This is a genomic window from Streptomyces sp. NPDC058864 (assembly GCF_042742985.1).
GTDB lineage: Bacteria > Actinomycetota > Actinomycetes > Streptomycetales > Streptomycetaceae > Actinacidiphila.
This window is the reverse complement of sequence record NZ_JBHYMQ010000061.1, coordinates 1-51900: the sequence shown is the minus strand read 5'-3', so window position 1 is coordinate 51900 and position 51900 is coordinate 1. Positions and strand designations below refer to the sequence as shown.

The 51900-nt window shown below is 69.4% G+C and carries 38 protein-coding genes; 30 read left to right on the top strand and 8 right to left on the bottom strand.

Annotation, left to right across the window (positions count from 1 at the left end; genetic code table 11):
* Positions 1–319: 319 nt before the first annotated feature.
* Together ACFW3D_RS32625 and ACFW3D_RS32620 are read left to right on the top strand one after the other, a co-directional pair.
* Complete coding sequence (locus tag ACFW3D_RS32625) at positions 320–505, top strand: hypothetical protein (RefSeq protein ID WP_500510402.1); 186 nt, start codon at positions 320–322, stop codon at positions 503–505.
* 72 nt (positions 506–577) lie between these two features.
* Positions 578–793: a hypothetical protein gene (locus ACFW3D_RS32620; RefSeq protein ID WP_500510401.1), complete on the top strand. Its 216-nt coding sequence runs from the start codon at positions 578–580 to the stop codon at positions 791–793.
* A 147-nt stretch (positions 794–940) separates the two neighbouring features.
* Here the strand turns inward: ACFW3D_RS32620 and ACFW3D_RS32615 are convergent, their stop codons facing one another.
* Positions 941–1618 (bottom strand): GAP family protein, encoded by a 678-nt coding sequence (locus ACFW3D_RS32615; RefSeq protein ID WP_500510399.1) that lies wholly within the window; start codon positions 1616–1618, stop codon positions 941–943.
* Positions 1619–2006: 388 nt separating this feature from the next.
* Positions 2007–2192 carry a hypothetical protein gene (locus tag ACFW3D_RS32610; protein WP_500510397.1) on the bottom strand — a complete coding sequence of 62 codons (186 nt, stop codon included), beginning with the start codon at positions 2190–2192 and terminating at the stop codon, positions 2007–2009.
* Between the two features lie 606 nt (positions 2193–2798).
* On the opposite strand from ACFW3D_RS32610, the gene ACFW3D_RS32605 reads away from it, so the two are divergent.
* The 5 genes from ACFW3D_RS32605 to ACFW3D_RS32585 all read left to right on the top strand — a co-directional run bounded on the left by ACFW3D_RS32605 (position 2799) and on the right by ACFW3D_RS32585 (position 9098).
* Complete coding sequence (locus ACFW3D_RS32605; RefSeq protein ID WP_500510395.1) at positions 2799–4586, top strand: serine hydrolase domain-containing protein; 1788 nt, start codon at positions 2799–2801, stop codon at positions 4584–4586.
* A gap of 62 nt (positions 4587–4648) precedes the next feature.
* Positions 4649–5569, top strand: coding sequence for a MurR/RpiR family transcriptional regulator (locus ACFW3D_RS32600; protein ID WP_500510393.1), 921 nt, complete (start codon positions 4649–4651; stop codon positions 5567–5569).
* Positions 5570–5752: 183 nt separating this feature from the next.
* Positions 5753–6829 (top strand): hypothetical protein, encoded by a 1077-nt coding sequence (locus tag ACFW3D_RS32595; RefSeq protein ID WP_500510392.1) that lies wholly within the window; start codon positions 5753–5755, stop codon positions 6827–6829.
* A gap of 288 nt (positions 6830–7117) precedes the next feature.
* The gene (locus tag ACFW3D_RS32590) at positions 7118–7753 is read left to right on the top strand and encodes a hypothetical protein (RefSeq protein ID WP_500510390.1); all 636 of its coding nucleotides are present in this window, start codon (positions 7118–7120) and stop codon (positions 7751–7753) included.
* A 136-nt stretch (positions 7754–7889) separates the two neighbouring features.
* Positions 7890–9098 carry an acyltransferase family protein gene (locus tag ACFW3D_RS32585; protein WP_500510388.1) on the top strand — a complete coding sequence of 403 codons (1209 nt, stop codon included), beginning with the start codon at positions 7890–7892 and terminating at the stop codon, positions 9096–9098.
* Between the two features lie 198 nt (positions 9099–9296).
* Here ACFW3D_RS32585 and ACFW3D_RS32580 read toward each other — a convergent pair whose 3' ends face one another.
* Positions 9297–10334 carry a LacI family DNA-binding transcriptional regulator gene (locus ACFW3D_RS32580; RefSeq protein ID WP_500510386.1) on the bottom strand — a complete coding sequence of 346 codons (1038 nt, stop codon included), beginning with the start codon at positions 10332–10334 and terminating at the stop codon, positions 9297–9299.
* A 261-nt stretch (positions 10335–10595) separates the two neighbouring features.
* Here ACFW3D_RS32580 and ACFW3D_RS32575 point away from each other — a divergent pair, with 261 nt between their 5' ends.
* The 8 genes from ACFW3D_RS32575 (at position 10596) to ACFW3D_RS32540 (ending at position 25873) form a co-directional block, all read left to right on the top strand.
* Positions 10596–11543 (top strand): carbohydrate ABC transporter permease, encoded by a 948-nt coding sequence (locus tag ACFW3D_RS32575; RefSeq protein ID WP_500510383.1) that lies wholly within the window; start codon positions 10596–10598, stop codon positions 11541–11543.
* The gene (locus tag ACFW3D_RS32570) at positions 11540–12361 is read left to right on the top strand and encodes a carbohydrate ABC transporter permease (protein WP_500510381.1); all 822 of its coding nucleotides are present in this window, start codon (positions 11540–11542) and stop codon (positions 12359–12361) included. Before ACFW3D_RS32575 ends, ACFW3D_RS32570 begins: the two co-directional genes overlap by 4 nt.
* Positions 12358–15096 carry an alpha-L-rhamnosidase gene (locus ACFW3D_RS32565; RefSeq protein WP_500510379.1) on the top strand — a complete coding sequence of 913 codons (2739 nt, stop codon included), beginning with the start codon at positions 12358–12360 and terminating at the stop codon, positions 15094–15096. The genes ACFW3D_RS32570 and ACFW3D_RS32565 overlap by 4 nt, the downstream gene beginning before the upstream one ends.
* Positions 15097–15124: 28 nt before the next feature.
* Positions 15125–16387, top strand: coding sequence for an ABC transporter substrate-binding protein (locus tag ACFW3D_RS32560; protein WP_500510377.1), 1263 nt, complete (start codon positions 15125–15127; stop codon positions 16385–16387).
* Between the two features lie 88 nt (positions 16388–16475).
* Positions 16476–18755, top strand: a complete 2280-nt coding sequence (locus tag ACFW3D_RS32555; RefSeq protein WP_500510376.1) for an alpha-L-rhamnosidase C-terminal domain-containing protein — start codon at positions 16476–16478, stop codon at positions 18753–18755.
* 157 nt (positions 18756–18912) lie between these two features.
* Positions 18913–21174, top strand: a complete 2262-nt coding sequence (locus ACFW3D_RS32550; RefSeq protein ID WP_500510374.1) for an alpha-L-rhamnosidase C-terminal domain-containing protein — start codon at positions 18913–18915, stop codon at positions 21172–21174.
* 277 nt (positions 21175–21451) lie between these two features.
* On the top strand, positions 21452–24658 hold the full coding sequence (locus ACFW3D_RS32545; protein ID WP_500510372.1) for a family 78 glycoside hydrolase catalytic domain: 3207 nt from the start codon (positions 21452–21454) through the stop codon (positions 24656–24658).
* 213 nt (positions 24659–24871) lie between these two features.
* On the top strand, positions 24872–25873 hold the full coding sequence (locus tag ACFW3D_RS32540) for a LacI family DNA-binding transcriptional regulator (RefSeq protein ID WP_500510370.1): 1002 nt from the start codon (positions 24872–24874) through the stop codon (positions 25871–25873).
* Between the two features lie 114 nt (positions 25874–25987).
* Here ACFW3D_RS32540 and ACFW3D_RS32535 read toward each other — a convergent pair whose 3' ends face one another.
* The 4 genes from ACFW3D_RS32535 to ACFW3D_RS32520 form a co-directional block, all read right to left on the bottom strand.
* Positions 25988–26530 carry a flavodoxin gene (locus tag ACFW3D_RS32535; protein WP_500510367.1) on the bottom strand — a complete coding sequence of 181 codons (543 nt, stop codon included), beginning with the start codon at positions 26528–26530 and terminating at the stop codon, positions 25988–25990.
* Between the two features lie 282 nt (positions 26531–26812).
* Positions 26813–27664, bottom strand: a complete 852-nt coding sequence (locus ACFW3D_RS32530; protein ID WP_500510365.1) for an aldo/keto reductase — start codon at positions 27662–27664, stop codon at positions 26813–26815.
* 77 nt (positions 27665–27741) lie between these two features.
* Positions 27742–28776 (bottom strand): zinc-binding dehydrogenase, encoded by a 1035-nt coding sequence (locus tag ACFW3D_RS32525; RefSeq protein WP_500510363.1) that lies wholly within the window; start codon positions 28774–28776, stop codon positions 27742–27744.
* A gap of 107 nt (positions 28777–28883) precedes the next feature.
* Positions 28884–29861, bottom strand: a complete 978-nt coding sequence (locus ACFW3D_RS32520) for an aldo/keto reductase (RefSeq protein ID WP_500510361.1) — start codon at positions 29859–29861, stop codon at positions 28884–28886.
* Positions 29862–30069: 208 nt separating this feature from the next.
* Here ACFW3D_RS32520 and ACFW3D_RS32515 point away from each other — a divergent pair, with 208 nt between their 5' ends.
* On the top strand, positions 30070–30987 hold the full coding sequence (locus ACFW3D_RS32515; RefSeq protein ID WP_500510359.1) for a helix-turn-helix transcriptional regulator: 918 nt from the start codon (positions 30070–30072) through the stop codon (positions 30985–30987).
* Between the two features lie 451 nt (positions 30988–31438).
* Here the strand turns inward: ACFW3D_RS32515 and ACFW3D_RS32510 are convergent, their stop codons facing one another.
* On the bottom strand, positions 31439–32326 hold the full coding sequence (locus ACFW3D_RS32510; protein ID WP_500510356.1) for a helix-turn-helix transcriptional regulator: 888 nt from the start codon (positions 32324–32326) through the stop codon (positions 31439–31441).
* Positions 32327–32577: 251 nt separating this feature from the next.
* Here ACFW3D_RS32510 and ACFW3D_RS32505 point away from each other — a divergent pair, with 251 nt between their 5' ends.
* The 14 genes from ACFW3D_RS32505 to ACFW3D_RS32440 all read left to right on the top strand — a co-directional run bounded on the left by ACFW3D_RS32505 (position 32578) and on the right by ACFW3D_RS32440 (position 51562).
* The gene (locus ACFW3D_RS32505) at positions 32578–33594 is read left to right on the top strand and encodes a zinc-dependent alcohol dehydrogenase family protein (protein ID WP_500510354.1); all 1017 of its coding nucleotides are present in this window, start codon (positions 32578–32580) and stop codon (positions 33592–33594) included.
* A 79-nt stretch (positions 33595–33673) separates the two neighbouring features.
* Positions 33674–34084: a (R)-mandelonitrile lyase gene (locus ACFW3D_RS32500; protein ID WP_500510353.1), complete on the top strand. Its 411-nt coding sequence runs from the start codon at positions 33674–33676 to the stop codon at positions 34082–34084.
* Between the two features lie 887 nt (positions 34085–34971).
* Positions 34972–35919, top strand: a complete 948-nt coding sequence (locus ACFW3D_RS32495) for a hypothetical protein (protein WP_500510351.1) — start codon at positions 34972–34974, stop codon at positions 35917–35919.
* A 94-nt stretch (positions 35920–36013) separates the two neighbouring features.
* Positions 36014–36982 (top strand): sugar phosphate isomerase/epimerase family protein, encoded by a 969-nt coding sequence (locus ACFW3D_RS32490; RefSeq protein WP_500510349.1) that lies wholly within the window; start codon positions 36014–36016, stop codon positions 36980–36982.
* A 140-nt stretch (positions 36983–37122) separates the two neighbouring features.
* Positions 37123–40431, top strand: a complete 3309-nt coding sequence (locus tag ACFW3D_RS32485; RefSeq protein ID WP_500510347.1) for a PQQ-dependent sugar dehydrogenase — start codon at positions 37123–37125, stop codon at positions 40429–40431.
* Between the two features lie 280 nt (positions 40432–40711).
* Positions 40712–41878: an ROK family protein gene (locus tag ACFW3D_RS32480; protein WP_500510345.1), complete on the top strand. Its 1167-nt coding sequence runs from the start codon at positions 40712–40714 to the stop codon at positions 41876–41878.
* 664 nt (positions 41879–42542) lie between these two features.
* On the top strand, positions 42543–44540 hold the full coding sequence (locus tag ACFW3D_RS32475; protein ID WP_500510342.1) for an AfsR/SARP family transcriptional regulator: 1998 nt from the start codon (positions 42543–42545) through the stop codon (positions 44538–44540).
* Between the two features lie 267 nt (positions 44541–44807).
* Positions 44808–45581, top strand: coding sequence for an SDR family NAD(P)-dependent oxidoreductase (locus ACFW3D_RS32470; RefSeq protein WP_500510340.1), 774 nt, complete (start codon positions 44808–44810; stop codon positions 45579–45581).
* A gap of 188 nt (positions 45582–45769) precedes the next feature.
* Entirely contained in the window at positions 45770–46369 is a 600-nt protein-coding gene (locus ACFW3D_RS32465; protein ID WP_500510338.1) for a molybdopterin-dependent oxidoreductase, read from the top strand.
* Positions 46339–47094, top strand: coding sequence for a ferredoxin reductase (locus ACFW3D_RS32460; RefSeq protein ID WP_500510337.1), 756 nt, complete (start codon positions 46339–46341; stop codon positions 47092–47094). The genes ACFW3D_RS32465 and ACFW3D_RS32460 overlap by 31 nt, the downstream gene beginning before the upstream one ends.
* A 307-nt stretch (positions 47095–47401) precedes the next feature.
* On the top strand, positions 47402–48808 hold the full coding sequence (locus ACFW3D_RS32455) for an FAD-binding oxidoreductase (protein WP_500510335.1): 1407 nt from the start codon (positions 47402–47404) through the stop codon (positions 48806–48808).
* A 547-nt stretch (positions 48809–49355) separates the two neighbouring features.
* Positions 49356–49820: a DUF5709 domain-containing protein gene (locus tag ACFW3D_RS32450; RefSeq protein ID WP_500510333.1), complete on the top strand. Its 465-nt coding sequence runs from the start codon at positions 49356–49358 to the stop codon at positions 49818–49820.
* Between the two features lie 60 nt (positions 49821–49880).
* Positions 49881–50246, top strand: a complete 366-nt coding sequence (locus tag ACFW3D_RS32445; RefSeq protein WP_500510331.1) for a transposase — start codon at positions 49881–49883, stop codon at positions 50244–50246.
* Between the two features lie 602 nt (positions 50247–50848).
* Positions 50849–51562, top strand: coding sequence for an RNA polymerase sigma factor (locus ACFW3D_RS32440; protein WP_500510329.1), 714 nt, complete (start codon positions 50849–50851; stop codon positions 51560–51562).
* Positions 51563–51900 lie beyond the last annotated feature (338 nt).

Genomic DNA, 51900 nt, shown 5'->3' with positions numbered 1-51900 from the left:
AGACAGGCCCCAGGCGTTGACGGCCAAGGGACAGTGGGCCTGGGCGCCATGGGGGAGTGGCACCGAGGCGGGGTGATGGGTTCGCCCCTCGGGCCGCCCGAGGCGGGCGCCGGCTGGTGCGGCGGGCGCGGGGCCGGGACTCCGTACGGTGTACCGAAGCCCCGCACTCCCCACCATGACGACGCTTGCGGCCCTCCGCCGTCAGGGCGGCGTCAGGGTTCGCCGCTGCGTGAGATCACGGCCTGACCTGCGGGCATAGCCTCATCGTCAACGCGGGACCGCGCCAGAGTCGCGCATCTCCCGTTTCAGGAGGAACACCATGTGCCTGTTTGTGTACGACGAGGACCCCGAACCCGCCGAACCCGACCCGGCTGGGCTTCTCTCCGTCCCCGCCCAGTCGGGCTCCGTCGGCTGCGCGCCCCGCTACTTCCCAGCTGATTGGGCGAACGCCCAGGGGGCGGCGCTCGGCGTCGACCGGGAGGCCGTCCTCGGCCAACCGGCGTAGCCGGAATCCCGCAGTCGTACATGATGCTCTTCCCGGCTGTTTCGGCCGGCGAATGGCCATGCGGCCGGAGTCGTGAAGGAGCTGGACGAGGGGGCTTCCACCGGCACGCCCAAGGGTGTGGTCGTGGAGCACCGCAATCTCCACGCCGTGATCCACTGGTCCGCGGACGATCTCTCCGCGGACGAACTGCGGGGCATGCCGGCGGCGACGTCGGTGTGCTGCGACCCCTCGAGATCGTTTCCCGCGAACATCGAGATGGCTTCCCAGCCCCCAGGTCACGCAGTGTGAGAGCGGGGAACACCGAGCGTCGTCGTCGCCGAGGCGCACACCCACGGACGTGCACGGTCGGTTCGCCCAGGTCGCGGGTGGTTGGGGCAGTCGCGTCCCGAACTTGCGCCTCCACGATCGAACCGCATGCCACCCGAGGGCGCGCTGTCAGGAGGTAAGGATGCCGATGCCGTCACCGAGCAGTTTCAGTCCGAGAACGAAGAACAGGATCGCCATCACGGCGACATTGTGCTGAGCTGCCCAGTCCTTCCAGCCACCGAGTGTCGTCTTGGCTCGCTCTCCCCCGAACAGGAAGACTCCCAGCGGTACGAGCAGGCCGAGGCTGGCGATCAGGACGAAGATCGCCAGCGACACGATCTGCTGCCCGACCGGCAGGCCGGCTGAGCCGATGGTGGCGCTCGCGGCGATGGTCAGCGGGGCGTTCTTGGCGTTGAGCGCTGCCAAGGCCAGTCCGAGTCCGAGGACCTTGACCGGCGTGAGGCGGTCTATCGCGCCCATCCATTTCGGCAATTGCGCTTGCGAGGGATCCCTCGGACGCCGGTGCCACAACCGGGCACCGAAGAGGACGAGGAACAGGCCCAGGGCGAGCTTGACCGCTCCCACCCAGGTGGCCGGGTGATCGTGAGCCGAGGCACTCGCGGGGGAGGCGATCGCGAGCATCACCGCGCCCAGTACCGCGAGCCCCAGGATCCAGCCGACGGTGAAGAGGACCCCGTTGAGAGGTCCCCGGGGCGTGGCGAGGATGAGGATGACGGCGATGATCGGGAGCGGGCTGATTGCGACGGCGGCCGCGAAACCCAGTACGTCACCGAGGACTGCGCCCATGGTTGCCTCCGTGCGCGATCCAGTGGAACAGGGCTTGGCGGAAACGGGCACCCCGACCGCCTGGGCGGCGCAACGGGTTGCTCCGCGATCGGCTGCGCCGCAGTTCTCCTCCTCCCGGCCGTGCGGGAGTGGCTGCCCGGGAATGACGACGGTGACGCACTCGGCACGTCCCGGTTCCATTTTCCCGCGCCTGGCCGGATCTGTCCTCGGGATGTTCGGGCCACGGGGACTCCCGCGCGTGACCGTGCGCGAGGTCGTGCGATCTGCGCGCGGTCTTCCGTGAACCCGGACCCCGGCCGGGCGCCGCGGAGCCGGAGACGAACGGATCCGTCACCTGACTGCTGCCGGGGGACTGCATGCTAAGCGCCACCTCGTACTCGACGGACGCTCACATGCTGTGACCGAAGAACGTCAGAGGAACGTCGCCCGATGCCAGGCACGCCCGCGCCACCGGGTCTGCCTGATCCGCCACGAACGTGGTCGGGGGCTCGCTCTGCGGATGATGGCCGAGGCCGGCCTCGACCTCGGCGACATCAGCCGCGTGGCACATATCTTCACCGGCCGGGAGGGCCACCTCAGGGGAGGATCCTCGATCCCATGGGCCTGCGCGCCGATCAGGGGCTGCTCGAATTCGGGCGGGGGCTGGGGCACATGACGGTTAGCGCGGGTGAGCATGCGCTGATCATTGCGCACGGAGGCGGCGTCTCCGTCACCTGCGCCATGGTTCGAATTGAGCACCTGCCTGCCTGCCTGGGCCGTGGGGCAGGCCACGGCAGCAAGGACCCGCCGAGCGCAAGTGCGCGCCCACAGCTCGGTCTTCGACGGGAAGCAGGACGCCCGCTCGAGGTCGAGCCACCCCTCGGTCGCCGCCGGGTCGAGCATCGCGCTCGCGCCGGGGACCTGACGTCCGCGTTGGACGGCGTCATGATATGCGAGCGTGCGGTGACGGGGCGTCAGCCCGCGAAGATCGGTCGCGATGTTGACCGCCCCCGGTTTGGTTACTAACTTACGGACGTCGCTCCAAGTTGGTAAATGAATTTCGACTCCAGGGGGTCGGACCTCTGTGCCGGCTTGGCGAGTGACCACGGCTCCGCCGCCTGACCGCCGCGCCGTCCCTACGACCCGGTCAGGACGGAGACGCGCCGAGCAGCGAAACCAACTCCTCACCAACGAGGTGCCCATGAGGATTCCTGTACTCGCACTCACCGCGGCGTCGGCCATGCTGGCCGCCCTCGCCCTGCCGACCGGAGCCACGGCCGTCCCGGCCGCGACGTCGGCCGCTGCCGGGTCTGACGGCGGCGGCCGCCGCTTCGACCAGCCGTACACCGGGTTCGCGCCCGCGGGCACCTTGCTGCGGCCGTCATCCCCTCGAGCCGCCGGGCTCGACCCGGCGCCGATCGCCGCCTTCGAGAAGCAGGTTGCCGCGTGGGCGGACCCGGCGAGCGGCGCCGGTTACCTCTTTCCCGGGGCCACCAGTCTGATGGTTCACGACGGCAAGATCGTCGAGCGCAGCGCCACCGGCTACGCGACGCGCTACTCCGCCCCCCAGACCGAGTTGCCCAAGGACCAGTGGACACCCGCGCGGACCGACACCATCTACGATCTGGCCTCGCTGTCGAAGCTGTTCACCTCCCTGGTAGCGGTGCAGCAGCTGGAGGCAGGAAGGATCGGGCTCGACAGCCCGGTCGCCGACTACCTTCCCGAATTCGCGGTGAACGGGAAGGGCGCCATCACCATCAGGCAATTGCTCACCCACACCTCCGGCCTCGCGCCCGATCCGGAGCCCGCGCTGTGGCAGGGCTACCCCGACATCCCGTCACGCGTGAAGGCCATCCTGGACACCACGCCGGTGAACCCGGCGGGGACCACCTACACCTACTCCGACCTCAACATGCTCACCCTGCAGTTGGTGCTGGAGAAAGTGACGGGGCGAAGCCTGGACACCCTCGTCCGCGAGGACGTCACGCGGCCCCTGCGCATGAAGGACACCGGATACAACCCACTGGCCTCGAAGCTGACGCGGATCGCTGCGACCGAGTACGAGGCCACGCCGGCACGGGGCCTGGTACACGGCCAGGTGCATGACGAGAACGCCTGGGCCATGGGTGGCGTCGCCGGGCACGCGGGCGTCTTCTCCACCGTCGACGACCTCGCCGTACTGGCACAGGCCATCCTCAACGGCGGGACCTACCGAGGTCACCGGATCCTCAGCCGTCACGGTGTCTCGCTCCTGGAGGAGAACTTCAACCAGGCCTTCCCCGGCGACTCCCACGGCCTCGGCTTCGAGCTGGACCAGATCTGGTACATGAGCGGTCTGTCCGGCCCGCGCACGCTGGGCCACACGGGCTTCACGGGCACCTCGCTGGTCATCGACCCCGAGTCGCGGTCGTTCGCCATCCTGCTGACCAACCGGGTCCACGCCACGCGCACCACCCCCTCCACCAACCCCGCCCGGCGCGGCATCGCCGGGGCCCTCGCCGAGGCGATGCCGGTCAAGGCACCGGGCGGCGGCCGCTCGTGGTTCTCGGGACAGGGCGGTGGCGCCACCAGCACGCTGACCACCGGTCCGCTGGACGCCTCCGGGACGGTCGACGTCGACTTCAGGTCCTTCGTGAACACCGAATCGACGGATCGCCTCCGTCTCGAGGCCAGCTCCGACGGCGGTGCCACCTGGCAGCCCGTGACGCTCCACGCCACCGGTACCGGCGCGCCCGCCGACGGCGTCACCTCGTTGTCCGGACAGGCCGTACGCGCCTGGTGGCGGGTGCACGCCGAGATCCCGAACACGGCGTCCGGTCTCGAACTGCGCTGGCGCTACACCACCGACTCGGTCTACGAGGGGCGTGGCGTGAACCTCAGCGGGCTGCGGATCACCGACGGCAGGCACGTCCTGCTCGACGGCGACAAGCCGGACGCCCCATTGAACTCGGCCGGTTGGCGCGAACTCCCGGCGGACGGAGGGCACTGATGCCCACGCCAAGGCGTCGGCTCCACGTTGACCTGCGGCAAGGCCCTCAGTAGGTTTCCCGCGTGGTGACCGAGAACGCGGCCGACGACCTGCAGGACAGCGCCCTCCTGGTGCGCATCCGCTCGCTCCTGCCCGGCCTCGCCCGGGCGGAGCAGCGGGTCGCCCGGGCGGTGCTGGACAGCCCCGCCCGGACGGCCCGCCGCAGCATCTCCGAGGCGGCCGCGGCGGCGAGCACCAGCGAGACCACAGTGATCCGGTTCTGCAGGTCGATCGGTCTGGACGGTTATCCCGCTCTGCGGATCGCGATGGCCGCCGAGGCCGCCCGTGCCGGGACGCGCGCCGAGAGCCACCTGGGCGACGACATCACCTCCACCGACGACCTGGCCGGCATCGTCGGCAAGGTCGCCTTCGCCGACGCCCGGGCGGTGGAGGAGACCGGCGCGCAGCTGGACGTGGCGGTTCTCGGCGACGTGGTCGACGCGATGGCGGCCGCGGGACGCGTCGACGTGTACGGAGTGGGCGCGAGCGCCTTCGTGGCCGCTGACTTCCAGCAGAAGCTCCACCGGATCGGACGTGTCGGCTTCGCGTGGAGCGACACGCAGATCATGCTGACGTCGGCGGCAGTGCTGCGAGCCGGGGACGTCGCCTTCGGGCTCTCCCACACCGGCGCCACCGCTGACACCGTAGAGGCGCTGCGTGTGGCCCGGGGGCAGGGAGCCACCACGGTTTCCCTGACCAACTTTCCCCGGTCGCCCATCGCCGAGGTCTCCGATTTCGTGCTGACCACCGCGGCGCGCGAGACCACGTTCCGCTCGGGCGCGATGGCCAGCCGGATCGCGCAGCTGACGGTCATCGACTGCCTGTTCATCGGTATCGCCCAGCGGCATCCGGAGCAGTCGGGGAAGGCCCTGGCGGCGACGTACGAGGCCGTCAGCGGGCAGCGTCTCGGCCCTCGCCCGCCCGGAGGCAGGCGGCCGACCTGAGCCAACGGCCGAGAGGAGCCCCGCTCCTCGGCGAACACGCCCACCGAGGCGCAACCGGCAGCCGAAAGAGGCGACGTGCCTGTCCCACATTTCGCCCCCCGACCCCGCCTCCCGCAACCACCGGTCCGTGCGCGCCCGCTGACCAGGACGGGACTGTCGGTGGCGGGTGGCAGGATCACCGGCATGGTGTTCGTACGCACTACTCCGCCGCGGCCAGTCGAGGTGACCGCGGTCTTCCCCGAGCTGGCTCCGTTGGCGCGTCCTGCCATCCGGCTGCATCCCCGTCCGGGGTCACCCTCGGTCAGGGACAGCTCGGTCGGTGGGCCGCTGCTGTGGCCGGCCGGGGAGCCGTGGCCGCACTGTGAAGACACGCACCTGCACGTGGACAGTGGATTCCGCAGCTCACCGACCGAAGTGCGGCTCGCGAGACGCCTGCGGTCCCGGTGGATCCCTGATGGCCCGGCTCCCGCACTCACGCCCGAGGAGGAAGCGCTCAAGGAGCGCAATGCCGCGTGGCTTGCCGAACGGTTCGACGCCCGCCCTCCACGGCCCGCCGAATGTCCGGTCCCGATGTTGCCCGTGGCTCAGTTGTTCCTGCGCGACATACCCCTGTTGCGCCCGCCCGGTCAGGCCGATCTGCTGCAGGTCCTCTGGTGCCCGTACGAGCACGATCCGGATTACAAGCCGTCGACCGCACTGTTCTGGCGGTCGGCCGCGGAGGTCGGCGACATCCTCGCCCCGCCCCCAGAACCGTACGAGGCGGACTATCCGGGTTATGTGCCGGAACCGTGCGTGCTGGCACCCGAATCGCTCACCGACTACCCCAACAGCCTCGACCTGAGCCCGGAACTCCAGCTGATGCTGGACGACTGGAACAGGTGGCAGGCAGCCGGCGTCGGAGTGGACAGCTCCTACGCGGACGATCCGCGCGAGTTCTACTCCACTCATCTGTCCCACGTACCCGGCTGGAAGGTCGGTGGCTGGCCCCCGTGGGGCCGCACTGACCCGAACCCCCGCTACTGCGCTGTGTGCGAGGTGCAAATGGTCCCGCTCCTGACGATCGCCTCCTGGGAGTGGGACGGCGATCAAGGTCACAGCTGGGCGCCGCTGGAGGACCGGGACGCCGCCCTCGCCGACTCGTACTACCCCGGCCAGGACCCCTCACAGCCGACGGGGGTGCAAGTAGGCAGCACGGACAACATGCAGATCTACGTCTGCCCGGCGTCTCCGGAGCATCCGCACACCGACCTGATCCAATGAGCCGTTCCGAGCTCGCTGAGCCTGGCCGGGACGGGGTCGTCGTCCTGGGCCACCGTCCAGGCGTTCGCGTCGTCCGTGGGCGGCGTCAGCGCCACCCGGTTGCACGGCCCGTCCTCTCGGGCCCCGCCGAGGACCGCGTCGAAGCCGGCGGGGTCCGCCGCCGCCGTGCCCCGGCACCCATGCGCGCAGCAGCCGCCACCAGCGCCAAGCCCTCCAACGGCAACCTTCCCGGGGCACGGCGGCGGTGTTCCCCACAGCCAATCTTCAACGACATGTGAGGGAGCGCGGATGAGCGTGATGGGGGTCTGGGTGGTCGGCGTACTGGCGGACAACCCCATGGAGGAAGCACGTCGCCGATTCCCCGACACGGCAGGCGCCCACGGCACGTGGCCGGCGTCGTCCGCCGACATGGGTCAGTGGCGCGAGCGTCTCGGGCCCACGGACCTGCTCGACGGGACCCCCGAGCGGTCGTCGCGCATTGAGGAAATGGTGCGCTTTGCCGACGCGGTCCACAGAGTCCGGAACGACGACACCGAGGCGGACGAGTTCCAGGACCACCTGCTCCAAGCGGTCCCGCAGCAGGAGGGCGAGGGCCTGTTCTGCTCCGCCGTACCCAGGGGTGACGGCGCGGCGGCGCTCATGTGGGGGCTGGGCCGCGACACGACGCTCCGATTCCCGGGCTGCTGCGGGCAGTTCCTGTTCGATGCCGCTCAAGTAAGGGACGCGCTCCCCGCGGCCGAGCAGGCGCTCGTCCTTCACCCGCCGCGTCGGGCCCATGTGGCCGCCCGGATCCGGCTGTGGCTGGACGAGATGGCGGACGACCCGAACTGCGACATCGACGAACTCATCGACGGCCCGCTACGGGTGCTGCGCCATGCGGCGCGCACGGGAGCCGGCGCGGTGGGGCTCACTCTTTGGTACTGACAGGAACTCATGGAGCGGTGGTCCCCGGCAGCGGGATCACGATCCACGGCTGGAGTAAGCGGAGTCCGTTGCGGGGGTGGCGCCCGGCGGCCGCCTTTCCGACACTGGTGACCTACGGGCGACGGGGGGCACGGGCATGGCGACGCGCACGGAACCGGCGCAGGCACCGCTACCGGAGCGGCGGCCGGAGCTGGACGCGATCCGGATGCTGGTCGTGATCGGGCTGGTCTTCTTCCACTCGGCGCTCGTATTCGCGGCCGGCGACGACTACTACGTCAAGAACGCCGAGACCACCGAAGCCATCATGATCATCGCCGGGTTCGGGGTCGTCTGGGCCATGCCGCTGCTGTTCCTCATCTCCGGCCTCGGTGCCTGGCACTCGCTTCAGCGCCGCGGCGCGGGCGGCTTCGCCAAGGAGCGGCTGCTGCGGCTCGGGGTTCCGCTGGTCTTAGCGACCCTCGTGCTGAACCCGCTGCCGCAGTGGCTGCGGCTGCGCTCGGCCGACGCCGACTACCACGAGTCGTACCTCGGCTTCCTGCCGCGCTTCTTCGACGTGCGCCTGGAACCCGAGGAGTTCCCCTTCCTCGTCCAGGGCGAGCACTTCGAGACCGGCCATCTCTGGTTCGTCGTGCTCCTCCTGGCGTTCTCCCTCATGCTGGTGCCGTTCCACCGGTGGTTGCCGCGCGAGCGCGTCCGCCGCATCGGCGACCGGGTGGCGGAGGCGGCCCTGCACCGGCGGGGCGTCGTGTTCCTTCTGGCCCTCGCCTTCGCGGCGATCTGTGCGTTCGCACGGCTGGAGGAGGAGTACGCGGGCTGGCACCGCTGGTCGTACCTGCTGTTCTTCGTCGCCGGCTTCGTGCTCGCCGCCGACGACCGCTTCCGCACCGTGATGCGGCGCGACGCCCGGACCGCGGCCTGGCTCGGCGCCCTGCTGTTCGCGGCAGCCGGCCCCGGCTTCGCCCTGGCCGAGGAGCCCTTCACGGAGATGACCGCCCTGGCCACCGTCTCACGGGCGCTGTTCGGCGCGGCCGGGTGGTGCCTGGTGATCGCCATCCCAGGCCTCCTCGACCGCCGGCGGCCAGAGCAACCGCGTGCGGTGCCGAACCCGGCCCCGACGACGCGTCGGCGCGTCTATGGCTATCTCGCCGCAGCCGTGCTGCCGCTGTACGTCCTGCACCAGCCGATCGTGGTCGCCGTCGCATACTTCGTGGTCGGCTGGTCAGCGCCGATCCTGGTCGAGTACGCCGTGCTCGTGGCGATCGCCCTCATCCTCACCCTCACCGCTTACGAGCTGCTGGTCCGCCGCACGCGGGCGACGCGCTTCCTGTTCGGGATGCGACCCTAGGGGCGTCTCGAATGTGCCGGCCATGATCGGGGCTGTGTCTGTCTACGCGTCAGCAGTTGACGCTCCGTTGTGCGAGTCAGGGGGAGCAGGTTGCGACACGTGGCAGCCCACTGCCGGGGTGCTCTGCGTGTTCACGGATGATGACGTGCGCTTGTGCTGCCAGAGGTGTTCCTGCCGTTTGTGCAGGCAGTGGGTGGGTCAGCTGGGTGGGGGTGCGGTGGTGTGGCGGGGGACGATGGTGGGGGAGAACTTGATCTGGGCGGTGGGGCGGGTGCGGTCGGTGATGCGGTCGATGAGGAGTTGGGCGGCGTTGGTGCCGATGTGGCGTCCGGCCTGGTCGACGCTGGTCAGTGAGATGGGGCCGAGGGCGGCGAAGGTGGTGTTGTCGTATCCGGCGATGGAGATGTCGTCGGGGACTTTGAGTCCGGCTTCGGATACGGCTTGGAGGACGCCCATGGCAACGATGTCCGCGCCGGCGAAGATGGCGGTGGGCCGTGGGGTGCGGGCGAGCAGTTGCCGGGCGCCGAGGTAGCCGCCCTGCTGGGTGTAGGTGGTGGAGACGATGTCGATCTCGTTCTCGAGGCCGCGGGCCCGCATCGCACGCCGGTAGCCTTCGGCGCGGATGGCGTTGGGCATCTCGGCGATGCGGCGGGGGTCGGTCTCGTCGTGCTCGATGTGCGCGATGCGGCGGTGCCCGAGGTCGGCGAGGTGATCGACGATGAGGGCGGCTCCGACCAGGTCGTCGTCGGAGACGGTGTCGTAGGCCGCGGACTGACCGTGCCTACCGACGACCACAGTCGGCACCATGCCGGCGACGCGCTCGAGGTGGGGACGCGATGAGACGGGCGCGACGAGGATCATGCCGTCCATCCCGCGGTCGATCATGGCCTCGGTGACCTTTGCTTCCGCCTCCTCGCCGTTGCGTCCCGGGGCCATGAGGACCTGGTAATCGGTGTCCCACAGGGCGTCGGTGATCCCGTCGAGGATCTCGGGGAAGAAGGGGTTGCGGATGTCGGGCAGCATCACGCCGACCGTGTAGGTCTGACCGCGCATGCCCCGGGCGGCGGCGTAGGGGCGGTATCCGAGGTCGTCGATCGCCTGGCGGACCCTCGCACGCATCTGGGGGCTGGTCCCGTAGGCGTTGCGCAGCACCTTGGACACCGCGGTCGTGGACACCTGGGCGTGCCGCGCGACGTCGACGATCGTGACGCGCTTGGGCTGCGCGGGCGGTTCCATCTGACTCCCTCCAGGACACATATGGGAAACGTTGCCCAGTGCATTGGATCCTGCACGCGGACGGTTCCCGTCGCCGAACCGTACCGCCCAGCAGCACTTTCCCGCAGCTCATAGCGGAAGAGACCCCGCCTGGGCTCCGGTAACTGCGGTGCATCGCGTCCGACATCTTGACGTTACGTCGCACCCCTCCCTAGGGTCTGTCGCACGTTTTGGGAAACGTTACCCATCGGATTGAAACGTTTAAGAAAGGGGGCGTCGTCAGTGCCTGCAACCTCGCGCGATCCGCTGTCGCCACCGGCCGCTGTCGTCCCCAGACGCCCGGGCCGCCTGCCCGTCCGGCGCCGTGCCACCTCCCCGTGGTGGTTCGCCGTCCCGGCGATGCTGCTGTTCGCCTTCGTCGTCCTGGTGCCCAGCGCCCGGGGTGTGTACTACGCCTTCACCGACTGGGACGGACTGGACCCGGACTTCTCCTTCGTCGGCCTCGACAACTTCACCGGTCTGCTGGACGACCCGGACGCGGTGCAGGCGATCTGGCACACCCTGCTGATCGCGGTGTCGGTCACCGTCATTCAAAACGCGTTCGGGCTCCTGCTGGCGCTGGGCGTCAACAGCCTCATCAAGACCCGCAATGTGCTTCGGGTCCTGCTCTTCGCGCCCGCCGTGATCACCCCGATCGTGACCGCCTACCTGTGGCGCAACCTGCTCGGCCCCAGCGGCGCCGTCAACAGCCTTTTCGGCGCAGTCGGCCTGGGCTCGCTGAGACAGGACTGGCTCGGTGACCCGCAACTGGCCCTGTGGTCGGTCGTGGGGGTCGTCGTGTGGCAGTTCGGCGGCTACTCCATGGTCATCTTCCTGGCCGGGCTGCAGTCGGTCCCGAAGGAGATCCACGAGGCCGCCGACATCGACGGCGCCGGACCGGTCCGCCGGTTCTGGTCGATCACCCGCCCGCTACTGGCCCCGGCCTTCACCATCAACCTGATGCTGTCGATCATCGGCGGGATCAAGCTCTTCGACCAGGTCTACGCCCTGACCGGCGGAGGCCCGGGTCACGCGACCGACACGCTGTCCACCTTGATCTATAAAGACGCCTTCACCTTGGGCGAGTTCGGGTACAGCATCGCTCTCGCGGTCGTCCTCACGATCATCGTGGCGGTGGCGTCGACCGGGCAGTACCTGGTGCTGGCCAGCGGAGAGAGGGCAGCCTCGTGAACCGCTATCGCAAGCGCACCTTCGCGCTCGAGTTGGCCATGATCGCCGCCGCCCTGGTGGTCGCCTTTCCGGTCTACGTCCTGGTCAACCTGGCGGTGCGGCCGGTCTCGGACACCTCCTCGCCGATCCGTCCGACCACCTCGCCCACCTTCGACAACTTCAGCCAGGCCTGGCAGCAAGGCGGACTGGGCGGCGCACTGTTGAACAGCGTGCTGGTCACCGCCGGCAGCGTGGTCATCATCCTGGCCGTATCCTCGTTCGCCGCATATCCGCTGGCCCGGTCGACCGCACGCTGGTCACGCGGCCTGTTCCTGCTGGTGATGCTCGGACTGATCCTGCCCTTCCAGCTCGCCGCGCTGCCGCTCTACCAGACGATGCGCGATCTGCATCTGCTGGGCACCCCCTGGGCACTGATCCTGTTCTACTCCGGCCTGCAGGTCCCCTTCACCACCTTCCTCTACACCGGATTCCTGCGCGCCCTGCCCCGTGACTTCGAGGACGCCGCGCTCATCGACGGCTGCACACCGACACAGAGCTTCCGCCACGTGGTGATGCCCATGCTCAAGCCGATCACCGTGACGGCGCTCGTCCTCAACGTCGTCGCAGTGTGGAACGACTTCTTCACCCCGCTGCTGTATCTCAGCGGCAGCGCCCAGCAGACCATGCCCGTGGCGATCGCCGGCTTCTTCGGCCAGTACGTCACCGACTGGAACCTCGTCTTCGCCGCCCTGGCGATCAGCATCGTGCCCATCCTGGCCGTCTACTTCGCGCTGCAACGCAGCATCATCAGCGGCTTCGCCGGAGGGCTGAAGGGATGACCGACGCAGTGAACCCGCAGCTCCTCACCCCCTACGCACTGCAGACAGAGCAGCGCACCGAACCCCTCGGGATGGGGGAGCGGCACCCGAGACTGTCCTGGAAATTGCACTGCCGCCGCCGCGCGGCAGCCCAGAGCGCCTACCGCATCACCGTCGCGACGCGCCCTACGGACCTGAACACCCCAGGCCGTCTGCTGTGGGACAGCGGCCGCCGCGCCTCGTCCGACACCCTGCTCGTCGGCTGGGACGGGCCCGCCCTGACCTCCGCCACGCGCTACCACTGGCGCCTCGAGGTCTGGGACGAGACCGGAGCTCGCGGGGGCATCGCGCAGTCCTGGTTCGAAACCGGCCTGCTGCACCGGGACGACTGGACCGCCCAATGGGTGGGCCGGGACCTGGTCAACCTTCCCCACTACGATCCGCCCGAGGACGACGACCCCGAAGCATCGGCACTGCAGTCACCGCCCCTGCATCTGCGCAGACCCTTCCAGGCACCCAGCCGGCCCGTGCGGGCCCGCCTGTACGCCACCGCTCGCGGTGTGTACGAGCCGCGCCTGAACGGCTTCCGCGTCGGCGGCGCGGAACTGTCGCCGGGCTGGACCGAGTACCGCCGCAGGCTGCAGTACCAGACCTACGACGTCACCGACCTGGTCACCGAGGGCGCCAACGTCCTGGCCGCCGTCGTCGCCGACGGCTGGTGGAGCGGGTACGTCGGATTCGACCCGCGCCGCGCCGCACAGCACTACGGCGACCGCCCCGCCTTCCTGGCCCAGCTGGTCCTGGACTTCGCCGACGGCTCCCGCCAGGTGGTCGCCACCGACCTCGAATGGACCGAAGCGCCCGGCGCGATCCGCTCCGCCGACCTGCTCATGGGCCAGACCGTTGACGCCCGCCGCCACACCCCCGGCTGGGACGCACCCGGACCGGACCCTACGGGCTTCCGCCCGGCCGCCGTCCTGGACACCGACCCCGGACCGCTGGTCGCCGAGCCCGACCAGCCCATCCGCGTCACCCGGCATCTGCCGGCAGCCGCCGTCCACCACCGCGGCCCCGGCCGGTACATCGTGGACTTCGGGCAGAACCTGGTCGGCCGCGTCCAGCTGACCCTCCGCAACCCCGAACGGGGGCAGCGGATCGTCCTGCGCCACGCCGAAGTCCTCGACGACGGCGAGCTGTACCTGGACAACCTGCGCCGCGCCCAGGCCACCGACATCTACATCACCGGCGGCACCGGCACCGAGATCTTCGAGCCGCAGTTCACCTTCCACGGCTTCCGGTACGCCGAGATCGACCACTACCCGGGAGAGCTGGCCGCCGACGACGTGAGCGCTCGCGCCCTCCACAACGACACACCGTGGACCGGCACCTTCGAGTGCTCCGACGCCACGGTCAACCAGCTGCAGTCCAACATCGCCTGGGGACAGCGGGGCAACTTCCTCGCCGTCCCCACCGACTGCCCGCAACGCGACGAACGCCTCGGCTGGCTCGCCGACGCCCAGATCTTCGCCCCGACCGCGAGCCGCAACGCCGACGTCTCCGCTTTCTTCGCCCGCTGGATGCGCGACGTGCTCGACGGACAGGACGACGACGGCGCCTTCCGGGACGTCGCCCCCGTCATGACGCTCGACCGCGAGGCGGCACCGGCCTGGGGCGACGCCGGCGTGATCATCCCCTGGCATCTGTGGCGCACCTACGGTGACCTGCGCGCCCTGGAAAGCTCCTTCGACGCGATGGCCGCATGGGTGGAACACATCCGCCGCCACAACCCCGACCTTCGGTGGCAGCACCGGACCGGGAACGCCTACGGCGACTGGCTGCATGTCGGCGTCACCACACCCCGGGACGTGCTGTCGACCGCGTACTTCGCCCACAGCACCCGGATCGTCGCCGACGCCGCCGAGACCTTGGGCCGCGCGCCGGAAGCAGCGCACTACCGAAAGCTCCACGCCGATATCCGCACGGCCTTCATCGACTCCTACGTCCACGACGACGGCAGCATCGAAGGAGGCACTCAGACCGGATACCTGCTGGCCCTGGCCTTTGGTCTCCTGCCCGAACCTCTTGTCGAAGCCGCCGTCGGTCACCTGGCCGCCGACATCGACAAGCGGAACACCACCTTGACAACCGGCTTCGTCGGCACCGCCCTGCTCTGCCCGGTCCTGACCGACCACGGCCGGGCCGACCTCGCCTACGCCCTGCTGCACCAGGACGCGTACCCCTCCTGGGGACACTCGATCCGCCATGGCGCCACCACCATCTGGGAACGCTGGGACGGGTGGACCGACCACGGCGGATTCCAGTCCGCCGCGATGAACTCCTTCAACCACTACAGCCTGGGCAGCATCGGCGACTGGCTCTTCGGCCGCGTCGCAGGCATCGACCAGGCACCCTCGTCGGTCGCCTACAGCGAACTGCTTCTGCGCCCGCAGCCCGGAGGCCGGCTCACCTGGGCCCGCGCCGAACAGGACACCGCACGCGGCCCCGTCACCTGCGGATGGAACCTGGCCGACGGTCTGCTCACGGTGACCTGCACCGTGCCTCCCGGCGCCACCGCCACGCTGCACATGCCCACGCCCGACCCCGGCAGCGTCCGGGAAGGCGGAGCGCCGGCGGCCGGCAGGCCCGGCGTACTCGCCGTCGAACCGCATCCGGCCGGAGCCGCTGTGCGGCTGGCATCCGGCCACTACGTCATCAGCGCCGTTGCCCCGGAGCTGACTTCACCGGTCCCATCGTGACCGCCGCTACTTCCCCGCGGGAGACACCATGATCAGAACCAGACTGTCCGCCGCGATAGCGGCAGTGACGGCTGCCGGTGTGCTGGCAGCCTGTAGCGGCGGCACCAATGCCGCAGGCGGGAGGTCCTCCACCACCTTGACGATCGCCTCGCAGGACCAGGGATCCATCGAGCCCGTCGTCAAGGCCTTCGAGAAGGCCAACCCCGGCATCGACGTGCGCCTCACCGTCAGCAGCGCCGACCAGTACCAGCAGCAGATCCGCACCAAGCTCGCCTCCGGTACCGGTCCGGACGTGATGTCGGTCTGGCCGGGCAACGGCAACCCTGCGGCCACCTACGTGCTGGCCAAGCCCGGATACCTCCTCGATCTGTCGGACCGGCCCTGGGCCTCCAAGCTTCCCGACGCGGTCAAGACCGTCTCCCAGTACCAGGGGAAGACCTACAACGGGGTCTTCGGGCTCAACGGCATCGGCGCCGTCTACAACCAGGACGCCCTGGACAAGGCGGGCCTCACCCCGCCCGGCACCTGGACCGAACTGCTGGACTTCTGCAAGGACGCCGGCGCCAAGGGCACCCCCGCCTTCGCCCTGGGCATCCAGGACAACTGGGTCACCCAGATCGTTCTCTACGCCCTGGCCGCCACCACCGTCTACGGACCCGACGCCGACTTCGACACGAAGATGCAGGCAGGCCAGGCCACCTTCGCGGACTCGCCGTGGACCACCGCAATGGCCAAGTACCAGCAGATGGACAAGGCCGGCTGCTTCCAGAAGGACCCGCTGGGCACCAGCTACGAGGCCAGCCAGGAACTCGCCGCCACCGGCAAGACCCTCGGCATCGTCCAGGGCAACTGGGTCATCGCCCTGCTCAAGGGCAAGAACCCCGACGGAAAGTTCACCCTCAAGGCACTGCCGGCCACCGACACCCCCTCGGAGTTCTTCATGCCCGCCGCGGGGGGCACCGGCTACGGAGTCAACGCCAAGGCCAAGAACAAGGACCTCGCGCTGAAGTTCGTCGACTTCGTCATGTCGCCCGAGGGCATGAACCTCTTCGTCAAGACGCAAGGCGGCCTTCCGACCCGGCCGGACACCGGCTTCACCCCCGACCCGTCGCTGGCCGAGCTGTCCACGTTCGTCAACGACGACCGCACCGTGCCCTTCATGGACCAGCTCTGGCCCAACCCCAAGGTGCAGCAGACCATGCTCAGCGGCCTGCAGGAGATCTTCAGCGCCCAGTCCACCCCGGACAAGGTTCTCCAGGCCATGGACGCCGACTACAAGTCCGGCTCCTAACACAGACCCCCGGCCGGGGCGACGGCTCCGCCCCGGCCGTTCGGGCGCACCTTTTCTGAACACCTCTTCCAAGGGAGATCACACCCAAATGTTGAAACGATTCATCTCGGAGTTTGACGGCACCTCCCGCGGCCTGAGGCGCTCCCGCCTCGTCGTGGCCGTGGCAGTCCTCGCAACCGTGGGCTCGGTCGCAGTGCAGGCCGAGGCGTCGACGCCGAAGCACCCCGACTGGCACTCATACGTCCTGGCCCCGTCCAGCCCCCAGGTCAAGCCGGTCGACGTCGAAACCCGCGGCGACGTCACCCACGCGAAGACCCTGGTGAACGGCAAAGACAAGGGGAAGCCGAAGGCAACGACCCTGACCACGGTCGCCGGCGGCGCGCCCGCATCGGTCCTCCTGGACTTCGGCAAGGACATCGCCGGAACCCCCTACTTCGACATCACCGCCCTCGAAGGCAATCCGACGCTGTCGCTGGCCACCTCCGAGGCGCGCCGCTACATCCGCACGCCTGCCTCGACCACCCTCTCGGCCGCCGCAGCCTCTGGGGCCACGCAGGTGACCGTCGCCTCCACGGCGAACCTCGAGGCCGGTAACACGATCACCTTCGGCACCGGCACGACCGCGCAGACCCGCACGATCACCGCCTTCGACACCGCCGCCAGGACCATCTCCTTCAAGCCCGCCCTGACCGGCGACGTCCCCGCCCAGACCGCGGCGGTGAGCGCCCCGGGCGCGCCGAGCTCGGACGAGTCCCGCGGCCTGGCAGGCGTCGGCGGCATCGACACCCTGCAGCCCACCGCCACAGGCCGGATCTCCGCCAGCTACCACCCCGGCTTCCGCTTCGCCCTGCTCACCCTGACCTCGCCCGGCAGCATCTCCATCTCCGCAGCCGGCGTGGACTTCCAGGGCGTCCGGGCCACCCCCGGCGACTACAAGGGCTGGTTCCTGTCCGACGACGACCAGCTGAACAAGATGTGGTATTCCGGCGCGTACACGCTGCAGCTGAACCTGAAGCCCGCCGGGCTGAACGGTCTGACGGACAAGCGGATCTACGACGGGGCCAAGCGCGACCGCAGCATCTGGACCGGCGACCTGCTCGTCCAGGGACCGACCGCCATCAGCACCCTCGGCGACGAAGGCGCCAGCTACGTCAAGTCCTCGATCGACGTACTGCTCGCCACCCAGCGCGCCGACGGAGCCATCCCCGGCTCGCCCGACTTCCGCAAGGGCAGCAACCCCGCCGGCTCTCCGCTGTTCTACTCCAACAACTACTCCGGCTACGGCGCACGCGCCGCCGTCGACTACTACCGGTACACCGGCGACAAGGACTACATCACCAAGATCCTGCCCGCCCTGCGCGCAGAGCTCGCCTACAACGACAAGTCCCTGACCGCCAACCACCTCGTGGCATCCAACGACCGCGACTACTGGCAGGCCAGCCAGACCGGCGAAGTCACCAAGTACAGCATCGACTACTACATCCTCCTCAAGGAGATGGCCTGGCTCGAGCGGCAGGTCGGCTCCGCCACCATCGCCGACGAGCACGACGCCAAGGCCGACCAGATCAAGGAAGCCGTCAACGCCAAGCTGTGGAACCCGCAGCTGGGCGCCTACGGCCAGAGCATCGATCACCCCGACGTGCTCGTCGAGGACGCCAACGCCCTAGCCCTGCAGTACGGCTTCGTCCCCGCCGACCGGCGCGAGGGCGTCCTCAAGGCCCTCAAGACGTTGTGGACCCCGTACGGCGCGATCATGGGCCCGGGTCTGGTCGACCCGACCGGCCACACCATCGAGCCGTTCGGCAACGGCATGGAGACCGCCGGACGCTTCACCGTCGGTGACGCAAACGGCGCCTTCGACCTGATGCGTCGCACCTGGGGACCGATGGTCGACAAGAACGACCCGCTCTACACGGGCGCGTTCTGGGAGTTCAAGAACAACGACGGTGGCGTCAACCGCGCGACCGCCAGCCTCGCCCACGGCTGGGCTGCCTCCCCGACCGTCCAGCTCACCGAGCAGGTCCTCGGCGTCACCCCGGTCAACGCCGGCTACGCCACCTGGAGCATCAAGCCCCACACCGGCGACCTCAAGTGGGCCCAGGGTTCCGTCCCGACCAAGTACGGCGACATCGCGGTGAACTGGCAGTCGAAGGCCAACGCCTCGAAGTTCACCCTCCACGCCAGCACGCCGCGCAACACCACCGGCACGATCGCCGTCCCGGTCACCGGCAAGTCCACCGTGAAGATCAACGGACGCACCGTGTACACCCGCGGCGGCTGCACCGCCTACAAGGGCACCGTCACCGACGGCTACGCCCAGTTCACCGTTCCCGGCGGTTCGTACGACATCACCGTCAGCCGCGGCTGACACCCCACCGTCTGGTCCCCGCGTGTCCCGCCCCGTGCGCGCAGACCAGGCTCCGCCGGCACCACTGGATCTGCGCTGACAGTCCCCGCGGCCGGGGCCGACCGCCCCGGCCGCTCAGCCCCCGCGTTCCCCGAACGCCTCTCGAGGGAGATCACACGTGCTGAACCGCTTCCACCACAGACGCGGGAACTCCTCCCGCAGCCGCAGGCGCTCCCGCGTCATCGTCGCCTTAACGCTGATGGCCACGATGGCCTCTGCCCTCGTACAGGCGGAGGCCGCGCCCCCGCAGAACCCGAACTGGCAGTCCTACGTCCTGGGTCCGGCCACCGCGCAGGTGCCCCCGGCCAGTGTGGAAACCCGGGGCAGCGTGACCAACCCGAACACCCTGGTCACGGGCCAAGGGTCCGCGACGACCCTGACGACGGTCGCCGGCGGCGCGCCCGCGTCGGTCCTCCTGGACTTCGGCAAGGACATCGCAGGGACCCCCTACTTCGACATCACCGCCCTCGAAGGCAATCCGACGCTGTCGCTGGCCACCTCCGAGGCGCGCCGCTACATCCGCACGCCCGCCTCGACCACCGTCTCGGCCGCCGCCGCGACAGGGGCCACGCAGGTGACCGTCGCCTCCACGGCGAACCTCGAGGCCGGCAACACGATCACCTTCGGCACCGGCACGACCGCCCAGACCCGCACGATCACCGCCTTCGACACCTCCTCCAGGCGGGTCACGATCACCCCCGCCCTGACCCGGAGCCTTACGACGCAGACCGCGGCCGTCAGCGCCCCGGGCGCGCCCAGCTCGGACGAGTCCCGCGGCCTGGCGGGCGTCGGCGGCATCGACACCCTGCGGCCCACCGGAACGGGCCGGGGCTCCGGCTCTTACCACCCCGGCTTCCGCTTCGTCCTGCTCACCCTGACCTCGCCGGGCAGCATCTCCCTGTCCGCGGCAGGGGTCACCTTCCAGGGCGTCCGGGCCACCGCCGCGGACTACAAGGGCTGGTTCATCTCCAGCGACGACCAGCTGAACAAGATGTGGTATTCCGGCGCGTACACGCTGCAGCTGAACCTGAAGCCCGCCGGGCTGAACGGTCTGGCGGACAAGCGGATCTACGACGGGGCCAAGCGCGACCGCAGCATCTGGACCGGTGACCTGCTCGTCCAGGGACCGACCGCGATCTCCACCCTCGGTGACGAGGGCGCCAGCTACGTGAAGTCGTCCCTGAACGTGCTGCTGGCCGCCCAGCGTTCCGACGGAGCCATCCCCGGCTCGCCGGACTTCAGCAAGGGCAGCAACCCGGCCGGCTCACCGCTGTTCTACTCCAACAACTATTCCGGCTACGGCGCACGCGCCGCGATCGACTACTACTGGTACACCGGGGACCGGAACTACATCATCAGCGTCCTGTCCGACCTGCGCGCGGAGCTCGCGTACAACGACCGGTTCCTGACCGCCAACCGTCTGGTCGCGTCCAACGACCGCGACTACTGGCAGGCTAGCCAGAGCGGCGAAGTCACCAAATACAGCATCGACTACTACATCCTGCTCAAGGAGATGGCCTGGCTGGAGCGGCAGGTCGGCTCCGCGAGCAACGCCACCGCGAACGACGCCAAGGCCGAGTCGATCAAGCAGGCCGTCAACACCCGCCTCTGGAGCACGCAGCTGGGCGCCTACGGCCAGAGCAGCGCCAAGCCCAACGTGCTGGTCGAGGACGCCAACGCCCTCGCCCTGCAGTACGGGATCGTCCCGGCCGAACGACGCAGCAGTGTGCTCAACGCGCTGAAGACGCTGTGGACCCCGTACGGCGCGATCATGGGCCCGGGTCTGGTCGACCCGACCGGCCACACCATCGAGCCGTTCGGCAACGGCATGGAGACCGCCGGACGCTTCGCCGTGGGCGACGCCACCGGTGCCTTCGACCTGATGCGTCGCACCTGGGGACCGATGGTAGACAGCAACGACCCGCTCTACACCGGCGCGTTCTGGGAGTTCAAGAACAGCAACGGTGGCGTCAACCGCGCGACCGCCAGCCTCGCCCACGGCTGGGCCGCCTCCCCGACCGTCCAGCTCACCGAACAGGTCCTGGGCGTCACCCCCGTGAACCCCGGCTACGCCACCTGGAGCATCAAGCCCCACACCGGCAACCTCGAGTGGGCCCAGGGCTCCGTCCCGACCAGCTTCGGCGACATCGGAGTGCAGTGGCAGACCGACTCCACGGCGTTCACCCTGCACGCCCAGACCCCGACCAGCACCAGCGGCACGATCGCTGTGCCGGCCGCCGCCCAGGCCACCGTCACCGTCAACGGCCGCACCGTCTGCACGGCAGGAAGCTGCAACGCCTACCAGGGCACCGTCACCAATGGCTACGCCCAGCTCACCGTCCCCGGCGGCACGTACGACATCACCGTCAGCCGCAACTGACCACGATCGGCCTGGTCTCCGCACCTCCCCGCGGGCGGGGGCCAGGCCCCCTGCCGGCTCCGCATCGAGCCGGCCGGTCGTCCCGGCCCGCCCCGTCACCACGGCCGGCGGCCGCACGGCTCGCGGGCCCGTCGTAACCACGGACCCGGCACCGCGGGGAGCACCACCCCTATCGCTCTCCTACTCCGCACGACGCGGTGGCCTCAGGCGGCTGCTCACCGAGCAGCCCCAGCCGCCGCACCGCCTGTGACATGCCCCAATCGACAGGAGTTCGTTGATGTCCGAAGCACCACGTGGTCTGAGCCGCCGACACGTCGTGGGGATCATGGTGGCCGGAGCGGGAGGACTGGCCCTCCCGATCGGGGTCACCAGCCCCGCGGCCGCCACCGCCTCCCACACGCACGGCGACAAAGCGACCGTCGGACACCTCAGCATCGACGGCCGTACCGACGAGCCGCTAGGCGTCGACGATCCGTCTCCCCGTCTGGGCTGGCAGGTCACCAGCGCCCCGGCGACCTGGACCCAGAAGGCCTACCAGGTACGCGCGGCAGCCACCTCCACGGACCTGACCCGCGGGCGTGACCTGTGGGACTCCGGCAAGGTCCACTCCGATGCCCAGACCGACATTCCCTGGCGCGGAAAGGCCCTCACGTCCCGCCAGAGCGTCGTCTGGCAGGTGCGCCTGTGGGACTCCCGAGGCGACGTGACACCGTGGAGCAGCCCCGCGACCTGGGAGATGGGGCTGCTCAAGCGCACCGACTGGGACCCGGCCCAGTGGATCGAGTACCCCGGCCGGCAGGTCGGCGACCCGCTGCCGATTTTCGCCCGCGCCTTCGACGTGGACAACCGTCACAGCGGCAAGGTCGTCCAGGCGCGGCTGTACATCGCCGGGGTCGGTCTCCTCGAGGCCAGCCTCAACGGACAGGCCATCACCGACGAGGTCCTCGCACCGGGAAGCTCCAACTACCAGCTGTCCGTCGAGTACCGCGCGTACGACGTCACCCGCCTCATCCGCTCCGGCGCCAACACCCTCGGCGTCGAAGTCGGCCACGGCCAGGCCCTGGTCACCCGCTCCGTCACCAACCCGGCCACCGGCCGCACCGCGCCCTACGACTGGTGGCAAAGCCAGTTCAAGGGAAGCGGCACCCTGGCCGCCCCCGCCGCACCCGGGGACACCGCGGTCAAGCTGAGCAGCGTGAGCGGCTACCACGTGGGCGGCACGATCAACATCGACACCGGCGACGGCGGCGACCGCCTGGAACCGCGCACGATCACCGCCATCGGCACGGCCGGCGCGGACGGGACCGGCATCACCTTCACCCCGGCCCTGACCAAGCAGCATGCGGCCGCGGCGTCCGTCACCGGCTCGGGGAACTCCCTGGCGGGCACCGACCCCAGCGCCGGGGCCGCCGTCTCCCCCCGGCTGATCGCACGCCTGGAGGTGACCAAGGCCAACGGCTCGGTCCAGACGATCGTCACCGACCACTCCTGGAAGACCTCGCTCGGACCGACGACCACCGACAACTGGTACTCCGGGTCCGACTACGACGCCCGCCGCGAACAGCCCGGATGGAACGCCCCCGATGCTGACCTGTCGCCCGCGGCCAAGCGCCGCGACGGCAGCGCCGCCGGATGGGCACGCGCAGGCATCGCGCCGCCCCCGAACCTGACCACCGAGCTCGTGTGGCGCGTCGGCGAGCCGGTGAAGGTCACCGACCGGATCCACCCCGTCAGCATCACCCAGCCGGCCCCCGGCGTGTGGGTGTTCGACCTCGGGCAGAACATCGCCGGCTGGCCGGAGCTCGCCGTGGACGGAACAGTCCCGGCAGGCACCACCATCACCATGAAGCCGGCCGAATCACTGGCCGCGGACGGTACCGTCAACCAGGCCTCCATCATGGGCGGCGGCAGCAGCCGCGGCACCAACGTATTCGCCACCTACACGACGCGCGGCAACCGGCACGGCGAAACCTGGCACCCCCGCTTCAACTACTTCGGCATGCAGTGGGTCCAGGTGACCGGCCTGCCCGAGGGCTACACACCCACCGCCGAGACCATCAGCGGCCTGCAGCTCCACGCGGCCACCCCCACAGCGGGCACCGTCACGACCTCCAACGACCGCATCAACCGCATCCACCGCATGTCGCGGTACTCGATCATGAGCAACATGATGTCCACCTTCACCGACTGCCCCGGCCGGGAGAAGCTGGCCTACCCTGCGGACTACCTCCAGCCCTTCGGCTCCCTGCACCGCAACTTCGGCTACAACGCCTACCTGCGCACCATGGAGCGCCACCTGGCCGAGGGCCAGTCCAAGGCAGGCGACAACATCGGCAACGTCGCCCTCAAGGCACCCGTGTACGACTGGGGCTACACCGGCCGGTTCGGCGACGAGATCAACTGGGGCAACGGGATCATCCTCGTGCCGTGGTTCCTCTACGAGGTTTACGGCGACACCCAGACGATGGCGCGGTACTACCCGCAGATGCAGGCGTTCATGAACTACATCAGGACGCAGAAGGCGGGCACGGGCGCGGATACCTACATTGTGGACGCCGCTCTGGCGGACTGGATCGCCGCCGAGAACACCTCGGGCCGCATCACCGGCACGTGGGGTTACCACCAGATCGCCGACCGCATGGCGAAGATGGCCGACCTCCTCGGCCGCCACGCCGACGCCCTCGAGTACCGCAGCCTCGCCTCCAACATCAAGACCGCGTTCAACGACGCCTTCTACAACACGGCCCTCGGCCGCTACACCGCCCAGGGCAACGCCGGCACCACCGGTGCCACCCAGGCCGCCCAGGCCCTCGCCCTCGACGAAGGCCTGGTCCCCGAGGACGAACGCCAGAGGGTGCTGGACGCGCTGGTCGAACTCGTCTACGCCTTCCAGCCGTTCGGCGGCGGACCCCACTTCAGCGGCGGCACCATCGGCCTCGCCCCGATCGTCCGGGCCCTGATGGACGGGGGACGCGACGACGTCCTGTGGGACGCGCTGCAGGAAGACACCCGGCCGAGCTACGGGTACTTCATGGCCCCGACCACCGCGAACCCGCAGGGGCTCACCACCCATCCCGAGCAGTGGGACATGGGCAACTCCAAGAACCACATGATCCTCCTGCAGATAGAGGAGTGGTTCCACAGCGGCCTGGCCGGCATCCGCCAGGCCCGCGGCACCGCCGGATACCGGTACCTGGTGATCGATCCGCGCATCGTCGGAGACATTACCCACGTCGAAGGCAGCTACCAGACCCCCCAAGGCCAGGTCGCATCCGAATGGACCCTGAAGAAGGGCACCTTCCGGCTGAAGGTCGACGTGCCACCGAACACCACCGCCGAAGTCCGCGTCCCCAAGGGCGGCCGCACCCCGCACGACATCCCGAAGGGCGCCACGTTCCGGCGCATCGAGGGCGACCGGGCGGTCTACCACGTGCCCTCAGGAACCTACGTCTTCGTCGCCCGGGGCGTATCCGCGGGGCAGTAACTCCCGGGCACCCCGACGAAGCCCGGCCAAGGCGAGCGCACAAGGCTCGCCGCCCGTCACCGGGCGGCGAGCCTCACGCAATCCGACGCACGCTTGAACAACATACAGACGCGCACCGGCCCGGTCGCCACGGAACCGTGCGCCTCACCCCCCGCGGCAGGACGCCGCCTCGAGTCCCGGGAGAATTGGCTGAACCAGACGACCATCCGTGATGTGGCCGCTGCAGCCGGCGTGTCCGCCTCCACGGTCTCGAACTACTTCCACTACCCACACAAGCTCACCAGCGCCACCCAAGATCGTGTTCGACAGGCGGTGGAAGACCTCGGCTTCGTCCCCAACGACGCAGCCCGCAAGCTTCGCACGGGCACGAACCCCGTGATCGGATGCGTCGCAGCCGTACCTGTCAGCGCCGCGGCATCCGAGGCTGCCCACGCCATTGAGCAGCGGATCGCGAATGAGAACATGCACCTGCTCATGGCCAACGTGAGCTCCGAGGAGCGCGAGCGGTCCTATCTCCGTCTGTTCGAACAGCAACGAGTGGCCGGCATCATCATTGCGCCCATCGGAGACGTCGAATCCGAACTGGCCAGGATCCGCAGCCACGGCATTCCCAGTGTGGTCATCACACGGCAGTCGACATCGACCTCCCAGGCGTCCGTCTCGACGGATCATGCCCTTGGAGGCCGCATTGGTGTCCAGCACCTCATCGGCCAGGGCCGAAGACGACTTGGCTTCCTCTCGGATGATCTCGACAACTGGCAGGTTCAAGACCAACTCCGCGGTGCCGTAGCGGCTCTCAGCTCCGCACCCGGCGTCGCCCTGGAGGTCATTCGCACAGCCAACGGATCCCTGAACGCGGCAGCCGCCTGCGCCGAGGCCATTGCACAACGGGCAAAGGAAGAACGGCCCGATGGCCTCTTCTGCAGCAACGGCATCCTGGCGATCGGCGCGAGTCACGCCTTTGCCGCCGGATACAGCAGGCGAGAGCCCATGGATGTGGCCATCGTCGGCTACGACGCGACCGCATTGGCGCCCCTGGCTGCGACACCTGTCACGGCCGTCCGGGTTCCTTACCGGGAGATGGGCGCAGTGGCAGTGGACCTGCTCTTCGACCAGATCTCGCAGACCCACCAGGAGGGAAGCGTGTCAGGCGCTCTCACCCGCCCTCACATACAACTCAACCCGGAGATCGTGTCGCTGGCATCCACTGCGTAGCCTCACGGCGCCGACCTGCAGGCTCCCGCACCTGCGGGGCTTGCCGGCGTTGCCGTACCTCTGGGGATGGCGTCCAAGGAGACCCGGTGCAGCCCTTGTGCTCCGAGGGCGCGGTCATACGCGGGGGATCCCGACGCGTCGCAACCATGCTTCGATGTCGGAATCGGCGCGTTCGACTTGTTCGCCGCGGACTGCGAGACCTTCTGCGATGGTGGCACCGGGGCAGGAGGCGGCGTAGTCACGTTCGGTCGTTCCCAAGCCGCTCATGGCGTAGGTGGTGACCGGGTGGACGGTCTTACGGCGCCAATCGAGGGCTTCGGTGAACGTCGTCATGATCATCGGCGCCCTGACGTTCCAGATGGGACTGCCCAGCAGGATCGTGTCGTAGCCGTCGAGAGCAGGCAGGCGGCCGGTGATGCCCGGCCGGGCGTCGGTGTCCTGCTCGTGGACGTTGCGCCGGACGGTCGCGTCGTAATCGTGCGGGTAAGGCTCGGCGGCCTGGATGCGGTAGGTGTCGCAGGTGATGCGGCTGCTGACCTTCCGCGCGAGGACCTCGGTGTTGCCCACCGTCAAGTCGGTGCGGCGGCCGTAGTAATAGTTCTCGCCCGGCCGGGAGAAGTAGACCAGCAGGACTCGCCTTCCGCTGCTTCCGGTCATAGGAGCCGACTGGGAGGGCGCTCTGGTTTCTGGTGGGGGCGGGGACGGTGAGCACCCCGTCAAGTGGGTTCCTGCCACAGCGGCGGCTCCTGTCAGCAGTGCCCGGCGCGGGACGGTGCGCCGGCTCGGTACGGCGGTGCTGTGCTGTGGCGTGATCACGAAATACGCCTCCGAGTGAACTGATGGGCAGGGCGGTGCCCGGGAACGCCCCGAGCACGCCTCGGGCTTGCCCCTGGCAGCAGCTGAGGTTCGCCGTGGGGTCGCTGCCGCGACCCCTGCGGGTCAGCTGTCCAGGCGGCGCTTGCTGAGCCAGGCGACCATTTCGGGGTCGTGGTGGTCGAAGAACAGCGTCGTGCCAGTGTCGAGGCCGGCGATGGCGGCCATCTGGTCGTCGGTGAGCTCGAAGTCGAAGACATCGATGTTCTGCGCGATCCGGTCGGGGTTGACCGACTTCGGGATGGTGACGATGCCGCGCTGGATCAGCCAGCGCAGCACGACCTGTGCCACGGACTTGCCGTGCGCCGCGCCGATCTCGCCGAGGAGGGGGTGCGTGAACAGATCGTTCCGGCCTTCGGCGAATCCGCCCCAGGACTGGTGCTGGACGCCGTGCTCGCGCATGAGGTCGTCGTCGGCGGTGCGCTGGAAGAACGGGTGCGTTTCGATCTGGTTGACCGCGGGCGGAATCTCATTGTTGAAGATGAGGTCCAGGAGGCGGTCGGGGTAGAAGTTGGCCACGCCGATCGCCCTGGTCAGGCCTTCCCGGTTGGCGGCCTCCATCGCACGCCACTGGCCGTAGACATCGCCGTAGGGCTGGTGCATCAGGTACAGGTCGAGGTGGTCCAGGCCCAGCTTCTTCAAAGACGTCTCGATGGCGCGCCGGGTGTTGTCGTGGGCGGGCGCGTCCTGCACCCACAGCTTGGTGGTGACGAACAGCTCCTCGCGCGGGATGCCGCTGGTCTTGATGGCGCGGCCGACGGCCTCCTCGTTGCCGTAGGCGGCCGCGGTGTCCAGGAGCCGGTAGCCGGCGGCGAGGGCGTCGGAGACGGCCTGCTCGGTCTGCTCCGGCGGGATCTGGTAGACGCCGAAGCCGAGGATGGGCATCTGCACGCCGTTGTCGAGGGTGATGGTCTGCACGGGATCTTCCTTGTCGCTCTGATGTCACAGTGGGCTGATGGACTGGTGGGGACCGGAGCCACAGGCACCGCCACCGGTCAGAGGGTGATGAGGGCCTTCAGGACGCGGCGGTCGGCCATCGCCTGGTAGGCCTGCGGGACCTGGTCCAGGGAGAAGCCTTGGTCGAAGACGCGGCCGGGGGTGATGGTGCCGTCCAGGACGTCGGGCAGGAGCTGCTCGATGTAGGCGCGGGCGTGACTGGCGCCGCCGGTGAGGGTGATGTTGCGCATGATCATCGACGGGCCGACGGGGCCGTCCTCGTACTGCGGGACGCCCAGGCGGCTGATGGTGCCGCCGTCGTCGACGGCCGCCAGGGCGGTCTCCAGGGTCTGGCGGGTGCCGACCGCCTCGATGACCTTGCGGACTCCGTCGCCGCCGGTCAGGTCACGGACCCGGGAGGCGCCTTCCTCGCCGCGTTCGGCGACGACGTCGGTGGCCCCGAACTCGCGCCCGAGGTCGGTGCGGGCAGTGTGCCGGCCCATGAGGATGATCTGCTCGGCGCCGAGTCGCTTGGCGGCGATCACCGCGCAGAGCCCGACCGCGCCGTCGCCGATGACCAGCACCGAGTCGCCGCGGCGCACTCCGGCGGTGACGGCGCCGTGGTGACCGGTGCCCATCACGTCGGAGAGCGTCAGCAGCGAGGGCAGCAGAGCGGAGTCGGCGCCTGCGGGCAGCTTGACCAGGGTGCCGGCGGCCTGCGGGACGCGCACCGCCTCGCCTTGGCCGCCGTCCACGCCGTCGAAGCCGTACCTGCCGCCGTTGCGGCACGACATGTGCAGGCCCCGGACGCAGTGGTCGCAGGTGTTGTCGCAGTACGTGAACGGTGCCACGACCAGGTCGCCCGCCTTGAGTCCCGACACGTCGGAGCCGGTCTCCTCGACGATGCCGAGGAACTCGTGCCCCATCGGCCGGCCGGTCCCGGCGGCGGGCATCGACGCGTAAGGCCACAGGTCGCTGCCGCACACGCAGGACAGCACGACGCGGACGACGGCGTCGGTGGGCTGCTGGATCTTCGGGTCGGGACGGTGTTCGATCCGGACGTCGCCGGTTCCGTACATCACTGCTGCACGCATGAAAACTCTCCTGCTCGGAAGAAGACCTGCCGGCCATGGCGGCCCGTGGAGTGTTGCTGTGGAAGATCCCGGCCGGTCGCTGCCGGCTGGGCACCGTGGTCGCCGGCTCAGCGTTCGAGCATCTGCGCTTGGGCCTCGGTGTGGGTGTCGCCGGCGGCGGCCGGAAGGCTGCTGAGTTTGTCGATCTGCCCGGCGGTCAGGGTGACGCTGTCAGCGGCGGTGTTCTCCTCGGCCCGGGCCACGCGCTTGGTGCCGGGGATGGGCGCGATGTCGTCGCCCTGCGCGAGCAGCCAGGCCAGCGCGACCTGGGCGGGTGTGGCGCCGACCTCGGTGGCGACGGCTTGGAGCTCGTCCGCGATTGCCAGGTTGCGCTGGAAGTTCTCGCCGCTGAAGCGCGGGTTGCCGCGCCGGAAGTCGTCCTCGTCGAACTGGTGGGTGGAGCGGATCGTGCCGGTGAGGAATCCGCGCCCGAGCGGCGAGAACGGCACCAGGCCGATATTCAGCTCGCGCAGCACCGGCAGCACCCGTTCCTCCACGCCCCGGGTCCACAGGGAGTACTCCGACTGCACCGCGGTGACGGGATGGACGCCGTGGGCACGGCGGATGGTGTCCGGGCCGGCCTCGGACAGACCGAAAGAGCGGACCTTGCCCTCCGCGACCAGCTCGCCGACCGCGCCGGCCGTCTCCTCGATCGGGACGTTCGGGTCGACACGGTGCTGGTAGTACAGGTCGATGTGGTCGGTGCCCAGCCGCTTCAGTGAGCCCTCGACGGCGGCGCGGACGTTGGCCGGGCTGCTGTCCAGGTTCCACGCCCCCTCGCCCGCGTGCGACACGAGGCCGAACTTCGTCGCCAGCACCACCTGCTCACGGCGCCCCTTCAGCGCCCGCCCGAGGAGATCCTCGTTGGTGTAGGGGCCGTAGATCTCTGCGGTGTCGATAAGCGTTACGCCCAGCTCCAGCGCCCGGTGCAGGGTCCGCACGGACTCCGCCTCATCGGTGCCGGAACCCGTGTAGCCGTGCGACATACCCATCGCACCCAGACCGATCCGGGAAACCTCCAGGTCACGCAGGTTGATGTACCGCATCCGCTCTCTCCGCTCCGTCGTCTTGCACGCTGTGCCCCTCTCGCCTGCCGACCGTCCCGTGATCGCTCAACCCGGCGTCGTGAGGGTTGTGGCTGCCGCTTGGCGTGTCTTCACCCTCGTGCCTTTCGGCGCCCGGAGGCAGGCCGAGCCGTTCGGGGGTAATGACAGGGCCCCTCACTCCGCCATCACCAGGGGTGACACTGGTCTCATGGCATCCGAGCACTCCACTGGCGGTAGCGAAGGCGCGGAGCTGGGGCGATTCCTGCGCGCCCGCCGCACCCAGACCAGCCCGCAGCACGCCGGTCTCACCGTCGGCCCGGGGCTGCGTCGCACACCGGGGCTGCGCCGCGAAGAACTGGCCACCCTCGCCGGGATCAGCATCGACTACTACGTGCGCCTGGAGCGCGGCAAGGAGACCCGCCCCAGCCCCTCCGTCCTCGACGCGCTCGCCCGCGCATTGCACCTGGACGACCAGGAGCACCAGCACCTGCGGGACCTTGCCGCCCGGGCCGCCCGCTACGCGCCCGAGACGCCGCCCGCACCGAGCCGCACCGTGCGCCCGCACCTGAAGCTGCTGCTGGAATCGCTACGGCCGAACCCCGCCTACGTCATCAGCCGCAGCATGGACCTGCTGGCGTGGAACCCCGGCGGCCTCGCCCTGTACGCGGGTTTGGAGGACTGGCCGGCCAAGCACCGCAACCTCGCCCGCTACCTCTTCCTCCACCCGGCCGCCCGCGACCTGTTCCCCGACTGGGACCGCCAGATCACCGCCTGCGTCGCCCGGCTGCGCGCCGTCGCAGGCACCGCCCCCGATGCTCCCGACCTGACCAACCTGGTCGGTGAACTCCTCCTCAAAAGCCCCGACTTCGCCCGGCTCTGGGAACGCTACGAGGTCACCGGTCGCAAGCCCGCACAGAAGACCTTTCACCACCCCCGCGTCGGAACCGTCACCCTCACCTCGCAGTCCATGCAGCTGGAAGGCACCCCCGGCCAGCGCATCGGCGTCTACACCGCCGAACCCGGCACCCCCGACCATGACGCCCTGCTCCTGCTCGACATGACCGCACCCCAGTCGGCGCAACGTCCCGCGAAGACGGACGCGGAACAGCACCGTCAGCAGCCCTGAACGGGCGGACGCTCCTATCCCTCCATCCCTGTGCTCTCAGCCGCGAGGACCGCCGTTCCCGCATCGGGTCGGCGTCCAGGGCGCCGACGTGCCAAGCGGTGGTTCCTGACAGGGGCCCGGTTGAACCGCTTTGCCGCGGAGGATCGGGGCCGATGAGGGTTCGCCGCGTAGACGGGTGTCGGAACGTTCCAGCACACCGTGGCGATCATTCACAAGGAACCAGACCGCGCGGCTTCCAGGTTCAGCCCAAGCGGCCGGCCGCGGAGCGCACTGCCCGCTGATACCGGGCCCGCGATCCCGCACATGCGGGGATCGTGGTCGTCTGGCGCCACGATCAGCATGATCACCCGAGCGCGACCCGTCCAGCGGTAGGAGCCTCGGCCTTCGCGTCGGACCACGCGGGAGACGCCAGCCGCGAAGCAGCACAGCTGCCGCCGGATCGCCGGCAGCTTCAGCTGGTGGGGTGCTGCGCTGCCGGGCGGAAATCCTCGGTGGCGGCCAGGGAGGCGAGCAGACGCAGTCCTTCCTCGCTGGGGGAGCCTGGTTCGGCGGTGTAGATGGTCATGGTGAAGCCGGGTTCGGCGGCCAGATCCAGGGCCTCGTAGGCGAGGGTGAGGTCGCCGACCGCGGGGTGGTGGAACCGCTTGGTGCCCGTGCCGTGGCGGCGGACGTCGTGCGCGCCCCAGCGGGTGCGGAAGGCTTCGCTGCGGGTGGACAGCTCCCCGATGAGGTCGTGCAGGTCCTTGTCGTGGGGATCGCGGCCGGCCTCGCGGCGCAAGATGGCCACCGCCATGTCCCCGAAGAGCTCCCAGTCGGGGTAGAACCGGCGGGAGGCCGGGTCGAGGAAGTTGAAGCGGGCCAGGTTCCGCTGGTTGTCGGTGCCGGCGAAGAGGTCGCTGTAGAAGGCGCGGGCGAGTGGGTTGGCGGCGAGGATGTCCATCCGGCCGTTGCACACGACCGCGGGACCCGCCGTGATCGCGTCCAGGGTCCACTGCAGGCTGCGGTGGGGGCTCCACTGCCGGGTGGTGCGGCGCCGGGGGCGGGTGAGGGCGTCGGAGCCGTCGGCGGCCTGGGCCAGGTGCAGCAGGTGGGCGCGTTCGGCGTCGTCCAGCTGGAGCGCTCGCGCGACGGCTTCGAGGACGGCGGGGGAGACGCCGGCGAGGCTGCCGCGTTCCAGCTTCGCGTAGTACTCGACGCTCATGTCGGCCAGCGCGGCGACCTCGCTCCTGCGTAGTCCCGGCACGCGCCGCCGGGACCCGGCGGGCAGGCCGGCCTGCTCCGGGGTGATCTTCGCTCGCCGCGAGGTCAGGAACTCGCGGACCTCCTCACGGTTGTCCATGTCTTCGACCGTACGACCTGCACGTCACGGGAGCGATGTACCAGTAGTACACCCCTCACTGGTGACTCCCTGGCCGGCGGCATCGGAGGTTTCCTGGAGAAGCACCACCGAGCGGCGCAGCCGACCCTCGGGGTGCCGAGCCGGCCGGTGCACACGGGACGACGGCGCCCCTCCGCGCACCCCCGGTAACTACGGCTACGGCGGCCCGCAGGCCGCCTCAGGCCCCTGTCAACAACGTAAGGACTTTCCTGATGCGCGGAGCAGTGATCCACGCCCCCGGCGATGTGCGCTTCGAGACCCTGGACGACCCGAAGATCCTCAAGCCGACTGATGCGGTCATCCGCACGGCCGTCACCTGTGTGTGCGGTTCGGACCTGTGGCCCTGGCGCGGCCTGGACGCCACGGTCGAGGCGCACCCGATGGGGCACGAGTACGTCGGCTTCGTCGAAGAGGTGGGAGCGGAGGTCACCGCGGTCCGGCCGGGCCAGTTCGTCGTGGGATCGTTCGCCACCTCGGACAACACCTGTGCCAACTGCCTGGGCGGCTTCCAGTCCAGTTGCCTGAACCGTGAGTTCATGAGTACCTGCCAGGCCGAGTACGTGCGCATCCCGAACGCTCAGGGCACCCTGGTCGCCACCGGCGAGGTGCCGGGCGAGGAGTTCTGGCCCAGCCTGCTGGCCGTCTCCGACGTGATGGGCACCGGCTGGTACGCCGCCGACGCCGCCCAGGTCAAGCCCGGCTCCACGGCTGTAGTGGTCGGTGACGGCGCGGTCGGCCTGTGCGCGGTGATCGCGGCGAAGGAGATGGGTGCGGAACGGATCATCGTGATGAGTCGCCACGAGACCCGTCAGAAGCTGGCCTTGGAGTTCGGTGCCACGGACATCGTCACCGAGCGGGGGGACGAGGGCGTCGCCCGGATCAAGGACCTCACCGGAGGCATCGGCGCGGACTCCGTCCTTGAATGCGTCGGCACCGCCCAGTCCATGCGGCAGGCCCTGCGCTCGGCCCGGCCCGGCGGCAACGTCGGCTTCGTCGGCGTCCCCCACGACGTCGCCGTCGACGGGGAAGAGCTGTTCTACTCCCACGTCGGCCTTCGCGGCGGCCCCGCCCCCGTTCGCCGCTATCTGCCCGACCTGATCGACCGCGTCCTGTCGGGGCGGATCAACCCGGGCAAGGTCTTCGACCTCACCCTGCCCCTGGAACACGTCGCGGAGGGCTACCAGGCCATGGATGAACGCCGCGCCATCAAGACCCTCCTCAAGCCCTGACCGGTCACACGTGCCCCAACGGGTGAGCGGCAGTTCGACCATGCCGCTCACCTGTGGCCTTCACAGAAGTGGAACTACCTTGAAGATCACCCGAAGCTCCATCAACACCGTCAAGGGCCCGGCCGACTGGTTCACCGGCGACGTCTATATCGACGCCGTGGCCGCAGCTCCCGCGCCCTCGCGGGTCAGTGCCAACCTGGTGCACTTCATGCCCGGCGCGCGCACCCACTGGCACCGCCACCCGCTGAGCCAAACCGTCTTCGTCACCGAAGGGATCGGCTTGTGCCAGCGCCGCGGCGGACCCATCGAGGTCATCCGCCCCGGCGACCGCGTGCTGTTCGAAGCCAACGAGGAGCACTGGCATGGCGCAGCGTCGAACCGGCTGATGGTCCACCTGGCCATCAACGAGGGCGACGCCGACCACGACGTCGTGCACTGGCTGACTCCGGTGACCGATCAGGAATACACCGCCGCGCCTAGCACCGACTGACGCCGGCCCTGAACCGACGTCCACGGCACTGATGCAGGAGAACGGCTCTGTCCCACATTCGATGGTTACGCTGGGTCTTGCCGGCTGCGCGGAGTAGTAGCTGCCGACTGGGGCTGAACCCGGCGCGCACGCGCCTCGTCGACGACCCCACTGAGAACTGCGCGGCGGCCGCGCCGCGGGCATGCACGCGCCGCGCAACACCGTCGCCCACATTGACGCGAGCAGCCCCGCCTTCCGGCGCAGAGGCGGATCGTATACATCGCAGCGGCCCATGACCGGGGCGGACCGGCCGGGAAGGCCCGCGTGGGGGAGCGGCAACCAGGTCACGTGCCCGGCGGGTCCGGTCGGTCCGGCCCGCAAGGCGTGCAGACCGAGAGGTGCCGTGGTGGCGGCAGAGGCACGGGCGCCGGTGATCCACGATCCGGTCGGCATGAGCGCTCCTGTCAGGGATGACGATGGTGCGTGGAACCGCTGACTGGGTGGCGAAGCGTCACGAGCGTGCGGCACAGCGTCACCCCTGTCAAGGTGCTATCCAACATTCCAGCGGATTCAATTCGCGTATGACGGCGATCTTTTGACGGTTCGACAAAAAGATTTTGATGACTCCGTCCAAAGCTCTGGACACCACTGGGGACCCGGATTAGCGTTCGAGCCGATCGACGCGATGTTGCGTCGACGTAACGCCAGTGCCGGCCTTGCAGTCCACCCCGCTTGCCGGGGCCGTATGTGACGCGTCCTCACCGCCGTTGAGAGCCGAGCTCCCGCCCGCCGCACGTAGCGGCATTCCGTCGTAACAGTTGTCCCGCACTCCGCAGCACCCCGCCGTGGCGGGGGTTCCCGGCCGCGGCATGTCGCCGTGGCCGCAACCGCAGCAGAAGGGAAGCTCCATGAAGATCCGTTACTACCTCGTTGCAGCTTCGTTGGTGGCCTCGGGAGGGCTGGTCACGATTGCGGCGCCCGCGCAGGCGGCGCTGACGACCACCTGCGTGGGAGAAGGCGGAGCCGTCACCGTGAGCGGCGCCCTCGTGGTGCCGGCCGGCGCGTCGTGCACGCTGACCGGTACGAAGGTCAAGGGCACGGTGACGATCGAGGCCGGCGCCGACCTCGTGGCGAAGGGCGTCACCTTCAGCAGCACCGTCGCCGTCGGGGACAACGCCTACCTGGACATCACCGACAGCACCGTCAAGGGCGCGGTGACCGAGCAGGGGGCCTTCGGCGTCCATGTGCAGAACACCACCGCCGGCGGCATCTCGGCCGTCGAAGGCTTCCTGTACAGCGTCGACGCCACGGTCAAGGGAGACATCAGATCCTCCGCGGGCGAGCTGTACATCTCCGGCACCACCGTCTCCGGCGCCGTCTCCGGCGACGCGAACCTCTACACCGACGTGTACGACAGCACGGTCTCCAAGACGCTCACCGTGAAGGCCAACACGCTCGGCGGAGTCCTGTGCGCCAGCGAGGTCGAGGGCGACACGGCGTACCAGAACAACTCCGACACCCTCCAGCTCGGCGGCGACGGCCCGCTCAGTTCCTGCGCGCAGGCCACCTACCTCGGCGGCGACCTCGCGGTCACCGGCAACAACGCGAACGTGGTCTTGGACAACACCATCGTCCGCGGCAAGCTCTCCGCCACGGACAACAGCCCCGCACTCCAGGTGGGCGAACTGGCCCGCGTGCGCGGCGGGATCGCCGCGACCACCACCGCCCCCTCGGCGTCGCTCGCCCGGGCGGCCAAGGCGGCCCCGCAGGACCGCGGTGAGGACCTCGCCGCGAAGGCGGCGGCGCGTACCGCTCAGGCGAAGGCCGAAGCGGCTGCCGAGGGCACCGGTCTGTGATCCCAGCCCGTCCACGGGCGGACAGCGCTCCGCGCCGTCAGCACCACACACCTCACACCCCACTCTTCTTCGCCGCATCCATCAAGGAGTGACCGTGGGCCACCTGGACAAATCCTTCGACCGCAGAGACTTCCTGCGGGCCACCGCCGGCGCCACCGTGGCGGTCGCCGCCGCCTCTGTCGTCGGCGCCGCGACGGCGCCGTCCGCCTCCGCCGCGACCAGCATCCTGTCCATCCCGAAGGACCGGATCTCGCTGCAGCTCTACAGCGTCCGCGACAAGGTCAGCTCGCTCGGCTTCAGAGTCGTCCTGGAGGAGATGGCACGCATCGGCTACAAGGAGGTAGAGTTCGCGGGCTACACGCAGAACACCTCGATCCTCGGCCGGCAGATCACGCTCCAGGAGATCCGGCAACTGCTCGACGACAACGGCCTGAAGGCGATCGGCAGCCACGTCGGCATCGGGGACCTCCGCAACAACCTCCAGGCCCAGCTCGACGCGGCGCAGATCCTGGGCATGCCGCACGTCGGCACCGCCAACGCACCGTCGAACTCCAACACGGTCTCCGGCTACCTCGCCGCCGCGGAGGAGTTCAACGCCTGGGGGCAGGCCGCGGCGGCCCGCGGTCTGAAGCTCTACCAGCACAACCATGCCGGAGAGTTCGCCTTCGCCACCGACCAGCCCTCGGTCCGGCTGTACGACGTCTTCCTGCGCAACACCGACCCGCGCTACGTCTACCTGGAGCTGGACGTGTACTGGGCGTACGTGGGCCAGCACCGCTGGCCGGGCTTCGACCCCGCGGCCTACGTGCGCAACCAGCCCTACCGGTACCCGCTGTTCCACATGAAGGACGGCGCCGCCAACTCGAGTGCGGACGGCTACTCCATCGTCGAGTTCGGCGCCGGCGTCCTGCCGTACCAGCAGTTCATCCGGGACATCGGGGCCCGCGGCAGCCACGTCGGCATCTGGGAGCAGGACACCGCACCCAACACCCAGCCCAACCCGCCGGGTTCGTTCGGCGCCGCGCAGCGCAGCTTCACGGCCCTGAAGGGGCTGCTGGCCTGATCGCAGGCACCCCACCGGGCCCGGCCCGCCGTTTGCGTACCGCTGCCACGGCGCAACCGGCGGGCCGGCCCGGCTGCGCACCTCCTGACCGGCACAGACCAAGGAGACGCATCACTGTGTACCGTACCCTGAGAGGCCTCATGGCCGGGGTGCTCCTGGCGTCGCTGCCCATGCTGGGCGGCCTCGCCCTGGCACCGGCTGCGCAGGCGCAACCGGACGACGCACTTGCGGCGCAGGCGGGCACGGCCGCCGCCGACCCCGCCGTGGACTGGTCGAACTACGAGAAGGCCACGCTCAGCAAGGACACCGGCGAGCCGATCGACCTCGCCGTGCTGCCCGATCTGCGCGTCCTGCACACCGCCCGCAACGGCGATCTGCGGATGACCGACCCGGGCACCGGGATCACCAAGGTCGTGAACCACCTCGACGTCTACCAGAACTCGGAAATGGGTCTGCAGACCGTCACCCTCGACCCGGACTTCGCGACCAACCACTGGGTCTACCTCTACTACTCGCCGCCGCTGAGCACTCCCGCCGGTGCGGCCCCCGAGCGGCTGCCGGCCGGGCAGACCGACGCGTACTGGAAGCAGTGGGAGGGCTACGACGTCCTCACCCGCTTCAAGTGGACGGGGGACAAGCTCGACCTGTCCACCGCGCAGGAGATCATTCGCGTCACCACCAACCGCGGTCAGTGCTGCCACGTCGCCGGCGACGTCGACTTCGACGCGCAGGGCAACCTCTACCTGTCCACCGGCGGCAACACGCCCGCGTCCGGGCCCAATGTCAACGGCTACACCCCGATCAACGACGCGGCCACCTACAACCCCGGCCTCGACGAGCGCCGCGGCTCCGGCAACACCAACGACCTGCGCGGCAAGATCCTGCGCATCCACGTCCAGGACGACGGGAGCTACACCATCCCGCCGGGCAACCTGTTCCCCGTCGGCACGGAGAAGACCCGACCCGAGATCTTCGTGATGGGCCTGCGCAACCCCTACCGGATGACGGTGGACAAGGCCACGGGCGCGGTGATGTGGGGCGATTACGGCCCCGACGCCGGAAACGCCGACCCCAACCGCGGACCGATGGGCTACGTCGAGTGGGACACCACCACCACGGCCATGAACAGCGGCTGGCCTTTCTGCACCGGTGACAACACCCGTCCCTACCGGGACTTCGACTTCGCCACCCTCACCCCCGGCCCCGCCTTCGACTGCGCGGCGCCGGTCAACGACTCCCGGTGGAACACCGGCCTCACCGAGCTGCCCCCGTCGAGGGCGGCCACCTTGTGGTACGGCGACCGCGACACCGACCAGCCCTGGCCGGAGCTCACGGCCTTCCGCGGTCCCGGCGGCCCCGGCGGCCAGGCCCCGATGGGCGGCCCGGTCTACCACTACGACGCGGACAACCCTGCCCCGGGCAAGTTCCCCGCCTACTGGGACGGCAAGGCCTTCTTCGGGGAGTTCTCCCAGGACTACGTCGCCGCCCTGACCCTGGCCGGCCCGGACGGACCGGTGACCAAACTGGAGAACGTCCTCCCCAACAGCCAGCGTTCCGCGAACGGCATCCCGCCGTGGGACAACCCGATGGACCTGGAGTTCGGCCCCGACGGCGCGCTCTACGTCCTCGACTACGGCGACGGCTTCTTCCGCCAGAACCCCGACGCGGGCCTCTACCGGATCGACTACGCCGAAGGCAACAAGGCCCCCACCGCGGTGATCAGCGCCAGCCCCTCCTCGGGCCAGGCGCCGCTCACCGTCTCCTTCAGCGCCACCGGATCCAGCGACCCGGAAGGTGCCGCCCTCACCTACCAGTGGGACCTCGACGGCGACGGCACTTTCGAGACCACCGGCCCCACGGCCAGCCGCACCTATCCCGACAACGGCCAGCTCCGGGCCCGCCTCAAGGTCACCGACCCCGAAGGCAAGACCGGCCTGACCAGCAAGCAGATCACCGTGGGCAACACCGCTCCGACGGTGGCGTTCACCTCCCCGCCCAACGGCGGCTTCTTCACCTGGGGCGACGTGGTGCCGTACGCCACCCGGATCGACGATCCGGAGGACGGCACCAACGTCGACTGCACCAAGGCCGCCTGGACCCTCGGCCTCGGCCACAACCAGCACGGCCACCCGGTGACCAGCGGGACCGGGTGCTCGGGGGCGATCACCACCCCGGCCGACGCGGGCCACGGTGACACGGAGAACGTCTTCGGCGTCCTCGGTCTCACCTACACCGACCGGGGCGCCGGCTCGGTACCCCCTGCCACCAGCGACGCCCAGGTCGTCCTCAACCCCGCTCTCATGCAGGGCGAGCACTACGACTCGTCCCAGGGCGTCGTGATCACCGATGACGTCACCGCGTCCGGACAGCGCAAGCTGACCGCCTTCGACGCCGGCGACTGGATCGGCTACGACCCGGTGTCCTTCGCCGGGATCACCGGGGTGCAGACCCGTGCCACCGGCGCCGGAACCCTGTCGCTGCGCTGGGGCACACCCAGGTCCGACCCGTTCGCCACGATCACGGTCCCGGCGGGTGACGGCTGGCAGACGATCAACACGGCACTCAGCGACGCTCCCGCCGGCTCCGGGCAGCTCTACGTCACCTCCTCCGGCGGCGTCGAGGTCGACTCCTTCACCTTCCAGGGCTCCGGTATCGCCGACAGGACCCCGCCGACGGCGACGGCGACCCTCAACCCGGCGCAGCCCACCGGCAGCAACGGCTGGTACACGGGCAATGTGTCGCTGACCGTCAACGCCACCGACAACGGAGCCGTCAAGAGCCGCGAGTACTCGCTCAACGGCGGAACGACCTGGCTGAGCGCGAACAGCGCGGTCACCCTCTCCACGGAGGGGATGAGTTCCATCCGGTACCGGGCGACGGACACGGCCAACAACATCTCCGCGATCGGCACCATCGCCGTTCGGATCGACCGGACCGGACCCGCGGTGACGGTCACGGGCGTGACGGCCGACACCGCCTACGGCGACTCCCAGCGCCCGACGCCGGCGGTCTCGGTCACGGACGCCGTCTCCGGAGGGCCCACCGCGACCGCGACGCTGGACGGTACGCCCGTCACCCCGGGCCAGCCACTGCTGCTATGGCGGTTGCCACTGGGTGACCACGACCTGGTGGTCACAGGTCGTGACGCGGCGGGCAACACCACCACTCGCACGGTGCACTTCACCACCCGCACCTCCTTCGACGAGATGGACACTCTGATCACCCAACTGCGCGCCGAGAACCGGCTGACCGAGCAGGGCCGGCAGCGGCTGACGGTCCGGCTCGACCAGGCCCGGGCGCATGCCGACGCAGGGCGCACCAACCAGGCGGCCGCGGTCCTGGACCAGGTCGCGCAACTGGCCCGGGACACCTCACTGGTGACCGACGCGACCGCGCGCACCGCTCTCGCCCGCGATGCCCTCGCCGTGAAGGGAGGCCTGGCCGGCTGATGCGAAGGGTGCTGCCCGGCCGTCACGCCGGGCAGCACCCTGCATGCGGTTCCAGGGCCCACCAGCGGCCGTCGCCGGACGGCGGCCGCCGGGCCCTGGGAGTGTGTCCACATGCCGGCGGTCCCGGACCGGGATTCCGGTCGGGTAACGTCGCGGCGCACCGATCCTTTCTTTGTTTCTGATTTAACTTTCGGCGATTCATGCGAAAGCCATTGACGCTTATGACGTAACGCCCCTAACGTTTTGTCACACATGCGGCTGATAACGGGGAAGTGAGCCTGTGACCATCCAGTACCGCGCGCTGAGCCTGTTGCGCGACCTCGGGCCGCTGTCACGCGCGCAGCTGTCCGACCAGCTGGAAGTGGCGAGGCCGAGGCTGCTGGCCGAACTCGACCGCTTGATCGCCGCCGGAAAGGTGCTCGAGGCGGGGCCGGCCACCTCTCGAGGCGGACGCCCTTCCACCCTCGTCCAACTCGATCCCGGAATCCGGTTCGCGGCGGTGGACCTCGGGGCCAGCTCGATCGACATCGAGATCACCGACGGAGGACTGGAACCGATCGCCTCCTATGCCGAGCCGGCCGATATCCGCAAAGGTCCGCGCGCGGTCCTGGACAGGGTCAACGAACTCCTGAACGACATGGCGGACCAGGCCGGGTGCGCGCAGTTCAACTCCATAGGCATCGGCCTGCCGGGGCCGGTCAGCTTCAAGGAGGGGGTCTCGGTCTCCCCGCCGATCATGCCGGGCTGGGACCGCTTCCCCGTCCGGGACACCCTCACCCGTGCGCACGGCTGCCCGGTCGTGGTGGACAACGACGTGAACGTGATGGCCCTCGGCGAGCGGTACGCGGGGGTCGCCAAGACCGTCGACAACCTGCTGTTCGTCAAGATCGGCAGCGGAATAGGCTGCGGTGTCCAGGTCAATGGCCAGATCTACCGTGGGTCGGAGGGATCGGCAGGCGACATCGGCCACATTCAGGTCGAGGCCGAGGGTCCGGCCTGCTCGTGCGGCAGAACCGGCTGCCTGGAGGCCCTCTTCGGCGGTGTGGCCCTGGCCCGGGACGCCACCGAGGCCGCCCGTTCGGGGCAGTCGCCGGCGCTGGCCGAACGCCTCGCCGCGGAGGGCGTCCTCACCGCCGTGGACGTGGCGGAGTGCGCGGCCGGTGGGGACGTCACGTGCGTCAACCTGATCCGGGACGGCGGCCACCGGGTGGGGCAAGTCCTTGCCACGCTGGTCAGCTTCATCAACCCGTCGATGATCGTGATCGGCGGCGGCGTCTCCGGCCTCGGCCATCTGCTGCTCGCCGAGATCCGCAGCGTCGTGTACAAGGGCTCGCTGCCGCTCGCCACGGGGAACCTGCAGATCGTGCTGTCGGAACTCGGCCCGCGCGCCGGAGTCGCCGGCGCGGCACTGCTGGCCAGCGAACTCGACTTCCAGCGACATCTCTGACCGACAGGACGGATGTGCCGGCCGTCCCGGCCCCGGTACTGAGCCCCAGCGGCGTGGCGAGAGCCTGCTCCGGCGTGCGTCCTGGTCCTCGCCTGATTGAGCGGACCCAGGAGTACGCCACCGTGCCGCACGGGCGTCTCCGCGCAGGTTCCCGAGGGCGGAAACGGCAAAAAGGACTGTACGGTCCATATGTTCCCGTTCGGGAGCGCATTTCGAGGGCCGCCGCCGACGTGATGTACGTCAAGGGCGTCGCGACATGGCGATCGGCCATATCGAGGCCTGCGCCGTGCCCGCTGTGGAGGTCAATCCGGCCGAGGGTGCTGCCGGGGGGCGCTGAGTCGGGCGAGGCAACGTCGAGAAGTCCTGGTGCCGTCCCCGCGGGCGGTTTCGTCGCGGTCTCCGTGTCGACCGGACATTACTGCTTCCGGACGGGTGGAGGCGCCCGGGGGTGTGAGAGGCGGGAAGACGCTTTCGTCCACCTGTCCGAGTCCGCTGCGATGCGCCAAAGTGGCTTCCACCTGCAGGGGAGGCGTGCGCCCTCACTCCAAGAATGGACGATTTGGTCCCGAAAATCGGTCGGACCTGCGGTATGTTTGAGGGCGGCGGTCCCCTGCGGACGGCCGAGCGGTGAAGTCTCACAAGGATCTCCAGGGCGGTATTCACCATGCACGCAGGCGTCGAGTTCTCAGTGCTCGGCCCAGTCCGGCTGCACAAAGAGGGGGTCGAGGCCGGAGCCGGCCAGCCGAGGCAGTGCGCCGTGCTCGCTTCGCTGTTGTTCCGGGCGGGCAGGCCTGTAAGCCTCTCAAGACTGGTGGAGGACGTGTGGGGCGACGACGCCCCACCGTCGGCCGTGGGCTCTGTGCGCACGTACGTCTACCGGCTCAGGCAGGCACTGGGGGAGCACGCCGACAGCTCCGTGGGTCGGGTCGACGGGGGCTACCTGCTGCGCATCCGACCGGACGCTCTGGACCTGAACAGGTTCAAGGCGACGATGGCGAGGGCGAGGGAGGCCCGCGGCGCCGGCGAGCTGGCGTCCGCGGCGAGTCTGCTGACGGAGGGCCTCGAGATGTGGAAAGGAGTGCCCCTCGCGGGGGTCCCCGGACCGTTCGCGGACCAGCAGCGCAGCGTCCTCGGCGAGCTGCGCCTGGCCTGTTCGGAGGAGCAGCTCGCCTGCGACGTGGAGAGCGGGCGCTACACCGAGGCCGTCACAGAACTGTCTGCCCTCCATGTGGAGCACCCGCTTCGAGAGCGCATATGCGGCCTCCTCATGACCGCGCTCTACGGCGCTGGGCGGCAGTCCGAGGCCTTGACGATCTACCACGCGACCAGCCACCTGCTGCGTCAGCGCCTCGGCGTCAGCCCGTCGCCGGAACTGCAGGACATCCACGAGCGCATCCTCTCCGGCCGATTCCAGCTGCCACCCAGCGCCGAGCGCCCGAAGGGCGCGACACGGACGCCTCGGCCTTGCGTCCCGGCTCAGCTCCCGGCCGCCCTGCCGAGCCTCGTCGGTCGCGAGAGTGAGCAGGGGCAGGTCGAACGCTTGTTCGCCGATGCGGGGGCGTCGTCCTCTGTGGCCGTCTGCGCGGTCGGCGGACTGGCCGGCGTGGGCAAGACGGCTTTCGCCATCACCGTCGCCCACCGTCTGGCCGACCGCTTCCCCGACGGCCAGCTCTTCGCGGACCTGCAGGGAGCCGGACCGGAGGCGGAGCCGCGGGACCCCGCGCACGTGCTGGAGGGCTTCCTGCAGTCCCTGGGGGTCCGCCTCGAGGACATGCCCGAGACCGCGCAGGCACGAGGGCACATGTTCCGCGGCCTGCTGGCCAACCGGCGAGTGCTCGTCGTGCTCGACAACGCCTGGAACACGGACCAGCTGAAGCATCTCCTGCCCGGAAGCCCCGGCTCCATGGCCCTTGTCACCAGCCGCATGCAGCTGCATGCGCTCGTCGCTGCCCACCAGGCGCTGCCCCTGACACTCATGCCCCTGAGCCTGGGCGACGCACGCACCCTCCTCGCGCAACGACTCGGCGCAGCGAGGACAGCGGCCGAACCGGAGGCCGTCGACCGGATCATCCGGCTGGCCGGGCAGCTCCCCTTGGCCCTGGCCAACGTCGCCGCCCGCGCGGCGTATCGGCCGCAGCTGCGTCTGGCGAGCCTGGCCGACGAGTACGAGGCGCCGGAGCACAGCACCCTGGACCCCTTCGCGAGCGAGGAGGACCAGGCGCTCGATGTCCGCGCGTCCATCACCCGCTCGTACCGCCTGCTCGACACGGAGACAGCCGCGCTCTTTCGCGACCTGAGCGCCTGTCCGGACCCTATGTTCGCGGCATCGCAGGTCGCGGACCTGGCCGGACGGCCCGAGGGCCGGGTCCGCCAGGTCTTGTCGCGCCTCACGCGAGCACACCTCGTCTCGGAGATCGGCCCGGGCCGGTACACCTGGAACCGGCTTGTGGCCGCGTACGCAGCGGAGCAGGCAGGGCGAGGGTTATGCGACCGGGGCAGGGCGGCCCGTTCACAGGGCGATCAGGGGCCGGCATCCAGATTGCTGTCACAGGCACCTGCGGAGACGACGCCACGGCCGGTAGCCGGGACCGAGCAGTTTCCGAAGTGGGGGTATGCGCTGTCGGGCGGTGTGCATCCCTGCGTGCATCCGTACGTGCGGTAGCGGCCGGGGCCCAGAGCGGGCGCCGCCTTGGTTGCAGCAGACCGTACAGCGGCTTTGCGCAGTTTCCGCGCGGCAGTACGCAGAAGACCAGAGGCGGCGGCAGGCAGGACGAATCCACGCAGCTCCCGTTCGCCGGACCGCGGGCCGCCGCGATTGGCGCCGTAGATGCCTTGTAGAGCTGCTGTAGATCCTGTCGTGGAAGGCTCGAACTCACACAGGCAAGCACACAGGCAAGTGGTGTTCGCCGCTCAGTGGAGAGTGATTCGTATGGCCACGGACTTCGAAGGTAAGAAGATCGTCGTGATCGGTGGCGCCAGCGGCATGGGCCTCAAGGCCGCCGAGGACGTGATGGCGGCCGGCGGCAGCGCGGTGATCGTCGGCCGCCCGGGTCGGAAGCTCGAGGACGCCGTCGCAAGCCTTTCGCGCTCCGGCAGCGCATGGTCGATCGAGGCCGACCTGGCGGACTGGGACCAGGTCGTCGAGGCGCAGAAGCAGTTGGCGGAGGACCACCCCGACGCCACCCTCCTCGTCAACTCGGCAGGGTTCTTCCTGCCCAAGCTCTTCCTCGACTACGAGGTCGCGCATTACGACTCTTACCACGACCTCAACAGGGCGACGTTCTTCCTGACTCAGACCGTCGTCCGGGCCATGGTCGCCGGCGGTCAGGGCGGCGCCATCGTGAACGTGGGGAGCATGTGGGCGCACCAGGCCCTCGCCGTGACACCGTCATCGGCCTATTCGATGGCCAAGGCAGGCCTGCACGCCCTTACGCACAACCTGGCCATCGAGCTCGCCAGCGAGGGCATCCGCGTGAACGCCGTGGCTCCTGCTGTCACCAGGACGCCCCTGTTCGAGAAGGTCTTTCCCGCGGGCCAGTTGGACGATGCGATGGACCAGCTGAGCGGCCTGCACCCGCTTGGCCGGGTCGGAACCCCGCAGGACGTGGCCTCCGCGATCGTCTTCCTCCTTTCGTCGGCCTCGAGTTGGATCACAGGCGCCATCCTCAACGTCGACGGCGGAGTTATGGCAGGCCGCTACTAGATGTATCTCTCACGCCCCGCCCGCGGCGGCCACCTGACACCTGCCCGGGCGGGGCGTGACCCACGAGACCGCCGCTCGAATGGCCATCTTCCGCCGCGCCGGTACAGGTAAGAAGTCGCCTCCGCCGGGCGCTTACCTCCGATGGGACCCGTAGGGGCCCACTGGACGAGACAGGGACGGTGACGAGCATGGCGTTGATATCGCGTGGCTTCCATGGGCGAAGGCCGCCGGCCGGTACGAAGCTGCCGCCCGGGCAGTACGAGACGACTGGCTTTCCGGTGCTGTCTGCCGGGCCCACTCCCCGCATCCGGCAAGAGGACTGGAAGCTGTCCGTGACCACGGAGGCCGGGAAGCAGCACGTGTGGGACTGGGCGGGCCTGATGGCATTGCCGGCGGAGTCTCCCACCGTCGACCTGCACTGCGTGACGAAGTGGTCGAAGTTCGGCACCCAGTGGCAGGGCGTGTCGCTGGACGTGCTGCTCGCGGACGTGGAGACGGCGGCAGAGCACGTCCTCGTCACCTCGTACGGCGGCTACACCACGAACATCCCCCTCGCCGACCTGGTCGACGGCAAGGCATGGATCGTCCACGGCTACGGAGGCAGGGACTTGACCCCCGAACACGGTGGCCCCGCGCGGCTGCTGGTCCCGCACCTGTACCTGTGGAAGTCCGCGAAGTGGGTCCGCGAGATTCAGCTGCGGCAGAGCGACGTGCCCGGCTTCTGGGAAAGCGCCGGCTACCACAACTACGGAGACCCATGGAGAGAACAGCGGTACCAGGGAGACTAGGCGACCGACTCCGTTGGCGGACCGCCGAGGTGACGGGGCGGCGCGTGGAGTCGTCGACGGCCGTCACCCTGGCACTGGATGTGCCGGGCTGGCCCGGGCACCTGGCCGGCCAGCATGTGGACGTCAGGCTGACCGCGGAAGACGGCTACAGCACCCAGCGCAGTTACTCGATCGCCTCGGCCCCCAACGGCCGGAACCTCGAGCTGACAGTCCAGCGCACGCCAGGCGGGGAAGTGTCGCCCTACCTCGTGGACGAGCTCGTGCCCGGCGACCGGCTGGAGCTGCGCGGGCCCGTCGGCGGCTGGTTCATCTGGAGGCAGCAGCAGACGGAGCCAATCCTGCTGGTAGCGGGCGGATCAGGACTCGTGCCTCTCATGTGCATGATCCGCGCACGGGAGGCGGCCGGCAGTCGGGCCCCATTCCGGTTGCTGTACGCAGCGCGGACCCCGTCGGACCTGCTGTACCGCTCGGAGCTCCGCCAGGGGGCGCCGGGGCTGGATACGACGTACCTCTACAGCAGAGAAGCCCCGGAAGACTCACCGCGCCCGCCGGGGCGCATCGCCCCCGAGGACTTGGTGCGCGGCGGCTGGCCCCCCGATTTCGAGCCGACCTGTTACGTCTGCGGGCCCACGGGGTTCGTCGAGAGGACGGCTGCCTACCTGGTGCTCCTGGGACATGCACCGGAGCGAGTACGTACCGAGCGCTTCGGCGACAGCGGAGGCTGAGGCGGCGTCCGTGGAGGGCGGCAACCAGATGTGGCCCTGTCCGAAGGCCGCGCCGGTGATGTGACGGTCGCGACGAGTACTGGCCCGCTGCCCTACTGCCCCGTCCCGGGATTGCAAGACGGTCCGGGTGCCGGCCGGCCCTCGGGGCACCCCAGGGGGGGATTCTTAGATTATAGATGTAATGCATCCGCTTATCGCCTGCACGTCAGGTATACGGCCCTGCCGGCACCAATGCAGCGCCGACTCGCACGCGCGGGACTCACGGGCGACCGTCCGTCGATCCTGCGGCACAATTTACGAGGAACTCATGACCTTTGACGATCCGTTCAGACCTGTGTCGCCCGTTGAGGCGGCCGAACTCGCGTCGCTGGTGGGCGGTCCGGTTCTGCTGCCCGGCGAGGAGGGGTACGAGGCCGAGTGCCGGATCTACAACCTGAACGTCTCCCTTGAACCGGCGCTTGCGGTCGGTGCCGTCAACGCGGCCGACGTACGGGCGGCGGTGCGTTTCGCGGCCCGTGAGGGCCGGCCTGTGACGGTGAAGACCACGGGGCACCAGCAGGTCGACCCTGCCCGGGGTGGTGTTCTGATCAGTACCCGGCGTATGAAGGGCGTCGCTGTCGATGCCGGCCGCAGATGTGCACGGGTCGAGGCCGGTGTGATCTGGCAGGAGGTGATCGACCGGGCCGCCGAGGTGGGCCTGGCGCCGGTGAGCGGCTCGGCTCCGCTGGTGGGTGTGGCCGGTTACACCCTCGGGGGTGGACTCAGTCCGGTCCTCGGCCGGAGCCGGGGATACGCGGCGGACCATGTCCGATCATTGGAAGTGGTCACCGCTGACGGCGAGTTGCGGCATGTCACGGTAGGCAGCGATCCCGAACTGTTCTGGGCCCTGCTGGGTGGGAAGGGCAATTTCGGCGTTGTCACCGCGCTGGAGTTCGACCTGTTCTCGCTGACCCGCTTTTACGGCGGGGGTATCTACTTCTCCGGCGAACATCTTGCCGAGGTGCTGCACGCCTGGCGTACCTGGCAGTCGGACATGCCGGAGGAGATGTCCTCCTCGGTGGCCGTGCAACGGCTCCCTCCGTTGCCTGAGTTGCCTGAGCCGCTGCGAGGAGCGTTCGTGGTGCACGTGCGCATCGCCTACCTCGGTCCGGTGGCCGAGGGCGACCGGCTGATCGCGCCCCTGCGCGCGGCCGCCCCGGTGCTCGTCGACACGGTGGGTGAGATGCCCTACACCGCCATGGGAGCCATCCACATGGACCCACCGACGCCGATGCCCTACTACGACCGCACCACGATGCTGCGCGAGTTTCCCGCCGAGGCGGCCGACACGCTGGTCGAACTGCTCGGCCCTGGATCGGGCTCCCCGTTGGTGAGCGTCGAGATCCGCATGCTCGGCGGTGCGCTCGACCGTGAGCCCGCGGTGCCCAATGCCGTCTCCAGCCGAGGGCTTCCGTTCGTCCTCTTCGGCTTCGGCGTGGGCTCTCCGGACCAGGCCGGGTTCCTCGGCAGCGCACTCGACGAGGTCATGAAGGCGATGGAGCCTTGGTCGGACGGTCGCAGAGTGGTGAACTTCCTCTCCGTCGAGGAGGCCACCGACCCCGAGCGGTTGAGCGAGGTCTACGGCGCGGAGCGCTACCGGCGTCTGACCGCCGCGAAGAAGGCATACGACCCGACCAACATGTTCCGGGTGAACCACAACATCCTGCCCGGCTGACGGGGGACGGGGCCCCGGGGGCCGGACTCATTTGTCCGCCCCCGGGGGGCGCGGCGTGCATCCCGCGCGGGCGGCGATGCGGCACCGCATCCGCGCCGCGCCCGGGGCGAAGATGTCGTACCGGCCACCTCGCCCCGGGACACAGTGCCTTCCCTCCGCCACCTCGCCACCGACCTCGGCCGTACCCGCAACACCGCGGCCAACAGGATGATCACGTGGCCGAACTTCGCGTGCGACCGCCGATCGATCCGGCGCCCCTTGCCGCGCCCTGATCCCAGGCAGCCCCGACCTCGCCGCCTTTCCTCGTGCACCCTGGCTGAGGGCCACACGCCGCGCCCTGGCCCTGGCCCTGGCTCCCGAGGACGCGCCCCCTCGGCAGGTCGAGCAGGCACCCGCATCGGAAGGGCCGCCGGCTTGCTGCCCGGGGTGACCATGCCGGATAGACGTCGCGTCGATACCGGGCCGCTTGAATGGTCTTCTCCCGCCGCGCCGACACCGAGGCGCCGACACCGAGCCGTCACGGGGCTCCGACTGCATGGAGGCCGTAATGACTTCACCAGACAACCCCTCGCCCTACGAAGACCTTGCCGCCTCCAACCCCCTGCGCTCGCAGGAGGAGTACGACGAGGACGAGCTGGGCGAGGACGTCCTGGACCGGGGCTATTCACCCGCCGACAGGCCCCTCGCCGTCTACGACTGGGGCGTCACCGCGCGGGAGGGCGCCTCCCACGAGGACCTCGCGCATCGACTTGGGCGCGAGCTTCCGGAAGCCGGCGAAGCGGAAGAGGGTGACGGGCTGGGCGACACGATCGGCACGGACGGAGAGCTCATCGACGACCAGGTCGGCGACGAGCGCGCGGGACGTCTCCTCGGCTGGGACACGGACGTCCTCACTGCGGGATACGACGGCGACGACTACTGGGCGCGGGACGTGGGCATCGACAACGGTGCCGCCTCCGCCGAGGAGGCGGCCGTCCACGTGGTGCCCGACTCCCCAGGGGCTCCTGAGTGACTGCTGGTCCAGCTGGAACGTGCCGTCGAACGATAGTGCCTGGTAGATCATGGTTGGGTCATGCGTAGCCATGAACGGTCCGATGCCGAGCGGGAGTTCGTGCGGCCGCTGCTGCCCCACGCTGAGTCGAGGCGGAAGCGGCGGGACGACCGGATGATCCTGAACGGGATCGTGTGGACGTTCCGGACCGGGTCCGCCTGTCGGGATGCGCCCGAGCGATACCGGTCCTGGGCCCCCTTGCACACGCGGTTCCGTCGGTGGGCGGCCGACGGCACCTTCGATCGGATGCTGAGAGCCCTCCAGGCGACGGCGGATGTCGCCGGTGCCGTCGACTGGATGGCGTCGGTCGAGGCCCACCAGCAGGCCGCCGGGACCCGAAAAGTGGGCTCCGCAGCCCGGGACTCGGACGCCCGAGGGGCAGCCTGACCAGCAAAATCCACCTGGCGTGCGACGGCCTGGGCCGACCCCTCGGCTTCACGATCACCGGCGGCAACGCCAACGACTGCCCCCAGGCCACCGCCGTCATGCACGCCATCCGCGTGCCCCGGATCGGACCAGGTCGGCCCCGGATCCTGCCCTCGCACGTCACCGGCAACAGAGCTGTAGAAGGCCGGCCATCCGCACCTGGCTGCGTGAGCGGCGCATCGCCCACACCATTTCCGAGGGTCACTTTCACCGCGAGATCGCGGAAGCGATGGGGACAATGTGGGCGCCGTGATGTCATGCATCTCCAGGCAGCGCCGGCAACTCGGCTGCCGCCTATTGCCGCACACGCCCGCTGCGCGCAGCGTGACCGCCCGCAACCGGCCCGGAGGGTCGAAGGCCTCCACGGTTGTAGCCAGTCGCGACAGTACGGGAAAACGCGTCCCACGCTGCGCGCGAGCCGCTCGTCGAAATGCACCGTAACCCGTCCTTAAGTTCTTGGGATACGGGCGTGGCGAGAGAGAAAACAGCGATTTCGCGTAGACGGCCCGTAGATGGTCACGTGATTGGCTTGTCCGCACAAGAGGACCTGGGGACTGAGGACCATGCACTGTGCAGGCATTGAAAAATCGTGCCACCCTGCTCCGGACGCACAAGCCGGAACGAGCGGCAGCACCCCGGCAGCAGGACTCGCCACGAGCCGAGGGCAACTCGACCCGGAATCCGCCGCATGGGTGGACGCGCTTGAGGGCGGTCGCGGGCCGCAGTACGAACAGGCCTGCACGCGGCTTCACGAACTGCTGGTGCGGATCGCCATGGACGAAATGTTGCGCCGGGGACCCCGATACCGAATTGGCGGTCCCGAGCTGAACGATCTCGCCTACCAGGCGGCAGCCGACGCACTGATGAGAATTACGAAAAAAATTCAGCAATTTCGAGGCGAAGCCAGGTTCACCACATGGGCATTCCGATTCGTCGTACTCGAAGTTTCCAACGTGCTGGGCCGCCACTTCTGGCGTGTTTCAAGCACCCGGCTGGACTTTGACGAATTGGCGCAAGTGTCCGACCGCTCCGGTATCGACCCAGCAGGCCACTGTCAGGCGAGAGAGCTGGTCGAAGCCACGCGGGACGCGGTCGAGACAGCACTGACCGCCCGCCAGCGGCGTGTCTTCACCGCCGTCATCAACGGGGTTCCCCTGGAAACGCTGGCCAGTGAGCTGAAGACGAACCGCAACGCGCTTTACAAGACGATGTTCGACGCCCGTAGGAAACTGCGGGCCCGGCTGATGGCCGGCGGACATCTCAGCGCTGCGGGCTGAATGCGGCAGCAACGATCTCGGCCCGTGACTCTCTACCTGGTTTGGCAGGCGGAAGCGCGAATTTGCCGAGGTATTCGGCGAGGGACTTGAGGATTTCGTCGGCGGCCTTGGTCAAGACGAAGGATCTGGGGATTTTGTTCCAGCCGTCGATCCACCTCCGCAGGCCGATCCACCCCTCGGCCTGGGATCCAGGGAGAGCCGGTAAGCGCGCGCGAGGAACAACTTCGTACCCCGTCAGGGCACTGACGTTTTCTCAGCGGTGATCATTTCCAGGTTCCGTTGAGGACGAGGGCGGCGCGGGCGATGTCGCCGATCCGGCTCGGGCTGAGGGTGACGTA

Excerpts from the sequence above, each read along its gene's own strand:
- ACFW3D_RS32625 (WP_500510402.1), top strand. The coding sequence starts at position 320 with ATGTGCCTGTTTGTGTACGACGAGGACCCCGAACCCGCCGAACCCGAC.
- ACFW3D_RS32615 (WP_500510399.1), bottom strand. The coding sequence starts at position 1,618 with ATGGGCGCAGTCCTCGGTGACGTACTGGGTTTCGCGGCCGCCGTCGCA.
- ACFW3D_RS32605 (WP_500510395.1), top strand. The coding sequence starts at position 2,799 with ATGAGGATTCCTGTACTCGCACTCACCGCGGCGTCGGCCATGCTGGCC.
- ACFW3D_RS32595 (WP_500510392.1), top strand. The coding sequence starts at position 5,753 with ATGGTGTTCGTACGCACTACTCCGCCGCGGCCAGTCGAGGTGACCGCG.
- ACFW3D_RS32590 (WP_500510390.1), top strand. The coding sequence starts at position 7,118 with ATGAGCGTGATGGGGGTCTGGGTGGTCGGCGTACTGGCGGACAACCCC.
- ACFW3D_RS32585 (WP_500510388.1), top strand. The coding sequence starts at position 7,890 with ATGGCGACGCGCACGGAACCGGCGCAGGCACCGCTACCGGAGCGGCGG.
- ACFW3D_RS32580 (WP_500510386.1), bottom strand. The coding sequence starts at position 10,334 with ATGGAACCGCCCGCGCAGCCCAAGCGCGTCACGATCGTCGACGTCGCG.
- ACFW3D_RS32565 (WP_500510379.1), top strand. The coding sequence starts at position 12,358 with ATGACCGACGCAGTGAACCCGCAGCTCCTCACCCCCTACGCACTGCAG.
- ACFW3D_RS32560 (WP_500510377.1), top strand. The coding sequence starts at position 15,125 with ATGATCAGAACCAGACTGTCCGCCGCGATAGCGGCAGTGACGGCTGCC.
- ACFW3D_RS32555 (WP_500510376.1), top strand. The coding sequence starts at position 16,476 with ATGTTGAAACGATTCATCTCGGAGTTTGACGGCACCTCCCGCGGCCTG.
- ACFW3D_RS32545 (WP_500510372.1), top strand. The coding sequence starts at position 21,452 with ATGTCCGAAGCACCACGTGGTCTGAGCCGCCGACACGTCGTGGGGATC.
- ACFW3D_RS32535 (WP_500510367.1), bottom strand. The coding sequence starts at position 26,530 with ATGACCGGAAGCAGCGGAAGGCGAGTCCTGCTGGTCTACTTCTCCCGG.
- ACFW3D_RS32525 (WP_500510363.1), bottom strand. The coding sequence starts at position 28,776 with ATGCGTGCAGCAGTGATGTACGGAACCGGCGACGTCCGGATCGAACAC.
- ACFW3D_RS32520 (WP_500510361.1), bottom strand. The coding sequence starts at position 29,861 with ATGCGGTACATCAACCTGCGTGACCTGGAGGTTTCCCGGATCGGTCTG.
- ACFW3D_RS32515 (WP_500510359.1), top strand. The coding sequence starts at position 30,070 with ATGGCATCCGAGCACTCCACTGGCGGTAGCGAAGGCGCGGAGCTGGGG.
- ACFW3D_RS32510 (WP_500510356.1), bottom strand. The coding sequence starts at position 32,326 with ATGGACAACCGTGAGGAGGTCCGCGAGTTCCTGACCTCGCGGCGAGCG.
- ACFW3D_RS32505 (WP_500510354.1), top strand. The coding sequence starts at position 32,578 with ATGCGCGGAGCAGTGATCCACGCCCCCGGCGATGTGCGCTTCGAGACC.
- ACFW3D_RS32495 (WP_500510351.1), top strand. The coding sequence starts at position 34,972 with ATGAAGATCCGTTACTACCTCGTTGCAGCTTCGTTGGTGGCCTCGGGA.
- ACFW3D_RS32485 (WP_500510347.1), top strand. The coding sequence starts at position 37,123 with ATGGCCGGGGTGCTCCTGGCGTCGCTGCCCATGCTGGGCGGCCTCGCC.
- ACFW3D_RS32475 (WP_500510342.1), top strand. The coding sequence starts at position 42,543 with ATGCACGCAGGCGTCGAGTTCTCAGTGCTCGGCCCAGTCCGGCTGCAC.
- ACFW3D_RS32470 (WP_500510340.1), top strand. The coding sequence starts at position 44,808 with ATGGCCACGGACTTCGAAGGTAAGAAGATCGTCGTGATCGGTGGCGCC.
- ACFW3D_RS32465 (WP_500510338.1), top strand. The coding sequence starts at position 45,770 with ATGGCGTTGATATCGCGTGGCTTCCATGGGCGAAGGCCGCCGGCCGGT.
- ACFW3D_RS32460 (WP_500510337.1), top strand. The coding sequence starts at position 46,339 with ATGGAGAGAACAGCGGTACCAGGGAGACTAGGCGACCGACTCCGTTGG.
- ACFW3D_RS32455 (WP_500510335.1), top strand. The coding sequence starts at position 47,402 with ATGACCTTTGACGATCCGTTCAGACCTGTGTCGCCCGTTGAGGCGGCC.
- ACFW3D_RS32450 (WP_500510333.1), top strand. The coding sequence starts at position 49,356 with ATGACTTCACCAGACAACCCCTCGCCCTACGAAGACCTTGCCGCCTCC.
- ACFW3D_RS32445 (WP_500510331.1), top strand. The coding sequence starts at position 49,881 with ATGCGTAGCCATGAACGGTCCGATGCCGAGCGGGAGTTCGTGCGGCCG.
- ACFW3D_RS32440 (WP_500510329.1), top strand. The coding sequence starts at position 50,849 with ATGCACTGTGCAGGCATTGAAAAATCGTGCCACCCTGCTCCGGACGCA.